The organism is Bacillus sp. JJ1532, from assembly GCF_036965085.1.
In the GTDB taxonomy this organism is placed as follows: domain Bacteria; phylum Bacillota; class Bacilli; order Bacillales; family Cytobacillaceae; genus Cytobacillus.
The window spans coordinates 1-56,033 of sequence record NZ_JBALOW010000014.1 but is presented as its reverse complement, the minus strand read 5'-3'; the positions used below and the strand labels follow the sequence as shown (position 1 = coordinate 56,033).

Genomic DNA, 56,033 nt, shown 5'->3' with positions numbered 1-56,033 from the left:
CAGTTTTCAAAGAACTACCGTGTCGCTCATAGGCGACTTTTTAATAATAACAGATTCCTCAAGCTGAGTCAACAACTTTTTTCATCTTTTTTCGATGCCGTTTGCGGCAACGGATATAAATATACCACCATAAATACTATTGTGCAATAGGTTTTTTAGTATTTTTTCGGATAATATTAAAGTAAAAATATTCATATTATTTTTACCCCGTAAACAAGGGCTTCCTTTAACAAAAAAGGCAAAGCACCTTTTTAGTGTGCCTTGCCTTTAGTATTTTATTAACGATGACGCATAAGTGGAAAAAGAAGTACATCTCTTATAGATGGAGAATTCGTTAATAACATAACGAGACGGTCAATCCCGATCCCTAATCCACCTGTTGGAGGCATACCATATTCTAATGCCTCAATAAAATCGTCATCCATCATGTGAGCTTCATCATTGCCCTGCTCACGCTCCTTAAGCTGTGCTTCGAAACGTTCTCTTTGATCGATTGGATCATTTAATTCTGTAAATGCATTCGCATGCTCGCGAGCGACAATGAACAGCTCAAAACGATCTGTAAATCTTGGGTCTTTCTCATTTTTCTTAGCAAGAGGCGAAATTTCTACTGGATGGCCGTAAATAAATGTTGGCTGAATTAACTTTTCTTCTACCTTTTGCTCAAAGAATTCATTTACAACGTGGCCATAAAGCATATGCTCCGTTACTTCAACTCCATGTTCCTTCGCCAAAGCATGAGCTTCATCAGCAGACATCTCTTTCCAGAAATCTACTCCTGTATATTCTTTAATGGCATCCACCATATGAAGTCTTTTCCACTCAGGCTTAAGGTCTACTTCATATTCACCATACTGAACAGTAGTTGTTCCAAGCACCTCTTGTGCAATATGTGCAATTAGGTTCTCTGTCAAACTCATAATATCGCGGTAATCAGCATAAGCTTCATATAGTTCAATCATCGTAAATTCAGGATTATGGCGAGTTGAAACCCCTTCGTTTCGGAAAACCCGGCCAATTTCATAAACCTTTTCTAATCCGCCAACAATTAGACGCTTTAAATGCAGCTCAATTGCAATTCTCATAAAGAGCTCCATATCTAATGCGTTGTGGTGAGTAATAAATGGACGAGCTGATGCACCGCCGGCAATGGAATGCATCATTGGTGTTTCAACCTCTAAATATCCTTGACTATCTAAGTAACGGCGCATAGATTGAATAATGCGGCTGCGCGCTACAAACGTCTTTTTACTTTCATCACTCATAATTAAATCTAAATAACGTTGGCGATAGCGCTGTTCAACATCCTTAAGTCCGTGGAACTTATCAGGAAGCGGACGTAAAGCTTTCGTTAAAAGCTCAAACGCTTGTACTTTTATAGAAAGCTCGCCTACTTTTGTTTTAAAAAGCGTACCCGATACTCCTACTAAATCTCCAAGATCAGCAGAATCGAAAATTTCATAACTCTCTTCTCCTACTGCATCAGTACGGACATAGATTTGAATTTGGCCAGTTAAGTCTTGAATATGCGCAAAACCTGCTTTACCTTTTCCGCGCTTTGTCATAATACGGCCAGCAATCGTTACTGAAATATTTTTTCCCTCTAAGTCTTCTTTTTCAAGTTCTCCATATTGATCGATTAAATCCTGAGACTGATGAGAACGCTCAAATCTTTTCCCAAATGGATCTAGCCCTTTCTCACGCAGGCTATTCATTTTTTCCCTTCTGACTATGAGTTGGTCATTTAATTCCTCATGATTCTGACTCACTTGTATCATCTCCAATTTGCAAATCTTTTTATGTAAAGCGTAAAACTGCTAAATAAAAGTCTTTATACTTTTATTATTTTACACAAAGTAAGCAGCACACACACCAATAATGTTTATAAATAGAATAAAAACTGCCAGTTTATACACTGGCAGTCCTCTCTGTATCAAAAATATTATAGTTAAAGAAGCTAGTGATGTCAAACATTACCCAGCTTGTATTCGGCTATGCTCCTTCTCTTCTGCGTCTATAACAATCGCATTTAGCAAGGTAACAAGATCCTCTCTTGTTTCGCATGTATTGATGGCGTTTCTTGCATTTGCGTTTCCGCGGATTCCTTTTAAGTACCATGCAGTATGCTTACGCATTTCACGAACAGCTATATTCTCATTTTTCAAAGCAATCAAGCGGTCAAGGTGAAGGATGCATACATCGATTTTTTCGCGCACACTTGGTTCTCCCATTAATTCTCCTGATTCCAAATACTTAACGGTACGATAGATCATCCATGGATTTCCTAGTGCTGCCCGGCCGATCATGACTCCATCACAACCAGTTTCCTCAAGCATACGCTTTGCATCCTGAGGGGTCTGAACATCTCCATTTCCGATCAAAGGAATATTGAGGTTCTGCTTTACTTCACGAATGATATCCCAATTTGCTTTTCCCTCATACATTTGCACACGTGTACGTCCGTGAAGGGCAACTGCTTTCCCCCCGGCACTTTCAACGGCTTGAGCGTTGCGGACAGCGTAAATATGATCTTCATCCCAGCCCATACGCATCTTAACCGTAACAGGCTTTTCAACAGCATTTGTTACAGCCGAAACCATTTCATAAATTTTATCTGGGTCCAGCAGCCACTTTGCCCCAGCATCACATTTTGTGATTTTCGGAACAGGACAGCCCATATTAATATCTATAATATCAGCATTTGTATTTTTATCTACAAATTGAGCCGCTTCAATTAAGGTTTCCTTTTCTCCGCCGAAAATTTGCAAACTAAGCGGCTTTTCACGTTCATCTATATAAAGCATATTCATTGTCTTTTCGTTTTTAAAAACAATTCCTTTATCACTGACCATTTCGGCGCATACGAGTCCTGCGCCAAATTCTTTAACAGTCAGACGGAATGCCGAGTTGCATACTCCAGCCATTGGGGCAAGAACAACTCGATTTTTTAACTCAATGTCGCCAATTTTAAACAAATGACACAACCTCCTTTTAAAAAAATTCGCAGGTTACAATTACTCATTTTCCTCCGGAGGCGCTAAATCTCCAACGGTAATATTTAGCAAGCCGGCAATCCGCTCAATTAAATCCGGTGCAGGCATACGGTTTCCCCTTTCAATCTCACCAAGAATGGAAACAGATACACCTAACTCTTTTGCAAATCCTTCTTGTGTATAGCCTTTCAATTTTCGAAAAGCGCGAATTCGTCTTCCCCATTTATCTGCTTCCATATCCGTACTCCCTCTCTATCAGGAATTTCCTCTAAAGCATCTTGAAGAGGAATGTCCATCATCGGAAGCTTGATGCCGGAATAAATCTCTAAAAGAGGAATGATGACAAAGGCTCTCTCATGCATCCGAGGATGGGGAACAGTTAATTTCTCTGAAATAATATTCTCTTGATTATACAGCAAAATGTCAAGGTCAATCGTCCTAGGACCCCATCTAATATCCCTTTTTCTGCCAAGGCTTTTTTCAATTTCCATGCAGGTATTAAGTAATTCAAAAGGGCTTAAGTCCGTTTTCACTTGAATAACCATGTTCAAAAATTGATCTTGCTCTTCGTAGCCAACCGGATCTGTTTCGTAAATGGATGAAACATTTACCACCTTTACTCGCGGCACCGAATTAATACTTGCAATTGCATCTTTTAAGCTCTCAAACCGATCCCCGATGTTTGAGCCTAAAGCTATGTAAGCTTTATTATTCATTATCCCCTGCTCCTTGTAATTTCAACTGCTACCGATTCATAGTGGCCAGCTATAGGAGGGTCTGGCTTAATTACCCTTACATTCACCTGGGAAATAGCTTCAAAATGATTAAGCATTTCCCCGGCAATCTTTTCAGCTACAGCTTCTACAAGTTTAAAAGGCTTTCCTTCAACAATGTCCTTACAAACTTGATAAAGCTCAGCATAATTGATGGAGTCTTCAAGATTATCTGTTTCTCCAGCCCTTTTTAAATCTGCTTCTACCGTCAAATCTACAAAAAAACGCTGCCCAAGGCGGGTTTCCTCAGGAAAAACGCCATGGAAGCCATAAAAGGCCATTTTCGTTAAGGTGATTTTATCCATCGAGATCAGATCCCCTTCCCGACAAGTGCATCCATCATAACCGCCATTCGTTTCATTTCCTTAACGTCATGAATCCGGATAATCTGGCATCCTTTTTCAATTCCGTAACAAACGGTTGCACCAGTTCCTTCCAGCCTCTCTTCAACAGGCAAATCAAGAACCTTCCCTACCATAGATTTTCGGGATGTTCCTAATAGGACCGGGTAGCCTATTGACACAAGCTTATCCAGATTTTTCATCATTTCAAGGTCATAGGTTAATCCTTTCGCAAAACCAATCCCTGGATCTAAAATAATATTTTCATCCTTAACGCCTGCATTTTTCACCAAGGTAATGCTTTCAAATAAATCATTTACAACATCTCGATAAAAATCAGTATAATCAATATTCTTTCGATTGTGCATTAATATAATGGGTACCTGCAAATCGGCAGCAACCCCGGCCATGTCGGGATCAGCCTTTGCCCCCCAAATATCATTAATAATGTGAGCGCCGGCTTTAATCGATTGCCTAGCCACTTCCGCTTTATACGTATCTATTGAAATTGGGACTTTAACTTCTTTTGAGATGGCCTCTATCACTGGGATGACTCTTTCCAGCTCTTCTTCCACTGACACAGGATCAAAGCCTGGACGTGTTGACTCCCCGCCAATATCAATGATATCAGCCCCGTCCTTTACCATTTGAAAAGCGCGTTCGACCGCTTCATCCATGCGGTTAAACTTTCCCCCATCGGAGAAAGAATCAGGAGTCATATTTAAAATTCCCATAATAAGTGTTTTCTTGCTGTAATCTAATGTATAAGGTCCACATTGAATATTATTTTTCAAGAACAAAACCTCCTCAAACATCTTGTCTGCTCCACAGCCTCGTGCATTGCTGCTCATAAAGCTTTTGGAGAGCCTTTACCTTTGCTCCCGATACTCCAGGCATTTCCTTCCCGTCAAACGAGGATATTGGAACAATTTCTTGGATGGAGTTCGTGACAAACATTTCGTCCGCCTCTAGAGCCTGATCTACTGTGAAAAAGCCCTCTTGAATATCCATCCCAATAGAATTGGCCATCTTGATAACAAACTGTCTTGTAATTCCGTTTAAAATGCCAGTTTCCACTGCCGGTGTGAAAAGAGTATGGTCCTTTATCCAAAACAGATTCGATACAACACCCTCAGCCAAGAATCCTTCCTTCGTTAGAAAAATCCCTTCATAATCTGGGGAATTGCCTATTTCTCTTTTTGCTAAAATATTATTTAAATAATGGTGTGATTTGAGCCTTTCAAATCCTTCGGGTGTATTACGCTTTAATCTCAGTGTCAATGCCTTTTTCTCCTGCATCGGATTCCTTGGAGGAAGAGGCTTTGCAAAAATAATCAAATTGGGGTGGTCATATGGTTCTGTTTGCAGCCCGATCTCACCTATCCCCGAAGATACATTTAATCGAAAATACGCATCTTCTAATTTATTCTCCTTCAGAAGGAGCTGAAGTGCCTGTACGATTTCCTCACATGTATATTGAACGTTAATATTCAACACCTTTAAACTATTGTTCAACCGTTCCATATGGTCGTTCAATAAAAATGGATGACCGTTATATGTTCTAAACGTTTCAAACAAGCCCATCCCATACAGAAAGCCATGGTCGAATGGAGAAATAAGCGCCTCTTCCTTCCGAACCAACTCGCCATTCATATATAAATACAATTTCCACTCCCCCTATCTGCCATAAGAGTGAAGGAAGTTCTTTAGTAAATCCTTACCTGCCGTCGTCATAATTGACTCCGGATGGAATTGCACACCCTCAACAGGAAGCTCTTTATGTCGGACAGCCATTATTTCTCCCTCAGAGGTCCATGCAGACACTTCTAAGCATGAAGGAAGGGTTTCCTTTTTAACGATTAAGGAATGGTACCTAGTTGCTGGAAATGGATTAGGCAAACCTTCAAAAATGGTTTTTCCATCATGATAAATTTCAGAGGTTTTCCCGTGCATGAGCTTTTCAGCCTGAACAACTTCCCCGCCAAATACCTGTGCAATCGATTGGTGCCCTAGACATACGCCGAATACTGGGATCTTGCCAGCAAAGGACTCAATCGCTTCTAAGCTTATACCCGCCTCATTCGGACTGCATGGGCCTGGTGAGATCATCAGAAACTTTGGCTTCAGCTGATCGATCCCTTCAATGGTGATTTCATCGTTTCTTTTCACGAGTAATTCCTCGCCAATCTCACCAAGATATTGAACAAGGTTATACGTAAATGAATCATAATTATCAATCATCAGAATCATTTTGGTGCACCTGCTTCCTGTTCAGCCATTTCTTTCGCTTTCCAAAGGGCAATGGCTTTTTTCAAGGATTCTTCATATTCATTTTTGGGATTTGAATCAATAACTATTCCTGCACCTGCTTGTACATGTGCTTTTCCTTCTTTAACAATCATCGTGCGGATGATGATATTCAGTTCAACATCCCCGTTAAAATTAATCCATCCTAATGAACCTGTATATGGTCCTCTTGTTACAGGTTCCAGTTCCTCAATAATTTCCATCGTCCTAATTTTCGGAGCACCCGTAATCGTTCCTCCGGGGAATACAGCATCTATTAAGTCAAAGCCATCCTTGCCTTCAGCAAGCTCTCCTCTGACATTCGAAACGATGTGCATGACGTGGGAATATTTTTCGATGACCATGAATTCATTTACTTCAACAGAACCGAACGCGCATACACGCCCTAGGTCATTTCTTTCCAAGTCGACAAGCATCACATGCTCAGCCCGCTCTTTCTCATTTTCAATTAGTTCATTCGCAAGCTTCATATCCTCCGCCTCATCTCCGCCCCGAGAACGAGTACCAGCGATTGGACGAGTGCTTACTTCCTGATTCTTTTTCTTAATTAATAATTCAGGCGAACCGCTGACAAGCTGGTACTCAGGCGTGTGAAAATAGCCCATATACGGAGATGGATTGAGCACCCTTAGCTGATCATAAACATCAATGCCCTCGACCCGTATTGGCCGGCTTTGACGAACAGAGAGGTTTACTTGGAAAACATCTCCCTGAGAGATATAATCCTGCACTTTTTCAACAGCTTGAATAAATTCCCCTTCACTTACGGAAACTTCAAGCTGATCATCTACATTCCGAGGCTTGTTCTTGAGTAATGAAGGGTATTCTTTCGTCCAAAGGGACTCCCATTCTTTCGCTTTCTTTTCCAATGATTGCTCATCTTCATTATCCCCATACAAAAACATGATCCATAAAACATTATGTACTTTATCAAACACAAACCATTCTTTAAAAGTTAGGAAATGGATGTCAGGAATTTGCAGATCATCCTCCGCGATATTCGGCAAACGCTCAATGTAACGGCCATAATCATAGCTGATCAAACCAATGGCTCCACCTTGGAAGTCAGGCAGCCCATCTACTCTTTCAACCTCGTACTGGCTCATCCAATCTTTCAGTAAGTGCAGGGGATTGCCTTCTAGCACCTGTTTTCCATCTGATTGGATCACTTCTAATTTCGATTGCTTCCCGATTAGCACGGCATCAGGGTCAAACGCAGCGATGCTGTATTGACCCCCTCTCCCGCTTTCCAATATGACATGATGCTGCTTACCTTCAGCAAGATGTCTGTATTGCGTATAAAATAAATCAAAAGTAAAAGGGATTTTTTTTGCGTGTATGTTGAATTTTTTCACAGGATTTCACCTCTACATATTTATCTTTTTCCATCATACATGAAGATGGCGTAGAGGAAAAACAAAAAAAGCAACAGCTAAGACTAAGCTATTGCTTTACGTTAATTTATTCTGTTTCAAATTGATAAAGCGGTGTACTTAAATAACGTTCCCCGTTACTAGGAAGGATGGCAAGAACCTTCTTTCCTTTACCTAGCTCCTTCGCTACCTTTAACGCAGCGGAGATAGCAGCTCCTGAGGAAATTCCGCCAAGAATTCCTTCTTCCTTCGCTGCAAGACGTGCATATTCAAATGCCTCATCATTCGAAATCTTAAGGACTTCATCATAGATTTCCGTATTAAGAACCTTCGGAACAAACCCAGCACCAATTCCTTGGATTTTATGCGGACCAGGCTTTCCACCTGAGAGAACCGGTGAATCAGTTGGTTCAACTGCATAAATTTTAATATTATCATATTTTTCACGAAGTACGCTGCCCGCACCAGTGATCGTTCCGCCCGTACCAATACCTGAAATAAAGGCATCAAGCTGATCACCCATCTGCTCGACAATTTCTTTCCCTGTTGTACGACGATGAATTTCAGGGTTGGACGGATTTTCGAATTGCTGAGGCATAAAATATCCGTGCTCTTTCGCCAGTTCATCAGCCTTTCGGATAGCCCCATTCATTCCTTCAGGTCCTGGAGTTAACACTAGATCTGCACCATAGGCACGAAGAAGATTACGGCGCTCCATACTCATTGTTTCTGGCATGACAAGGATAGCCTTATAGCCTTTTGCAGCTGCAATCATCGCAAGGCCAATTCCAGTGTTGCCGCTCGTAGGCTCAATAATGGTTGAACCTTCCTTCAAGGCGCCACTTTCTTCTGCCGCTTCAATCATGGCTAAGGCGATACGATCCTTTACACTGCTTCCAGGGTTCATATATTCTAATTTGACATACACATCTGCACTATTTTCATCTACAAGTCGATTAAGCTTAACAATCGGTGTTTGACCTACTAGTTCTGCAATTGAATTTGCTAAACGAGGCATTTTCCCCACTCCTTAATCCGAGTATATTTATTGGTTTAATTAAAATTTAATACTTATAAGCGTTCATGTCAAATGTTTTCTATGAAAAAAGGCTGATTTTTACATAATTTCATACTTTCGCCTATTCTTCTATAAACTATCCTTCTTCATCACAAATCATGCCTGTATCCTAAGATTATATTTTCCGCAGAAAAAAGATGACTCAGCTCGTCCTGAGTCATCTCTAAAGGTATTCTAATGTGCTTCTGTTTTCCCATAAAACCATTCTACATCTAATTCATTCCAAAGAGGCCTTGCAGAAACAGGAGTATCCATTTGTTCTAAGGCAATTTGTCGGCGGATTTGGTCTTTCACTTCCTTATAGGAGTATTCTTTTCCTCTGACATGCTCATGAAGCATGACAATGGCATAACCGTCATCCATCTTAATTGCCTTGCTCCAACTGCCTGGCTTAAGGTTTTTAATCTCATCAATAAAGGATTTCGAATAGCGTTCAGTATCCTCGTTAATATACCCGGCATCCCCGCCAAAATTAGCTGTGAATTCATCAATCGAGCGCTCCATCGCCAGTACAGAAAAGCTAGAGCCCTGATCCAATTCCTTTATAGTCTGGTCCGCCTCTTTCTTTGTTTTGACAATGATTTGAGAAATATGATAGGAGTCAAGCAAGTTAAATTGGCTTTTATTTTTTTCGTAATAACTTTTTATTTCTTTTTCCGAGATTTTTGCATCTCTTGTTAAAAGTTCTTCAAGCATAAGACTGCTTTTTATTTGCTGTCTCCATTTATTCTCGTCAGACGCTTGATAGCCGCCAGAAGACCCGTACATCGTTTTGAACATATTTAATTCACGTTCAACTGCTTTATCTGATATGTTAACGGCGTACTTTTTCCCGGCTGTTTCAATCACCTTTTGGTCAATAAGCTCTTTTAAAACCTCTTTCCCATATCGTGATTCCATTTCACTTAGCCAATCCTGCCGAGTAATCTTCTCTTTACCAATGGTCGCCACGGTTTCATGATTTCCTGAGCTGCCTTTTGCAAGAAAAAGAGCAATCGTTAAGCAATTTAGCAAAATTAGTCCAACAATAATGAAACGCAACTTATCCTTCTTCAGCCTCTCCCTCTTCAATTCATTCTCCTCCAAAGCCGTCTAATCTGCTTCTCGTTTTAATCCCTCTAATTCATCCTTTGAATAATGATATATTTCATTGCAGAAATGGCATTGTGCTTCTGCTTTTCCTTCTTTATCGATCATATCCTGTATTTCCTCAGCGCCTAAACTAGTGATAACATTTCCAAATCTCTCTTTTGAACATGTGCAAGTAAAGGATACAGGCAGTTTTTCTAGAATTTTAATATTTTCTTTTCCTAAAAGCTCTTCCAACAACTCCTCAGGCGTTAAACCCTGCTCAATTAGCTTAGATACTGGAGGAATCGTTTTTAATCTATTTTCAATTTGACTAATCGTCTCGTCTTCCGTTCCAGGCATTAGCTGCACAATAAATCCGCCTGCAGCAAGGATCGTGTTGTCTGGATTTACTAGAACGCCTACCCCAACGGATGATGGTGTTTGCTCTGAGGTGACGAAGTAATACGTGAAATCTTCTCCTAATTCACCTGAGACAATCGGAACCTGACCTGAAAAATTTTCTTTCATTCCGATATCCTTGATAACCGTTAATGACCCCGTAGTGCCGACCGCGCGGCGGACATCAAGCTTGCCCTGTTCATTTAAGTCAAAATGGGTTTGCGGATGAGTCGCATACCCACGCACCTCACCCCTGGAATTACTATCTACTAAAATGGGGCCGATTGGGCCGCCGCCTTCAATTTTAATAGTGATTTTCTCTTCACCTTTTAACATAGCTCCCATCATCACACCTGCGGACATAGCCCTGCCTAGTGCGGCAGATGCAGTCGGCCATGTCTTATGCCGTCTTTGAGCATCTCCAATCGTCTCTGTCGTACGAACGGCATATGCGCGAACTTGTCCATTATATGCAATTGCTTTTACTAAATAATCACTCATTTGTAAGCCCCTTTCTGTTGCTTTAACACACTGTTCTTTTATTTTGCCGTTTCCATATTACGCTTATAAATCAGCTGTAGCCCTTTTAGTGTTAAAAATGGATCAACGATATCAATAGCGGCTGATTCTTTCGCAATTAACCCTGCTAATCCTCCAGTAGCAATTACCGTAGGGCTTTCTTTTGCCTGTTCTTTTATCCTTTTTACAATTCCCTCTACTTGGCCAACATAACCAAATAAAATTCCTGCTTGCATCGCAGAAACGGTATTCTTCCCAATAATGCCCTCAGGACGGGCAATTTCAATTCGAGGAAGCTTGGCTGCTCTCGAATATAGGGCCTCCGTTGAAATGCCAATACCAGGGGCAATTGCACCGCCCATGTATTGTTTCTTTTCGTTAATATAACAGTAGGTTGTAGCCGTGCCAAAATCGACAATAATGAGCGGGCTGCCATAATCATGAATCGCTGCAACAGCATTCACAATTCGATCCGCTCCAACCTCTCTTGGGTTTTCATATTTAATATTTAAACCGGTCTTGATTCCAGGGCCAACAATCAGCGGTTTGATATGAAAGTACTTTTCACACATTCGCTCAAGAGCTGTCATGATTGGCGGGACAACAGAGGAAATGATGATTCCATTTATATCGGCAAACGTTAGGTTTACATGTTCAAACAGGGATTTTATCACAATCCCGTATTCATCTTCTGTTTTATGCCGGTTTGTCTCTATTCGCCAATGGTATTTCAGCTCGTCCCCATCATATACACCTAATACCATATTCGTGTTCCCTATATCAAAAACAAATATCAATTTTCTCACCACTTTTATATTTGAGTTTTAAGTTGCTATTAACAGCATTTTCACTGAAAACATCATAACATAACTTGAATGGGATGGTGTAATGAGAAATAAAAAAGCGCCCAAAGCGGGCGCTTTTGCCAGACTATTCTTTTTTATCTTCGCCAATTGCAGGTGGGTCTTCCATTTCCGCAGGCGATGAATTTTCTCTTGTCTCTTGGATCTCTCCAGTAACCGCATTGTCCTCTTTATTGACGTTAATATTTACTTTAACGTCATTTGAAGATGATTCATCTTCCTTAGAGACAGGGCGATCTGGCAGTGTTCCATGATCCATTAAATGCTTAATTTGCTCTGCATCAAGCGTTTCAACCTCAAGCAGGGTATTGGCAATCAGATCTAGCTTCTTGCGATTTTCTGTAAGAACCTTTCTTGCCTTTTCATAGCTTTCTTTAATAATACGCTGAATTTCTAAGTCAATTTCATAGGCAATGGCATCAGAATAGTTCTGATCGTTGTTGAAATCTCTTCCTAAGAATACTTGGCCGCCTTGTGATTGACCGAATTGCAGCGGACCAAGCTTATCGCTCATTCCAAACTCAGTCACCATTCTGCGCGCAATCCCTGTTGCACGCTGGAAGTCGTTATGGGCTCCAGTACTTACTTCACCGAATACAATTTCTTCAGCGACACGTCCGCCGAGCAATCCGACAATTTTGTCAAGAAGCTCTGGCTTCGTCATGAAGAAACGGTCTTCTTTTGGAAGCATAACGGCATATCCGCCAGCCTGGCCACGAGGGACAATAGTAACCTTATGAACCATTTCTGCATCCTCAAGCACAACACCAGTTACAACATGGCCAGCTTCATGAAACGCAACAATATTTCTTTCCTTTTTCGAAATAACTTTGCTTTTCTTAGCAGGACCGGCAATGACACGATCTGTCGCCTCATCAATATCTAACATATCGATCTTTTTCTTATTTGAACGAGCTGCTACAAGTGCGGCTTCGTTTAATAAATTCTCTAAATCTGCACCAGAAAAGCCTGGTGTGCGTTGTGCAATAGCCTTTAGGTTCACTGAGTCATCTAAAGGTTTATTTCTAGCATGCACTTTAAGAACAGCTTCTCTACCCTTAACATCAGGGCGGTCCACTGTGATTTGGCGGTCAAAGCGTCCTGGACGAAGTAAGGCTGGGTCCAAGATATCTGGACGGTTTGTCGCTGCAACGATAATAATCCCTTCATTTGCACCGAATCCATCCATTTCAACTAGTAACTGGTTAAGCGTTTGTTCACGTTCATCATGACCGCCGCCAAGTCCTGCGCCACGCTGACGACCAACCGCATCAATTTCATCAATAAAGATAATACATGGTGCATTCTTTTTCGCATTTTCAAATAAATCACGGACACGTGAAGCACCGACCCCGACAAACATTTCAACGAAGTCTGATCCGCTAATGGAGAAGAACGGTGTTCCTGCTTCACCTGCAACAGCACGTGCAAGTAACGTTTTACCAGTTCCTGGAGGACCAACTAACAGAACCCCTTTAGGAATTCTTGCGCCTAATTCAGAGAACTTTCTAGGGTCCTTCAAGAATTCAACAACTTCTACAAGCTCCTGTTTTTCCTCATCTGCGCCCGCAACATCTTTAAAGCGGACTTTCTTCTTACTCTCATCATAAAGCTTTGCTTTACTTTTACCGAAATTCATCACACGGCTGCCACCACCCTGTGCTTGGTTCAGCAAGAAGAAGAATAAAATGAAGATGATGATAAATGGAATAATGGACGTGAAAAATGTGACCCAGCCGCTCGTTTCCTTCGCTGGCTGAAAATCTACTTCCGATTTCTGCGCAAGTGCATCAATACGGTCAAGGATATTATCACTATTCACCACGTAAGTTAGGAAGTACTTCCCTTTTTCATAGCCTTCAAGCTGGCCTCTTACTTCATAAACGCCTCTTTCCGGCTGCATGGTAATAGACGTTATTTCTCCACTTTCTAAGTAAGTAACAAATTTATCGTAAGAAATTTGTTCAGTCGGCTCATTATTGCCGTTAAAAAAGCTGACAACACCTATAATGACTAAAAATATCAATAAATAAAAGATGGTGTTCCGGAAGATCCGATTCATCCCTTACCTCCTCCCACGGTTAACAAACTATAATGTATAGTAGCATAGTGAATTGCGACAATTCAAGGAATTACCCTTCATAAGACTGGAAAAATTCTAGAAGTAAATAAAGCATCCTCATTATTAACTTGATTTTTCTGCTTAATTGTTGTTACTATATATTTCCGGCTTAAGAACGCCAATATATGGCAGGTTACGATACTTTTCAGCGTAGTCCAAACCGTAGCCTACGACAAATTCATCAGGAACAATAAAGCCAACATAATCTGCATGAAGATCGGCTTTTCGTCCTGTTGGTTTATCAAGTAAAGTGACAATTTTAATGGACTTTGCCTTACGGTAGCGGAATAAATCAACTAAGTAGCTTAAAGTTAAGCCGCTATCGATAATATCTTCAATAATTAGAATGTCCCTGCCTTCAACTGAAGTATCCAAATCCTTTACAATTTTGACCTCTCCCGAAGAAATAGTGGAATTCCCGTAGCTGGAAACATCCATAAAGTCCATTTCTAAATAAGTGTCCATACGCTTTAACAGATCACCCATAAAAGGCATTGCCCCTTTTAAAATGCCAATGGCAAGAGGAAAGCGATCCTTGTACTCCTCTGTAAGCTCTGCGGCAAGGGCTTTTATTTTTTCCTGAATTTCTTCTTCTGAAATTAGTACCTTTTCAATATCATTTTTCATCTTTCGTGAGCCCCCTAGAAGTTCATTGCTTGTAATAAAATGTAATTCTATACTTACTGTTATACATTCATCAAAATCATTTTTCCATATAAGATAAAAGGATATAACTAGAATCAGGATGGTAACCGATGGAATATTGAGATTCCTTTATCCCTGGTATCCACAGGATTTCACCTTTGCTATCCGTTACAATCGGCCAAGTATTTCGCTCCGTCAACGGCATCTTCTTATCAATAAAAATGTCCTTAACCTTCTTCGACCCCTGCATACCTTTCAATGTCATACGGTCTCCATTTTCTCTAGTGCGAATAACAATCGGCAAGGAGATGGAGTTCCGATCTAATAGAAGGGTGTGAGGCTTTAAGCTCCCATCTGAACCATAGGTATATTCAAATGCGATACTGCTGCCGTTAGGCAAGCTAACTTTTCCGGGTTCAGCTATTTCAAAACGATAAGATTGTACAGGATGAGAACGAAATAGAAAATGACATCTTTCGTATGAACGTACAATATTCAAACCGCTTGGGAAATGAAGGGTTCCGGATGGATGAGGACTGCTCATTAATGAAAAAACATTTTCTGTATGTAATGCAGATAGAGATGCAGGTTTTTTCTTATAAAGATAGTTTAATATTAGTTGAATACCTCTCCTTTGTAAAGGCATTGGCATTGCTTGAAAGTCCTTTATATTCAGGATTATTTCCTGAGCAGATTTCTTTTCCATTACTTTATTCATTTTTTGGACAGTTAATTCCTGCAAAAAAAACTCATCGCTTTGAATTTCTTCACTAAAACGCTGAAAATGCTCGTGAACCTGGGGATTTTCCTTTCTAAGGAAAGGCATAATTTCCTTACGAAAGCGGTTTCGGCTGTAAATCCCCTTTTCATTGCTAGGATCTCGTCGCGGGTCCAAATCATGCTCCAGACAATACATTTCTATTTGCCATCTATTTAGACATAAAAAGGGGCGGAGGATTTGCCCATTGCCAAAGGGCCTAAAAAAAGCTATTCCTGCCCTAGCTTCCCCCGAACTTCCTCTTGTTAGCCTCATAAGAATAGTTTCAACCTGATCATCTCCGTGGTGGCCTAAAACGAGATAATCTGTTTTATGCTTACTCATTACTTTTTCAAAAAAGCGGTATCTGCACTCTCTTGCTGCAATCTGTGAGCTTTTTCCTGTTTCTTGTATGTATTGCGGAACATTCACCTGTTCCATTTCAAATGGAATCATTCTCGCTTCGCAAAACTGCTGAACAAATTTTGCTTCTGCGAATGATTCATCTCCTCTAAACATGTGATCAACATGAGCAGCTATAATTTGAAGATTAAACTGATCTTTTTTGCTCCATAAATAGTGAAGAAGGGCCAATGAATCAGGCCCGCCTGAAACCCCTATCAAAAGCTTCTTATTGTCCAGCTCCAAGCCTTTTCGCTGAAGAAATGCTCTTACTTTGGCATCTAGCATATGATTCTTCCTTCTTGATTTTACTTAAAGCATAACATTTTCACGATGTTCTTTTCAAAAATTACACTAATTGTCCATATATATAAATGACATATAAAAGGGAAATGATTAGAAAGATTAGAATGGTTTCCAGAACGCCTCCCCTCTTTTTCTTCCTTATATAGGATTGACGTCTAACTGTAGTATTATTTGTTTGTACTTGTGTTTGCTTCCTTTGCGGGGCTCTATTTACTTTTTGAGGCTTTGGTTCTGGCTGCTGGTTCAGTTGTAAAATGGATTGTCGCATTTCTTCTGCTGAAGTAAACTTCCCATGTAGAGCATGTAAGATAACGCCTTCGAATTTCAAAAGCTCTTTCTTTTGCCTCACCATAAAAATGAGCTGTTTCAAATCTCCTGATGTTTTGTGAAACCTTTTCGGATAGGCAATATTTATTAGAATCATCGCAACTGCGAAAAGATCATAGGCAGGATCAGCCTTTCTTGAACCAAGCCCCCAATACCCCCGATCAAAAAACTCCGTAAATTCCTTAATGGCCCTCCCCTGTATCGTTGTGCCGCCAACATCGATACAACGAATTCTAGGCGGCGGTCCTGTTACAATTAAGTTTTCTGGTTTAAGGTCGCCAAATACCCATCCGCTTTCGTGTAGCTTATGTAAATCACTTAAGAGCTGGAGAACGACAACCTCTGTCCAGGATGGCCCCTTTTCCTGAATAAACGTTAAAAGATCTGGTCCTTCGATGTATTCCATTACATAAAAAGATATTTGTCTGCCTTTCCATATCCAATCATCGACATCAAGCAAAGAAGGTCCAAGGGCGGAGCCTGGGACCTTTGCAAAGGATTTTAGTACATTTACCTCTGATGTTACGGACATACCGTTATCACTCATTTTTAATGCAACTCGCTGACCTCCGGAATTAGCTAAAAACACGATGCCATTTGCCCCGTAACCAAGCTCCTTTAAAATCGTATACCGATTGTGATGCCACTTTCCTTCGATCACCGTGCCAAGTTTAAGTTTAAATTGATTCTTCAAAGAATGATTCATCATCACGGGAAAGCAGACTCCTTAATGAGCGTTTTTTCTTGAATTGAGATAAAGCTTCGCGTATGGCAGGGCCAGTCGGGGTAATGCCGCCTGTTGTTAATTTCCCGAAAATACTTGTTAGGGCACCTAGATTAGGGGACCAATCCAGAAGCTTTTCGACTTCCTTCTTTTTCCCCGGAAATACGAAGACTGAAAAACGATTTTCTCCAGAACGTGCATTCAGGCTTAACGATAAATCTAGCAATGCTTCCTTTACGGTAGGGAGCTTATGTGCCATACTAGCGCTCGTATCCACTAAAACAAGCACCTCAAGCTCAACGGTTTCTCCAAGCTCATCGACAACCTCCATGACCTCGCCTCTTTGATCAGGCGGAAGATCCTCAACTGTTTTCGCTCCCCCAAGAATTTGCTGCAATTCACGGTTTACAACTCCTTGAAGTGTTTGTGTCATCGCTTTCCTCGTAACCATTTGGACCGTTTGGGAAAGCTGCTTGGCATAGACAATCTGACTGATGCCTCCTCCTGACATGGCAATCCCTTCAATTTCACTCATGCTCTTTTCATCTAATACGTCTTTTTCCATGACTCCTATGACATTTACCGTAATTCCTTGCTCCTTTGCCAGAGCAGCCATCGCCATCGGATCCTCGCCTTGGTTAGAGCATCCATCTGTTATCAGTAATATTTGCTTTAACGTGCCAGTTTTCATAAGGTCTCCCCTCCATTAAAATAAAATAATTTGGCTTTTTCGAATTTGAGAATTGTCTAGCTGCGTGCGCCATCGGCTCGAGGTCATAAGCCAATCCGACAAAAAGGTTAAAGTACAACCTTTCTGCCGGCTTGTCTTATGCTTGAGGCCCGCAGGATGCGGGTCATGCAGACGTTGCCACAGGACGTGGCGTACTTAGTCTGCGTTCATTTAAGCAGGCGCACTCCGCCTTTCGTTATCATTTTCGACTCTCAGGAGGGGAATTATACATATTTTCGGATGTTTAGGTTAAATTAACTAATTGGCTTTTTTACGCAATGCATGGACAGGAATACTTGTCCATTTTGGCGTATTATGTTTTATCTTGGCTACAACTACTGTCATGTCGTCTTCAATATATCCGGATCTAGATCGAATGACCTCTTCCATAATCAAATCAGCTACGTCTTGCGGATCTTCCGTTTTTAACTCACTAAGTTTTCTCTTCATCCACAAGTCGAAGTTTTCTACATGCTTCGGCCCTTCAAAGATTCCATCACTCATCATCACTAATAGATCACCGGCCTTAAGCTGCTCACTCACAACATCTACTTCGAATTCTTGAAATATGCCCATTGGGAGATTACTAGCTTCGACCTTTAGAACTTTAGATCCTCGTTTAATAAAGCTTGGGGTGGAGCCTATTTTCAGAAATTCAGCTCCCGCGTTTTGAAGATCAATCATCGCTAAGTCTAAGGTTGAGAATATTTCATCTGTTGTGCGCAAGGCTAATACAGAGTTGACTGATTTAATCGCCACCTTTTCCTCAATGCCTGATTGCAAGATTTTTTGTAAAAGCTGAAGCGTTTCTTTGCTTTCTATATGCGCCCTCTCTCCATTGCCCATTCCATCACTAATGGCTATCGCAAATTTCCCACAGCCTAATTCTATTGTGGAGTAGCTGTCACCTGAGATAAACCCGCCGTCTTTTGCAGCATGCGCAACCCCCGTTTCCACTGTAAACGCCTTCGCTGATCGGAAAGTAACATGGCAAAACCCATTCGGATAAGCAGAGCATTCCTCCGAATTCACAACAATCGATTCTCCTAAAATATCTGAAAGCATTGGAGCAATCAGCTTCTCGCATTCCCCGTGCCCTTGGCAGTAAGGAATGGTCATATCAATATCGACATTTCTTTGCTCAAGACTATAAATCTCAACTTGTTCGATATGGATCCCAAAATCCTGTAAAGCCTCTAGAATAAGCTCCTCCTGCTTATGATGATTTTCCCGCTCTCTTTGAATTTCTTTTGCAAAATCCCCCATCACCTCTGAAACACCGCGTAATTGATCTGCAACTAGCTTTCTGCTTTCCTGAACCTGCTTCTTAAGCTTTTGATTTGCATAATAAAAGGTGAGCTCCTGCTGAATCGTTTCTGTCACTTTCTTCGACCTTGTACAATGCTTTTCCCATTCTCTTGAAAGCCGAGGTGAAAGTTCGCCGTGATTTTCATCCAAATCATTCATAATCTCTTCCATATAGGCATATGTTGTATCAAAGTTTCTTGTCCAGCAATGGTCCTTTTTAAAGCAGGATTGACAGGTCTTACTTGTTACATTACTTAAAAAGTAATCAAGCTCCCGGTCGGATTCATCTTCTTTCCATTCAGTCGGCTCGTCATAGGAGGAAAAGCTTTTTGAAAGGGCTTGAAAGACATTTGAAAATTGAGCTACCCTTTGAGCAGTAACATCACGCATTTTCCGCATATACTGCTGCTGTTCAGCAGCATACTCAGGTGTGCCTGGAATATGCTTGGCGAGCTTGGCTGATAATGCTTGAGGGGTTAGAAGAAACAGGAAAATAGCGGCAGACGTTTCCAAAACAGTTTTTAATAGATTACTGCTTTCTTCTCCGTACATCCCAATTAATAGAGTAGCAATCAGCAATCCAGCAGCAACGCCTATTTTTCTTCCTTCTTTTAATAGACCGCCAAGAAGGCCCGCAAACGCAAGCAAGCTCATATGATAGAAGCTGGAAACATTCGCAAGGCTGAAGATTAAGCCTGTTACCACTCCCACTGTCGATCCCACAGTTGCTCCGGCAACAAAGGCAAAAAGCAGGACTAGGTATCTCGACATAATATGTTCAACAGAAAGATCGTAGACCGTCCAGCCAATCGTACCCGTCATAACAGAAGCGAGCATAATGATTAAGCAGACAATTTCTTCCGTTTTCAACGATTGCCGGCGCTTGCTTATCGATAACAGCGGAATGCTTTGAATAAAAATAAGTGTAAGGATGAAGCCAAGGCTTGCTTCCACCCCTGCCATCATTCCATCATAGACAGTTAGCGTTTTTGTTAAAATAAAATCCTCTAATAATTTTCCGCCTAGCAATGTAAGGAATACAAAAAACGGCAATGCTCGCATTTCATTATGGAGCCACTTTTTTGCCATTCGAAAGACAAATAGAAAAATAAAGGTAATTCCAAAAGCGGAAACCGCATTTGGAATAGAAATCGTAGCAGCACCAGCAATTAATCCTACTAATGCGAGGGGGGCTTTATCCCTTCTAATGAAATAAACCGCAGCAAAAAACGGGAGACTAAAAGGAGTAAGCTTGGCCAAAATTAACGCTCTGCCAAGTAAAAAACCAATCAACAACAGAAGATAGCCCTTTTTGAAGAAAAAGGTTTCCATCCCTAACTGAAATTTATTCAATCCTTTTGCGAATTCCAATTTTGGTCTGTCTAAATTTACTTCTCCGATCGGCTCGACTAAATTCCTTTCTACCTTTTCCATTTTATTACACTCCCCATCCTTTATCGTATTGCTTATTATAAATTCAATGGGGCTAGAAGTTTGTCAAAAGAGCGGACAGGCTTCTATTTTTCGTTCGACTCATTTCTCCGTAAAGCACAAAAAGGAAACAAAATGTTCTATAAAAGCATAAAAAAGACAAGTCCTTTACGACTTGTCTTGAATGGGAATCATAAACGTTCAACCCTGCAAAATTAAAAATATATATCAACTAAGCAGCAAGTTAACCTCGTCTAGCGCCTCTTCCCCCACGCTTCGATTCAGTATTACGTTTTAATGATGACAGACGATCTTCACTATCCTTTAAGAAACGAGCCATTTTAGATTCGAAATTTTCTCTTGATGGACGATTATCGTTTGCTCTGCCTTGACGTGGACGTTGAGATTGTGAATGTCCTCTAGACTCTCTTCTTTCGCCTCTTTCAGGTCTTTCCGGTCTATCTGGTCTTTCAGGCCGATCCTTTGCCTTTTTAATGGAAAGACCGATCTTTCCATCCTTTTCGACATTAATAACTTTCACTTCGACCTGGTCGCCAACTTTAAGGTGATCATTAATGTCCTTCACATAATTGTCAGCGACCTCGCTAATGTGCACCAGACCTGTTGAGCCTTCCGGTAACTCCACAAACGCTCCGAAATTTGTAATTCCTGTTACCTTTCCTTGTAACTTGCTGCCCACTTCGATTGACATAAAAAGAAATTGCCTCCTTGAAAGATATAAAAATACTTACTACATATTATACCGAACTTAAGAAAAGAGTTCAATACAAGGGCTAATTAGAAGTTGAATCCTTTTTTTCCTCTTTTTCCTTTAACTCCGGCAAATTAAAAATGACCTCATTGTTATCCGAAAGGAAGTAATCCTTTCTAGCAAGCTTGGCTATGTATTCATCATCATTCAGCTTGACAATTTCCTCCTCCAGGGCCACTTCCTTTTTCTCTAATAAAGCCAATTCCTGTTCTAGCTTCTGTTTCTCCACTGTCTTTGCTTCGATCGATGAGGATTGCGAAACGAGCGTGGATATCATGAAAAAGGATAGAGCGATGGCACCCGTGAAGAAGACTGTTAATCTTCTATATAAGAGTCGTCTCTTCCTTCCAGCATGAATTTCTTCGGCCTCCTGCTGCTTGACATAGCTTGTATGAATTTTGGCTACATTTCTTTTCTTGATAGCCCCCATTTCGCACCCCTCCTTACTTTTTATATTTTTTCAGGATTGTTATCCACTTAGTTAAATGATTCTTTATCTTTCGTAAAACTCCTGCCATTCTATTATAAATCTTCTCGACCGATTTTTTAAGACCTTTCGGCAAAACTTTCCAAAATAACAACAAAAGCCACTTGAAAGGGAGAAGAATGATCTTACAAATGAATAAAATAATCCTGAATATTAATATTAAAAGAGCCACTAGTCCCTTCTTTATCATTAAAAGTAAAGAAATAACAGCAAATATGAGTCCTCTTACTGGTTTATAGATCATATAATGAAACAATTTTAATAAAAAGCGATAAATAGCGACAATTACCGAAATAGAAATCTCCAGAAGACGCACATATAATCCTTTAAATAAACTTTGATAGGCCGCAAAGCCGCATAAAAGGGCAATAAATATATAAAATCTCAGTTCTCCGCGATTAACGATAAATAAAATATAAAAAATAGCCAGCCCTTGTACAACCCAAAAGAGGATATCATTGATAAAAACAATCCAGCTTTTGCGATTACTGCGTTTTAGGAAACGGTTGTAAGTATCAAGAGCTGCGCCAAAGACACTGCCCATGCCAATCATGGCTAGCATGGTGATAAACTGTGTCGATAAAGTCATCGGAATAACTTGCTAAAGAAGCCTTTAGCCTTATCTCCATGCTGATCATCTAAATAAACGAGATCCAATATTTTCCCTTTTATGGAGACAACCCCTTTATCGACATCAAGGTTTTTCATCTGCAGGTTCTGCCCTTTAATCGCCAAAAACCCCATTACAGTATCTAATAAAAATTCCTCATTATCAAAGCTCTCTACCTGCTTAACCCCTGTAATGTCCAAAAGCCTTCTTCCACGCATAATAACATCGTGGTCCTGAACATTCGACTTTGTTGAATTTTGCTCAAAATATTGGCTCATCTTACATCCCCTCACAATCACAAAGTACAAGCTTTTTGTACATGTTATGAGAAAGGGATGAGAAATAGAACATAGAAAAGCAGAAGCACCTTGATCAGGGGCGAAAAGCATAAGACGAGTTGGCAGGAAGGTTGGTCTTTACCTTCTTGCCAACTCGGCTTATGACCTCCGACGTACAGGACGTACTAGTGCTGACTTTGCCACAGAACGTGGCGTACTTAGTCGGCGAGCCCCTAGGTGCTGGAGCTAGACAAATAGAAAAGCGGAGTGCTTATTCCTCGACTCCGACCTTTTCCTCTTTTACAATCGTATACATTTCTGCAGCTTCTTCTTTTTTCGTTGTTTCTTGAATACGGTCAATTTTGACAGTGACTACTCTTTGCCCAAAGCGGATAACTAACTCATCCCCGACCTTAACAACAGTGCTTGCCTTTGCCTGCTGGCCATTCACAAGAATTCTCCCTTGATCGGAAACCTCTTTTGCCAGCGTTCTTCTTTTTATTAATCGGGATACTTTCAAAAATTTATCTAATCTCATTGTCTGGACTCCTCTCCAACCGTTTTGCTTCTTCCCAGAATTCATCTAATTGCTCTAACCGGTAATCGGCAAAGCGCTTTCCGCTCTCTTTTACCTTCTTTTCTACATAAGCAAAGCGGCGTTTAAACTTCTGATTTGTTAAAAACAGAGCTTCTTCAGCGTCAATTTGGTAAAAACGTGCAATATTCACAATAGCAAATAGGATATCACCAAACTCATTCACGATTTGCTTGCTTCCTTTTTCCGCCTCTAATTCAAATTCACGAAGCTCTTCCTTTACTTTCTCCCAGGCAGGCCCGACTTCCTCCCAGTCAAAGCCAACCTTTGCTGCCTTTTTCTGAATTTCGGCAGCGGCCATTAAATTGGGAAGGGATTTACTTATTCCGTCAAGGATTGATTTTTCCTCTGATTGGCCCTTTTCTTCCTGCTTAATATCCTGCCAATTTCTTAATACATCTTCTTCCGTCTCAGCGGTTACATCCCCAAATACATGCGGATGGCGGCGTACCATTTTTCCGGAAATCCCTTCAATCACATCTTCAATGGAAAAGAAGCCTTCATCCTCCCCTATTTGCGCATGAAGCATGACCTGCAGAAGGACATCTCCGAGTTCCTCCACCATATGATCGATATCGTCTTCATTAATCGCTTCAATAAGCTCGTAAGCTTCTTCGATTAAATACTTTTTTAATGACTCATGCGTTTGTTTTTTATCCCATGGGCAGCCATTTGGCCCGCGAAGCTCGGCAATAATCTCGCGCAGCTTGGAAAAGCTTTTATACAAAATGGCCTCATCCGTTACGGGAGGAACATAAATAGAAGTAAGATTATTTATCTCCATATCCCGATCCAATTCGTACAAAGGAACCTTGCGAAGCTGCTCTTCCTTGCTCCCTGCGGCCGTCACAATAAAAACATTATAATCATAAGGCAATAAATCCATTAGCGTAAGCTTTACTTCAGATGCCACAAACTGATCATACACCTGTCCAATGATCATGTGATGCTTCACTTCTAGCTCATCTTTCTTCAAGCTTGTTCCATCAAGCAGCTGAAATCCCTCGATTGGATCAATTTTAAGTGACTGGAACAAGGCATCAAGAAAGCTTTGCCCCCCGCCGATTTCTATCGTTATTCCATGATCTGCCGCTCTCTCCAGCAACAGCTGAACAGTGCGTTCCGCAACAAGCGGATGGCCTGGTACTGCATAAGTAACATCTCCGCGTAAAGCTTCATCCAGCAGGCTCGAACAAATTTCTTCATATACTTCATGAAATTGCTCGTGTTTTTCATATATAGAGTCAAATGAAGAAAATTCAAGCCCCTCCTTCACCAATTCCATAACGACAGGATGTTCTTTCGTCCGCAGATATAGGGGGGAAGCGCTTTTCAGGGCACGGTAGACTCCCAGGGGGAGCTGCTCTAAATCCCCGGCACCTAACCCAAGAATCGTGATTTTTGACATTGATTGGTTCATCTCCTATTCCTTTTAGGCAGAAAAAAAACCAGCTTGCTCCCAAATGGCAGCATTAAAAGCTCTTTTTCTTTAAAGGTATTCCCTTTTAATACAATCCATAGATAAATAAATCCGCCAACAGCCACAGCACTTAATGCCTGAAAGCCATTAAACAAACGCCCTTCTTCGAAGCTGGCTAAATAACCCGTCATATATAAATAAACCCGCAAGGCAATAAACATAGAAAGTGCGGCTATCCCAATAATCAGGATAAATCGTTTGCTCAAAATCCGCGCCCGCACTTGATTGCGGAGCTTAACAAGCAAGATGACCATAATGAAACTTAAGGTCAAACACGAGGCTGCCGCTGCTCCCAATGTCCCTAATGGCGGAATAAGTATTGCATTTAGTACATATTTCACCACGAAGCTGCCGAGAATAACAAAGGCTGGAAATAGAATAATGCCTAAGCCTTGTAATATTGCGGTAACGGTCATTATGATGGAGCTTAACAAAATAATAAGGCTCAAAACCCCTAAAACATCTGAACCCTCGCTGTTTTCAAACAGCATAATATTTGTTGGGCGAATAATACTCCATAAGCCGATTGTTGCGGCAACGCCTACAAACAAGGCGATTTTAAGCGCCAGTCGAATGTTATCATGCATAAATGCAAAATTTGACCTTAATTTTTCACTTGTAATAATCGGAACTAATGATAATGACATGGAAGTGGCAACCACCATCCCTACCTGAATAAGCGGCTGACCTCGATCATAAATTCCCTTAAGCTCCTTCGCCTCAAAAGTATCTACTCCTGAAGAAATAAGCATCGAATATAGATTTAAAGAATCTGCCATTTGCAAAAACACAAGGAGCAAGCTGCTAACGCATATGGCAAATCCCTGTACCAAAAGAGCCCTAGCTATTTGTATGTTTTTTTGAATATCAAATTTTGCTAAAGGAAGATGAGATTTACGTCTTCCTATCCAATAAAATGTGATGAGAACAATAATGGCTGCGATCCCGCCTGTTACAGAGCCGAACGCCGCTCCTCCTCCTACAACGTACAAGCTATATCCCTTACTTGTCAGCAAAAAAGCGGCTAAGAAGATCGTAATCACTCTTATGAATTGCTCAACCACTTGGGATATGGCTGTAGGAACCATATTCCCTCTCCCTTGGTAAAAGCCTCTTAGCAATGCAACTACAGGGAAAATTAAAAAGGTGACTGAAATGACTTTCAGTAAAATCACAAGCTTGGGATCCTTCATTTGAGCCGCCAGCCAATCCGCGCCCCAGAAAAGAAAAGCAAAACAAATAAATCCGATTATAAATAATATTAGGGCGGATGTGAAAAATAGATGCTGTGCCCCATTTTTTTCCTCCCGGCTCGAAAGCTCCGTGTAAAGCTTTGAAATCACAACCGGAAAACCATATGTAGATAAAGCAAGGGCAACTCCATAAAACGGATAAACTTGCTGATAAATATAAAAACCAACATCTCCCACAATATTTTGAAACGGTACGCGGTAGACGGCGCTTAATATTTTTACGATTAATGCGGCAAAAGTTAAAACGAAAGCCCCTTTAAATAATTCTATAGCTTTTTTCTCGGGACCCATTGCCCCTCTCCTTCCAAATCTTACATTCGAAAGTATTATAACATGGCTGCTTACTTAATTGCCCCCATGAGTCACTTCATTGAATTTACCTCGTGCTGCCATGCGACGAGCTGAACAACGCTTCCCCGAGTATACTATGGCGCAGGAGCACATATATAACAGTTTATTAATTTAAAGGGCAGCCAACCCGAAAAACCATCAGTGGGCCCCCAATTATATGGAGGCCCACTGATGGAAGTTTCACCTTATGATTCCATTTGTCTTGCTAAAAATCCTGCAGCTGTTTCTACAGCCTTTTGCTCAACTTCTCCTAACGTATCTTCTTTGGCATAGATGATCACAGCACCAATTGGATCTCCATTTGCAATGATTGGTCCAATGGTGTAGGAAGAAATGGCTTCAGTATGACCATCAACCAGTGCAAATTCACCTGATTGTGTTATAAGGACTGAACTACGGTCCTCCATCGTCTTCTCTACTAATTCACTAATGTTTTTGTTTAAGTATTCCTTCTTGGATCCCCCTGCAACAGTGATATATGTATCTCTGTCACAAATTAATACTGGGTTTCCTAAGCTGTCAAACAGTGCCTCCGCATACTCTTTTGCAAAGTCGCTTAGTTCACTGATCGGTGAGTACTTCTTCAAAATGACCTCTCCATCACGGTCAACGAAAATTTCTAATGGGTCTCCTTCACGAATACGCAGCGTTCTGCGAATTTCCTTAGGAATAACCACACGCCCTAAATCATCGATTCGACGAACAATACCAGTTGCTTTCATCCAATGTTGCCTCACTTTCATCTGATGATTTTTTATAGAAATAAGAAAAAGGATTTTCCAAATTCAGACAGATGTCCGACTTCTGGCGCATTGTACTAAAGTATAATGCCCAAGGTTGGAGTCCCGCACTGAAAGCGCGCAATTTTCAGCTTTTCTTATCTGGCCATGATTCAAAATTGGGAGAAATTGAATACATCGCCATGTTTGAACTTAGTATCTTTCATATGGAAAGTTCTATACACGTTCAATTATTTTTTCTCGAGTTTATCTTTCCATTAAAACTCGGAAAAATCATCTGGATCGTTTTCTGTACTTAGATGAACTTTGGTGGTTTTTCTAAAGAAATACCCTTCGTTTTCCATGAGTAAACATATTTGAAAGCTTTTAGGGCTTTTGCTCTGCTTATTTATTTAAGGGGCATTAGAATTTATAATGCCTGACTATGCTGTTCTTTAACGGAATCCTTCATCCCTTGTACCACTTCAAAGGCTATTTTTAACCATTCATTTGGTTTGATTCCTTTTATATGGAGTACTGCCTTGAGTTTTTTTCCATCCATCCCAAGCCCTACTGTACGTCCAAATTTACTTGTGACTTCAAAGATTTTCGGACCGTCTATTCGTTCGCTTGCCTTTTCTGATTGCAGAATCAGTATTTCTTGTTTACTCTGTTTAATCGTTTCCACTCCGGCAAGCTCTCCAAGAACCTTCATTTGTGCGACTTGGAATAAATAGGCAACCTCTTCAGGGTATTCTCCGAATCGATCGAGCATTTCATCATGAAGCTCCTCGATATCCTCTATACTTGAAGCACCTCTAAAGCGTTTATACATTTCAATCTTTTGATGGCCATCTGAAATATAGGAATCAGGAATATAAGCATCTAATTCTAGATCAATTTCGAGCCTCTGCTTATTCTCATGCTCCAGATTGCCTTTCCTATTTTCGATCGCTTCCTTAAGCATTTGCGAATATAAATCAAACCCAACAGAATCAATGAAGCCATGCTGTTCAGCACCTAATAAATTTCCCGCGCCCCTAATGGACAGGTCACGCATGGCAATTTTGAATCCGGAGCCAAGCTCTGTAAATTCTTTAATAGCCTGGAGCCGCTTCTCAGCTACCTCGGTTAGTACTTTATCTTTTCTATAGGTAAAATACGCGTAGGCGACCCGATTAGAACGGCCAACCCTTCCTCTCAGCTGATAAAGCTGTGATAGCCCCATTTTATCGGCATCGTGAACAATGAGCGTGTTGACATTTGGGATATCTACCCCAGTCTCAATGATTGTCGTGCTCACAAGTACATCATATTCGCCGGAAAGGAAACCTAGCATAACCGATTCGAGCTCATTTTCAGTCATTTTCCCATGGGCATAGGTCACTCTTGCGTCTGGAACAAGCATAGATATTTCCTCCGCTTTCCGTTCTATATCCTCTACTCGGTTATAAAGGAAATAAATCTGCCCATCGCGAGCAAGCTCTCTTTCAATCGCCTCTCGTACAATTCCTCCATTATACTCCATCACATATGTCTGAATAGGAAAGCGATTTTCCGGAGGAGTTTCGATGACCGATAAATCACGCACGCCGAGCATCGACATATGAAGAGTTCTAGGAATAGGTGTAGCCGTTAATGTTAGAACATCCACATTTGTTTTCAGCTGTTTTATTTTCTCCTTATGTGTGACCCCAAACCGCTGTTCCTCATCGACAATAAGCAGGCCTAGGTCTCGATACGAAATGTCCTTTGAAAGAATACGATGAGTCCCGACTACCACATCAATGGTCCCCGCCTTTAAACCTTTGATCGTTTCTGTTTGCTGTTTCCTAGATTTAAATCGGCTTAGCAATCCGACCTCGATCGGATAATCCTGAAAGCGCTCTCTCATTGTTTCGTAATGCTGCTGAGCAAGGATAGTTGTCGGAACAAGGAAAGCTACTTGTTTTCCATCGGCGATCGCTTTGAAGGCAGCACGAATCGCTACTTCTGTTTTCCCATAGCCCACATCCCCGCATAATAACCGGTCCATCGGGCGCTCTCTTTCCATATCTCTTTTAATTTCGTGAATGGAACGAAGCTGATCCTCTGTTTCTTGATATGCAAAGGCTGCCTCGAATTCCCGCTGCATCTCCCCATCTGGGCTAAAAGCATGTCCTTTCGATGCTTCTCGCTCTGCATAAAGCTTAATTAAGTCATCTGCAATATCTTGTACAGAGGATTCAACCTTCTTCTTAACCCTCTTCCAATCGCTTCCGCCAAGCTTATATAATTTAGGTTCCTTTGCTTCGGAGCCTACATATTTTTGAATAAGATCAATTTGCTCGACTGGAACATAAAGCTTATCCGTACCGTGATAACGAATATGGAGATAATCCTTATGAACCCCATTAATTTCAAGTGTTTCAATTCCTAAATATTTTCCTATCCCGTGATTCACATGAACGACATGATCTCCAACTTTTAACTCGGAATAGCTTTTAATCCGTTCCGCATTAGACAGCTTTTGACGGCGGGTCTGCTTTTTCGTTCTTTTATTAAAAAGCTCTTCTTCTGTAATGACCGCAAATCTTTGGCTTGGTAGCTCGAATCCAGTTAACAAACCACCTGCCATAATTTGAACCTTTCCTAAAAGGAGAGGCTGATCATTCTTGATATAGAATGCTTCGATTTCATAGTCTTCCAAAACTCTTTGAAGCTTCTTCACTCTTTCTTCATCAGAGCCTAAAAAGATGACCGTGTAATTTCCTTTTCTCCATCGTTCAATTTCCCCTTTGAGCACATTCATTTGACCGTGGAAGTTTTGCATTTGTTTACAGGAAATATTAATAATATTTTGCGGATTCGTATTTGGGATATGTCTTAGAAACAATGACAAATAAATGAGCGGCTGTTTCTTTTGCTGTAAAAACCCCTTTAAATTATGGGATATTTTCACATCATGAATCATTTGCCCCTCACCTAATAGACTTGTATACCACTCGGCCTCTTCCTTTTCAAGAGAGTCATTCATTTCTTGAACTCTGCTAATTTCATCGATGAAAATCAGCGCATTTTCTGGAAGATAGTCTACTAAACTATTTTCTTTTTCATATGCAAAAGAGAGATACTTAAATAGCTGGTTAGGCTTGCTCCCCATTCTTAATTGCTCAAGCTCGTATCCGATGTTCTGTGTGAGCAATGTTTTTACTTTTTCATCCTTTAACTTCTTTAGGCTTATGCCTAATCCCGCTTCAATCTTTTCAATCATTTTCTGAAAGTGCTCAACTGTTAATGGATATTCAGTTGCGGGACCAATTGTAACTTCAGATATTTTTTCCTTGGACCGTTGATCTTCCAATGAAAACGATCGAATAGAATCTACTTCTGTATCAAATAATTCAATTCGAATGGGATCGGATTCTGTTAATGGATAGATATCAATAATTCCGCCTCTTACACTAAACTCACCGGGAGACGAAACCATGCTCACACGCGAGTAGCCCATTTGGACGAATGTTAGAAGCTGCTCCTCCTGAAGTTCATCTCCTATCTTTAAGGTAAGCTGACTTTTTCTCCAGAGAGAGGCTGGTGGGAGAATTTTCCTTAAGGCTGCCATTGGTGCAATTAATATTCCATTTTTACTTTTACTCCAATAATTTAACACTTCGATTCGCTGTGCCTTTAATTCTGGGCTGGCAATACTAATTTCAGCGGCAATTAATTCATTAGCCGGATATAAAAACACTTCTGATTCCTTAACGAGATGAACGATATCATCATAAAGCTTTTGCGCCTGCAGAAGATTATGTGTAATGATTAATACCGGCCTTCGTGTTTGCTCATAGACAGATGATAGAAATAAAGTCCTTGCAGAACCGGATAAGCCTGATATTAACTGCTCCTTAAGCCCTTCCTTAATTCCAGACAAGACGGATTGCAGATCATCTTGCCCACTAATCATATTCTTGAGTCCTTTCATATGACTACCCTCCCTTTCTTAAGAAGAATGAGGCCCGTGGATGCGGGTCATGCAGACGTTGCCACAGGACGTGGCGTTCTTAGTCTGCGTTCCTTTTTTATTCAAAGCGTTCTCCGCATTTTTGAATTAAATAGAAAAATGCTTTGGATGGATGTCCAAAGCCTGTTATTGAATTAGAAAATCATGCTGATGGTATTCCGGATTTCTCTGTAGTAATTCATGACAATCCTCGCAAATTGCCTTTACCTGAAGATTGCCCGCCATATCGTACGCAATCATCTCTTGACGTTCCTCATGATTTAATAAATGAAAGCCTAATTGCTCCGTGTGGATGTCGGTATCTTCTATCGTACCAATCTCCACTCCACAATGGCGGCAATGATAATGTATAGCCATGCCTGTTCCTCCTATTATACACTCAGTATCAATAGTATGATCGTTTCTAAAGGAACTTATTCATTCGGCAATAGCTTATACAGCATAATAAGAATGATATACTATCTTATGAAAAAAGTAGAGATATATGAGGAATTATTGATTAAATTCATTCATGATTTGTAAAAACGGCTTAGAGATCCATTCCTCACAGGCATCTGAACATCTTTTGATGACTTCACCCATTTGCTCCTGCTCTTCTTTTGAAAAGCGCCCTAACACATAGTCAGACACTTTCATCCCGCTCGACGGCCTGTCAATTCCAACTCTTATTCTGTTAAACTCTTGTGTACCCAAATGTGCGATGGTGGACTTGATTCCATTATGCCCTCCAGCACTGCCCTTTTGCCTTAACCGGATCTTCCCAACCGGGAGATCTAGATCATCATAGATAACTACAAGCTCATCATTGTCAATTTCGAAATAATCCATTAACGGAACAATAGATTCACCTGAAAGGTTCATATATGTAAGCGGCTTTAATAAATATACCTTTTCCCCATTTACATAGCCCACTCCATAAACCCCCTGGAATTTCGCCTGGTCAAGAGGGATATTAAACTTCTCTGAAAGTGCATCAATGACCTCAAAACCAATATTATGCCTTGTTTTCTCATACTGCTTCCCAGGGTTCCCTAGCCCTACTATTAGTTTCATGATTCCACCTCTTATTATAAAAAGCACAGAGCACTGAACGTGAAAATAGGGCTGACCAATCATTTTTCGGGTCAGCCCCTTATTCATTGCAAGGAACTCATCTATTTTAACCTTTATTATTCACTAGCCTTAGTTTCTCTGCCTTCTTCATTTTCCGGAGTTCCACCAGCCTGCTGTTCACCGCTATGAATTTCTTCTTCTTGTCTAGGTGGAAGAATAGAAGCAATGACTTCCTCTTCCTCATTATTGATCTCATAGTTGAGGTTTGTTTTTATATCACCAATTGTTAACGTTTCATTAACCTGAAGACTAGTTACATCGACATCAACAGATTGAGGGATGTTATCCGGCGTAGCTGTAACAGAAACTTCATGTAAAGCCTGCTGCATAACACCACCGTCCTTCACTCCTGCTGCATCTCCAGTAAGAGCAATACGGACATTAGCAGTTATTTCTTGGTTCATATCTACTGCAAGAAAGTCAACATGAATAATCTCATTTTTTATCGGGTCTGCCTGATAGTCACTTAACACTACATTATGCTTCTTACCGCTTAAATCCAATGAAATGACGCCATTCCTGCCCACTTGACGGATTACTTTCGTGAAATCCTTCTCATTAAAATAAATCGATTGACTTTCAATCTTGGCCCCATAGACCACAGCAGGAATATTCCCTTCTTGTCGAATACGCGTTAAGACCGAGCCGCGAAATTCCTTTCTTTCCTTTGCTTGTAAAACAGTTGTCATAAGTAGGTCCCCTTTCCTTATTACATTAATCAAGACTCTATATAAAAAATGCCCTAAATGGGGGGAGTCTAAACCTTCTAACAATATTTAGTATAACATTGTGGAGCAAATAAAGACAGGCATGCTATTTAGCATGCCTGTCTATTGTTAATAATATTTAAATCAATCAAATAGTGTGCTTACAGATTGCTCCTCATGTACACGGATGATTGCTTCTCCAATAAGAGGCGCAACTGAAAGCTGAACTATTTTCTCCGTTCTCTTTTCTTCTGGAAGGGCGATTGAATTCGTCACAACTAACTCTTTAATTGAGGAGTTTTGGATTCTCTCAATGGCCGGGCCTGATAATACTGGATGTGTACAGCATGCATACACTTCAGACGCACCATGTTCAACAAGTGCATTTGCAGCTAATGTGATCGTTCCAGCAGTATCAATAATATCATCAATCAAGATAGCTACTTTTCCATCAATATGTCCAACAATATTCATAATTTCCGCTACATTCGGCTTCGGACGGCGCTTATCAATAATGGCAATCGGAGCTTTTAATCGTTCAGCAAGCTTTCTTGCTCTGGTTACACCGCCATGGTCTGGTGATACGATAACAACATCGTTATTCATAGCTTTATCTTTAAAGTAATCAGAAAGAATCGGAACACCCATTAAATGATCAATTGGAATGTCGAAGAAACCTTGAATTTGCGGAGCATGCAAGTCAAGTGTAATAACACGTGTTGCACCTGCTGTTTCAAGTAAGTTTGCGACAAGCTTTGCCGTAATTGGTTCACGGGCTCTAGCTTTACGATCTTGACGTGCATACCCATAATAAGGCATAACAATATTAATCGTTTTTGCCGATGCACGTTTTAGGGCATCAATCATAATGAGGAGCTCCATTAAATGTTCATTCACTGGAGAGCTTGTAGATTGAATCACATAAACATCACATCCACGAATGCTTTCTTCGATATTAATTGTAATTTCTCCATCGCTAAAACGCTGCACTGAACATTTTCCAAGCTCTACTCCGATAACATTAGCAATTTCTTTTGCCAATTCACGGTTAGAATTAAGACTAAAAACCTTTAAATTTGGATCTAAATATTGATTAGACATGTTAAGCCTCCACCTGAATTATTTCTTGCCGTTTAGTTTTTCTGCATAATTCTCTTTATTTACTTGACGCGCCCTTGCGATGGATAAAGCCCCTCCAGGAACATCCTCTGTTATCGTTGAGCCCGCTGCAACATAGGCATTTTCCCCAATGGTTACTGGTGCCACGAGATTAGAATTGCAGCCTACGAAAACTCCATCTTCTATCTTCGTCAGGAATTTATTTTTCCCATCGTAGTTGACTGTAATCGTGCCGCAACCAATATTTACATCGCGGCCGACTTCAGCATCCCCTATATAGCTTAAATGAGATGCCTTGCTTCCTTCACCGAAAACAGCTTTTTTCACTTCAACAAAGTTTCCAATTTTCACATGCCCATGAATGTCAGATTTCGGACGGATATGAGCAAATGGCCCAATTTGGACATCAGAACCAATTTGACTGTCAAAAGCTGCAGATTGCCGGATCGTGGTATGATCACCAACCGTACAATCTGAAATCTCACTATGAGGACCAATGACACAATTAGATCCGATCGCTGTTTTGCCAGAAAGAATCGTGCCAGGGTATATGATCGTATCCATTCCTATCGATATATCGGAATCAATATACGTATTGGATGGATCAATGATTGACACGCCATTTCGCATGTGGAACTCATTTATTCTCTTTCTCATCAATCGTTCCGCCTCAGAAAGAGCAACCCTGTCATTCACACCAAGAGTCTCCTCAAATTCAGCGGTTTGGAAAGCTGCAATAGGGGCTCCTTCATTTTTCAAAATCTCAATGACATCCGGCAAATAATATTCGCCCTGGACATTATCATTGCTTACCAGGCTTAAGGCTTGAAATAAAGCTTGATTATCAAAACAATAAGTACCCGTATTGATCTCTTGAATCTTTCGTTCTTCTTCTGTCGCGTCTTTATGCTCGACTATCTTCTCGACATGTCCGCTTTCATTTCGGACGATGCGTCCATAGCCAGCAGGATTGTCGGCCCAAGCAGTCAGTACCGTTGCTTTAGCGCCTTTGTCCTCGTGGTGTTTATAGAGTGCCTCCATTGTTTCATGTGCGATAAGCGGAGTATCTCCACAAACGACAATCGTAACGCCTTCTTTCCCATCAAGCATTTCCTTTGCCTGCATGACAGCATGAGCCGTACCTAGCTGTTCCTTCTGCAGTGCATACTTAATGTTGTCACCGAGTTGTGCCTGTACCAATTCCGCCCCATGACCAATGATCGTTACAATTTCCTCTATATTAAGCTTTGAAACTTGATCAACCACATGTTGAACCATCGGCTTTCCACACACAGGATGCAGGACTTTATAAAGCTTAGACTTCATTCTCGTCCCTTGGCCCGCGGCTAAAATGACCGCATAACGATTATACACAGACAGGCCCCCATTTCAAGTGAAATATATAATATCGCCCATTTCTAGAAAAGCGCAAGCGCCTTCAGAACAAATTAAGGCAGCGTGAAGCCCCAATACTCCTTTATCATTATATTGGTTCACTCACTTATTTACGAATATATTAGATGTTAATTCCATCCGCATTTTTCTTTCTTACAACCTTTTTGTCCATTAAAAATATATCTTATAAACGGTCATATTTCAAGGAATGACAAAAAACTACATATTTTTTACATGATAATGATTGAATTATTTCCATTTGAAGGAAGGAAGGTGGGTAAAGACAGCATAATCGCAGAGCTTTTTCATAAAAATGATAGGTTTGAAATGAAGAGTAATGGGGAATTAGGAGAGGAGTGCTATACACAATCGAATAACAAAAAAGAGCCTTACTTATGAAGTAGGCTCTAGTTGTTTATTATTAGGAAGCTCCTGCTTCTTCAAATTCAACTTCTAATTCACCTAAACGGTGGTATTCTGATAATACAGCCTCTTGGATTTTCCCCCGTGTTCCTGAGTTAATAGGGTGAGCAATATCCCTAAACTCGCCATCCGGAGTACGTTTGCTAGGCATTGCAACAAATAATCCATTATTCCCATCAATTACTCGAATATCGTGAACAACAAATTCATGATCTAAAGTAATAGAGGCAATCGCCCTCATTCGGCCATCTGTATTAACGCGGCGCAATCTTACGTCAGTTACTTCCATTCTGTTCACCACCTTTGCTAAAAGATACACATCTTACTCTATTTAATTCCACATATACTCAGTTTTTCCTGCTTGAATCGAAAAAATTTTTAGAATCTTTTATTCCAAATGATGAAGTTCTATTTATTACCCCATATCCATTATGACTATTCTACCAAAAATTATACAATAAATAGTAAAAGCGTCTGAACTACGAAGCTTTATACCTATAAAAAAACAAGCTCGCGAATTCAACGAGCTTGTTTTTTATTTTACCTGCTATTTTACAAGAGCTACTACTTCGATTTCTATTAAAACATCCTTAGGCAATCGAGCAACTTCTACACAAGAGCGTGCAGGCTTATGGGTATGGAAGTATTCTCCGTATACTTCATTAATTGCACCAAAGTCGTCCATATTTTTAATAAATACGGTTGCCTTCACGACTGTTTCTAAAGACGCGCCTGCCTCCTCAAGTACAGCCTGCAGATTTTTGAACACTTGATGAGTCTGAGCGATAACGTCTCCTTCCACTAGGACACCCTCAGCCGTTAACGGAATTTGACCTGAGCTGTAAAATAAGTTGTTTACGATGATTCCTTGTGAATATGGACCAATTGCGGCTGGTGCACTTGCAGTTTGAACATATTTCATATTTGTATCCCCCTCAAATATAATTTGATAATCATTTATTTTTTAAAATAATTACCTTCATTCACATTGATCTTCTTTTCCTTTTCATCAACATCTGATAATCGCAGAAGAGATAAATATTCATCCACGAGACGTTCCTCTGACTTTTCTGCTTCCACTAAAACAGCTATGCCTGCAACATAGGCTTTAAATTCCTCAAGCATGCTGACCATTCCATTGATGGTGCCTCCACCCCTCATGAAGTCATCGACAATAAGCACTCTAGAACCTTCTGCCAAGCTTCTCTTTGAAAGCATCATCGTTGATAGTCTTCTGGATGAGCCAGATACATAATTAATACTGACCGTTGAGCCTTCTGTGACTTTACTGTCCTTTCTAACGATGACAACAGGGACATTTAAATAATTGGCTACTGCATAAGCTAAAGAAATTCCCTTCGTTGCTACAGTCATGACAACATCAATGGGTGTTTCCTCAAAAGCAGAAGCAAATAAACGCCCGACCCGATTCACAATAGAAGGATTTCCTATTATATCTGTCATGTATAAATAGCCACCAGGTAATAACCGATCAGGACTGGCAATTAACTCACAAAGCTCCGATATGAATGATTTTGCTTCCTCATTCGATACTTTGACATGAAATTTCACACCGCCTGCTGCACCCGGAACCGTTTGTAACGTTCCAATTCCCCGTTGTTCAAATGTATCCTTAATAATCGCTAAATCTTCACTGATGGAGGACTTAGCTGATTTATATCTTTCTGAGAAATAAGTTAATGAAACCAATTGTCTTGGATGTTCTAATAAATAATTCGTCATATCAATTAAACGCTCACTTCGACGAAACTTCATCATAGGACCCCCAAATCCGAATATTTTATTGTTAATATATCACCATTATCCGGATTTAATCAAGTCTATGTCGTTCTCCAAGCATTCTTACTGCGAATACCTGATCACAGAAGCCTCTCAAACCATTATAAATTCGCTGCATTCTAGAGTCATGGCGAACAAGTCCGAATACAGTCGGCCCACTGCCGCTCATCAAAACAGCATCTGCACCAAATCTTCTTATTTGCTCTTTAATTTGTGCTACCTCAGGATGCAGCCGGAAGGTAACGTCTTCTAGCACATTTCCAACTAGACCGCAAACCTGTTCATAACTTCCGGCTTCTATTGCCTGAATCATTTCTTTTGTTTTCGGATGATTCACTCCATCTAATTGAAGTCTTCGATACACATCTGCTGTTGACACCCCGATAAAGGGTTTAGCCAGTATGACCCAGCAAGTCGGCGCGGCAGGAAGTTCTTTAATTACTTCCCCTCTTCCAGTAGCAAGGGCCGTTCCTCCGTAAACGCAGAATGAAACATCCGAGCCAATTTCCGCTCCAATCACAGCGAGTTCATCTAAACTTAATCCAAGATCCCATAGCTTATTCAGCCCTCTTAATACAGCAGCAGCATCACTGCTCCCTCCAGCAAGCCCTGCAGCGACTGGGATGGCTTTTTCAATTGTAATGGCGACTCCCTTTTTCACCTGAAACCGCTCTTTTAAAAGAAGTGCCGCTTGGTAAGCAAGATTTCGCTGATCATCCGGTACAAAACGGTTATGGGAAATGATCTTGATATCCTCTTGCTCTAATAAAGTTAATTCAAGGCGATCGGCTAGATCAATGGTTGTCATTATCATTTCAACTTCATGATAGCCGTCCACACGTTTATGCAAGACATCCAAAGATAAATTAATTTTAGCCGGTGCCTTTACTAAAAGCTTCAACATCTTCACCTACTTTGACAAAACGTCTCCATTTTTTGTCCTATTTTACCACAAAACAACAAAAGTAAGACGTCCTGATTAGACTTTCTTCATAAAAAGTTGTTCTTTTTGTCTAAATTTCTATAAAAAAGTGCCGGAGCATTAGCCCCGGCACACCGCAGTAAATCCATTTCGCTATTAATCACGATCTGTTTTATATACAGTTTATGTTAAGCTTCAAAAGGTTACCGATTATTCTTTAGGCTTTGCTGTGCAATTTCAACTGCTCGTTTAACCATATTTCCAGCATCCTTCGCTTTAATACCGCCCCAGCCTTCTCTTTGCACAACATCATAAAAGCCAAGTTCCTTTGCTAGCTCCTCTTTAAAGCCTTCTGTCATAATCCCTTTTCGCCTGCCTATGATTAACATCTCCTTTCACACTGCGGTAATTATAGTATGAACGTTCAATGTTTATTCATAAGAGTTAAATCGTTTTTTTACAAAAAAACAGCGACAAACATTCGTTCGCCGCTTTGAAGCAAAAAAAATTTATATTAATTTAAAGCAACTCGTCCTGTTGTATCTTCGTAGAATGTAATTTGAACAGTTTCTGTTAGAACATCTGCGTAGCTGTAGGATACACGTTCAAACGCATTTTCATCCTGATCCAGCTCAATCACAAATACAGAAGGGTACGTTTCTGCTAAAACACCTGAACGCTCAATCGTCTTCCTTCTTCCACCATTAGCCTTGAGCAATAATCTTTTCCCAAGGTTTGAATCAAGAGCTTTTTTGATATCCAATAATGTTTTTGCCATTCGTTCCACCTCACTATGTTAAGTATATCACACTGACACAGTGGAGTCAAATAAAAATATAAATTATAACAGTCTTTAAAAAAGATTGTCAATATATTTTCGTCCACAATTTCTTCTATTTTTCAACATTTTTAGCTTATCCTTATTCATCTTAGAATATGTACGCTATTTCCAAAGAAATATGCCAACTTTTTCTACAAAAAAACAAACCGCCTCGAGTAAGAACGGTTTATCATTTAGGACTCATTATGATGTTCACTATTAAATGGCATTCCTGTTCTCAAAACTCCTTTTGTTTCTATTCCGCCCAGGCCCTTTTCTCCTGTTAGTGTATTTCGTAAAACATCCCATACATTTATTCGCTCCATAAAAGGAGTAAAACTAACTTTTGCCACTATATATACCGGATCTAGCGCATGTATATTCACTCTATAAGGGGAGCTGGCAAAATTAGCGCCTGCTAGGATGATGGATTCAAAATGAGACTGGCATGCGCCTGCAAAAATGACTAGCTGATCTAAATGAGGGACCTTCTTTCTTGCTTCTCTAACCGTTTGTGCAAATTGTTTAGAATGGCGATAGGCGTTAATATCTGATTTTTTCCCCTTTGCCTTTGAATAGGCATCATGGCCGGTGACCACAAGAATATCTGGTCTATAGTAGTCAATAAGCTGCCCAATCCTCAGCGGCATTTCCTTTTCATTGCAATGAATGCCCGTCACTGGGACACCTATTTTTTCATATAAATTTAAGCATTTTTCTAAATAAGCCGGATCCCCATCAAGGTGAAGGACTCTTCCAGGCATTTGAAAATAGCTCAATGATTTGCTGTAGCCGTCTGTGGCTTCATACTCTTGTTTTTGCTTGATCAGCTCGACATCCTGACGGAATAGCTGGAGAGACTGCTCTTCCATGGAATGATACTCCTCAGCAATCTTTGCCCTTGTCGATGGACTAATTGTAATTAAGTCCTCAATAGGCGCGTCTGCAATTAGCCGAATGTCTTCCCCATAAAGGATGGCATATTTTTGCCCATTCTGTTCCCGAAAATCGATGACCCGAAACAGAATATCACAATGGTAAGAAACCCTCCCGACAATATCCATAATGTTTATGTTCAACTAAAGTCACTCCAATTAGCCCCATCAAGCCTACATATGGCATCGAAAAGCTGCCATTTCAGGAGGGCCTTCTAAAGAATATAGTCTAGTTCTCTCATAAATTATGCATCGGTTTAAAAACATGTGCTGTATTTATCTATAAATAAAGTTTTTAACGCTCACTATGAGTTGTTCATGACACGTGTTTTCTGTAGGCGTGCCTTAATCCCTTACCATGAGAGGTCCATGACAAGCGTTTTCAGCAAAAGGGGTTTTTACCCTCGGCATGAGCCGTCCATGACACTCGTTTTCAGCTGAAGGCCATTCAAACCCTCGCCATGACCCGTTCATAACACGATTTTTTGGCAGAAGAACCTCCTAACGCTCACCATAAGCTATTCATTCCATAGAAAAAGGCTCACACATGGTGAGCCTTAAGAAAATATTGCAGCTAATTTGTCACTTAACCGGGCAAACTCCTCAATAGATAAGGTTTCCCCTCTACGGCCAGGCTCGATTTCTGCTTGCTCTAATGCAGCAAGAATGTCTTCCTTCTTTTGTTTCCCATCCGGCAAATAACTTGTTAAGTTATTTAATAAGGTTTTCCGCCTTTGCGCAAAGCTGGCCCTAATAATTTGAAAAAAGAATTCCTCATTCTGGACGGAAACAGCCGGTTTCTCCCTTTTCGTTAAACGAATAACAGCTGAATCGACATTCGGCTGAGGAATAAATACGGTTTTTGGAACAATCATAACCGTCTCAGCCTCTGTATAGTATTGAATCGCGATGGAAAGGGAACCGTAATCTTTTGTTCCCGGCTTAGCAGAAATTCGATCTGCCACCTCTTTCTGAAGCATACAAACAATTCCCCTGATTGGCAGTTTGTCCTCAAGCAGCTTCATAATAATCGGAGTTGTTACGTAATAGGGGAGATTGGCAACAACCATAATATCGTCCATCCCCGCTAATTCTGTTTCAATCATTCCTCTAACATCCGCTTTCAGTACATCCTCATGAATGATCTTTGTATTCGGATAAGGAGAAAGGGTTTCTTGTAAAATCGGCAAAAGCCGCTGGTCAATTTCAAAGGCCACTACCTTTTTGCTTCTTTTCGCCAGCTGTTCTGTTAAAGCGCCAATCCCAGGGCCAATTTCAATCGCTGCTGATTTTTCCGTTAACTCGGCATGATCCACAATTCTTCTGAGAATATTAGTATCAATTAAAAAGTTTTGTCCTAAGCTCTTTTTAAAAGAAAATCCGTATTTTTCAAGTATGGCACGGGTTCTTACCGGGGTCGCTATATCTTTATGCATGTTCTTCCTCCTGACGGATCGCTTGGATGGCAACCGCAAACTCTTCTTTGCTAATTTGAAACATCATTAAACTTTTATGTAGCTGCTTTCCATTTGTAAATCCAATTTTTAAAAGCCTACCTAGCTTCTCTCTTCTTTCCCTTGCTCCGGAGCCGCCAATTAGGCCTGCAGCAAGTAAATCCTCTTGAGTGATGACCTCCTCCACCTCTTCATGCATGAGGTGTGCCTCGCGAAGAGCTTGCCGAATCATCTCGGGAGAAGCATGTTCGACACCAACACCCTTCCCGTATTTATGTAGAGCATCCTTTTTATCGATAAATGCATGCTTACAGCCAGGGACATGTTCTTTAATTGTATTGCGGATTTTTTTCCCCGGATAATCAGGATCAGTAAATACAATGACCCCTCTTGTCTCTTGAGCAAGCTTTATCTTTTCTAATGTTTCATCATTAATGGCAGAACCATTTGTTTCAATCGTATCCGCATCGAGTGCGTTTTTAATCGCAGTCGTATCATCCTTTCCTTCGACCACGATGATTTCCCTAATCTTCATAAATCCTCCTGTTATCTTGCTCTGTATTTCATTAGAGACATTTAAAATAAAAATAAAATATTTGAGAAAAAATTGAAACATTTTTGTAACCTTATTCGTCTGTATATATGATTGGTTAAATAATGATTTTAATTATATATGAAAAGTCGAAAGAAAGAAAAAAAGAAAAAATGCAGAGGATTTAGGGGTCCCCTGCACTTTCAAAAAATTAATTTAGGATTCTAATTTTTACTGTTTTGCGTCCCCAGCGATAAGCTTCTCCCTTTGTAGCAAAGAACACATCGATTTTGTTTCCTTTAATGGCAGAACCGGTATCTGCAGCGATCGCATACCCGTAGCCCTCTACATAAACTTTCGTGCCTAAAGGAATAACTCTAGGATCTACTGCAATCACTTTCGCATCGGGATTTGCACGCAGATTAATGCCTGTCGCGGTTTTGCCTGAGCAACCGTTACAATGAGCCGTATATGCGGTCGAGGACACATAGATTTCCTTCCCGCCTGTTTCGCCGCGGGATGCAACCACATTAACAGCTAACGGCTTCGTACCAACAGCAACCACTTTATCCTGTTTTTCCTGAACGGTTTTCTCGTTTAATAATTTTCTTGAAACTTCCTTGCCATTTTCTAATACAACTTCATATTCCTTCGTTAATAAGCCCTCTTTGCCTTGATTAACGACTTTCTGGGAACCTTTATCCAGGCTGCTGTCCTTCTTCGTTACAACAGCAAATTTAATTGGTTCTTCCACAACATCGGTGACTTTTTCTACTCGAATGATTTGAATGGTGTCGTCTTTTTTGACAACCGTATCCGCTTTGGGTTCAATACGATCTAGTTCGTTTAGCGTAATCCCCTGCTGTGATAAAAAGTCAGCGACCGTAGTCGAAGTGGACCAAACCTGTTGCTCTTTCCCGCCATCCGACAATGTTAATGCAAAAGCTTTATTGACAACTATTTCAAGTTTATTTTTAATTGGCTCTTCGAGATTTGGCTGAACCTTATCATGATCAGTTATCGTAATCTCCTGTTCTTTCAAAAGCTCTTCTACTGTTTTGGACACTGTCCAAATCGTTTTCTTCTCGTTGTCTTTCACAATGTGAACCTGTTTTGCCGGCTCCCAAACAATCTCTAAATTGTTTTTCACCTTCGTGTCAAGGGATAACGACACATAGTCCTCTTTGCGTAAAGAAATGTCTAAATCATTAAAAAGTTCTTGAATTGTTCCCGCATGTGTTTTAATGACCTTTTCCTGACCGTCTAATGTCATTGCCACCGTTTTCTTTGTTGATTCGAATATAAAGAAGCCTAAAGCAGCTGCAAAAACTATGAAACTAGTAGTAATAATGACAATTCTCTTCTTACTCAAAGACTCGGAAAACAGGTTTTTCATGTTTTGAAATACGATGAAAAACGCCTCCTTTTCTCTCGGAGTGATTATATAGACTATCTTACAGTTTTGTCAACTCTCTTTCACTTTCCTTATTTTAGCACCACCCTCTCCTAAACGTATTTCCTATTATGCAAAATCTTTTTGAGAAAGGAAAGAGAGACTTATCGACATGGTTATCCTATGATGGGACAAGGAAATGTAGAACTTTTTGGAACTAGGAAAAAAAAGGACAAGTACCCTAGAATATCGACAAAATTCTTTATCAAATTATGCCGAATATTTTTTTAGCATTCTCTGTTGTTATTCTGGCTACTTCTTCCACTGAGACATTTTTAATTTCAGCAATTTGTTCTGCCACCAGTTTTACATAGCTAGGCTCGTTCCGCTTGCCGCGATAAGGATGAGGGGCTAAATACGGGCAGTCAGTCTCGATTAATAGCTTGTCCATTGGGATGACTTCCGCTACTTCCTTCGGTTTCTTCGCATTTTTAAAGGTAACAGGCCCTCCAAGTGAAATATAGAAATTCATTTCAACACATTCTTTGGCCGTTTCCGGGCTGCCGCTAAAGCAATGCATGATTCCTCCGACTTCCCCTGCTCCCTCTTCCTTCAAAATGGATACAATATCAGCAGTTGCATCCCGATTATGAATGATAATCGGCAGCTTTACCTTTTTTGCCAGCTGAATTTGCTTTCTAAAAACCGCCTTCTGAATGTCCTTTGGAGACTTATCCCAATAATAATCGAGCCCCATTTCACCAAGTGCTACTACCTTCGGGTGGCTAGAGAGCTCCTCAATCCATTGGAGATCCTCATCAGTCATATCAATGGCATCAACCGGGTGCCAGCCTACACTTGCGTAAATAAATTCATATTGCTCTGTCAGTTCCATCGCCTTTTCAATGGTTGGACGATCAAAGCCAACAACGACAATGCGGGTAACTCCTTCTTCCAATGCTCTGTCAATAACCTCTCTTAGATCATCATTATATTGTTCGGCATTTAAATGTGCGTGGGTGTCGAAAAACATCAAAAATTCCCCTTTTTACATAAATTATATTTCAGTAACATTTCTTTCATATATGTAACAATTGATACAATCAGCGGGTAGTTTTCCAAATATAGTATTGCCATTTTTTACTCATTATTGAAAAATAACAAAATCCTCTTTTTTACGTTCTTATCATTGATATTATCGTTAATTATGTGAATAAATATTATTTTATAAAAGAAAAACATAGAAATGTTTTACGTCTAATGTTACACGTGAAACATTTCTATGTTATAAAACATTTATTTTACTCTTGCACCTAATGGAAGCGACTCAGCAATGGTTGCTAGTGAAAGTTCTCCATCCTTGCTTCCGGCAAGGATCATTCCTTCTGAAAGCTCTCCACGAAGCTTAACAGGCTTTAAATTCGTAACGCAAATAAGTTTCCTGCCAATAAGGTCCTCTGGTTTGTAAAATTGAGCAATTCCAGAAACGACTTGCCGCTTTTCATAACCTAAATCTAGCTGAAGCTTAAGCAGCTTATCTGCCTTTTTTACTGGCTCTGCATGAATAACCTGTGCTACCCGCAAGTCAACCTTCATAAAGTCATCAATAGTGATTTCTTCACTGTCAGGCTTTTCCTCTTGTTTCACTTCTTCCACTTTTGGTGCTGATCCTTGCATTTTTGTTTTGATATATTCTACCTCTTCATTTAAATCAAGACGAGGGAAAATAGGGTCTCCTTTGGCGATTTTTGTCCCTTCAGGAATTAAACCAAATCCTTCTAAGCTCTCCCAAGCCGTAAAGCTGTCTCCATTTACATTCAGTTGCGCAAATATTTCCTTTGGCGCTCTTGTTAAGAACGGCTGTATAAGAATGGCAATTCTTCTTAAGGACTCTGCTAAATGTGCCATTACACTTTCAAGTTCAGCAGTCTTTGCCTCATCCTTTGCCAGTGTCCATGGCTGTGTTTCATCGATATATTTATTGGATTTGCTGACTAATTGCCAAATGGTCGATAAAGCTACGGAAAACTCCATATTCTCCATTGCCTCTTCATATTTCTTAACCGTTTCCTTATTTGCTTGAAGCAATGACTGATCATACTCACTATTTGAGCCATTATATTTTGGAATAACCCCGCCAAAATACTTATCTACCATTGCCAGCGTCCGATTTAACAAGTTTCCTAAATCATTCGCAAGATCAAAATTAATTCTTTCTACGAAGCCTTCCGGTGTAAACACACCGTCCGATCCAAATGGAACTTCACGCAATAAATAATAACGCAATGCATCTAAACCATAACGGTCAATTAAGGTGACAGGGTCCACTACATTTCCTTTAGATTTGGACATTTTGCCATCCTTCATTAATAACCAGCCATGGGCAAACACTTTTTTAGGTAGGGGCAAATCTAAAGCCATCAGCATAATTGGCCAATAAATCGTATGGAAACGAACAATTTCTTTTCCTACCAAATGCACGTCTGCCGGCCAGAAGTTTTCGTATTTGGAAGGATCCTCTGTTCCGTAGCCTAAAGCTGTAATATAGTTCGATAAGGCATCGATCCACACATAAATGACATGCTTTGGATTGCCTGGAACCTCAATTCCCCAATTAAAGGTTGTTCTAGAAACAGCAAGATCTTCTAATCCTGGCTTAATAAAGTTGTTAATCATCTCATTTTTACGAGATTCAGGCTGAATAAACGAAGGATTCTCCTCGTAATATTGCAGCAGTCTATCAGCATATTTACTTACCTTAAAGAAATATGATTCTTCCTTTACTTTGTTAACGGGTCTTCCGCAGTCCGGACAGTTCCCATCTTTCAGCTGGCGCTCTGTGAAATACGATTCGCATGGTGTACAATACCATCCTTCATATTCCCCAAGATAAATATCTCCTTGCTCTAATAATTGAGCAAAGATCTTTTGAACAACTTCCTTATGGCGATCCTGTGTTGTGCGAATGAAATCATCATAGGATATATCAAGCTTTTTCCAAAGCACTTGAATTCCTTCGACAATTTCATCTACATAGCTTTGGGGTGTAACCCCTTTTTCCTCCGCTTTTTCCTGGATCTTTTGACCATGCTCATCCGTACCAGTCAAATACATGACATCAAATCCGCGCAAACGCTTGTAGCGAGCCATTGCATCGCCAGCTACCGTTGTATAGGCGTGGCCTATATGTAAATTTCCGCTTGGATAATAAATAGGTGTAGTAAGATAAAACGTTTTTTTACCTCCCACAATATCCCCTCCTTTTTAGCTAAAAAATCCCGACCTTACAATGGACGAGATTAAACTGTAATACGTGCCAAATATAGGCTTCTTATATTAATTAGAACCTATGTGAGCAAACCGACTCATTAAGTCAGCATAACCTCTTATACCATCAAAATATACCTAATATTTAGTATTTGTGCAACAAATATAGATAAGCTAGAGCCCTAAAAACTGTGAGAGTTATATATTTTGCTTCAACTGAAATGAACACTGCCTAACTAAATAAATTATTTATTTTTTTATCCCAATAAATATAAATCTCCACTCGTATATTATTATGTTGAATTCTGTAAGTACTGTTGATATTTGTCGAATATTATTTTTTTGATAATAATAAAATAATATATCTAAAGAGTTAAAATATTTACTAAACCACCATTAAAATTTGCTGTTATGTCAGTAAACCTTGATGTAATAACCTTTATTGGATAAGGTAAAAACTTCTAATTAAATTAAAAATAAAGTAATTGACGTATTTGGGAAACGCTGGTATTATTGAATTAATAAAGATTTTGTCGAATATTGGCGAAAGAACTATAAATAGAAAAATATTTTTTAAGATTTGGGAGGAGAATTTTTATATGAAATCTACAGGTATTGTTCGTAAAGTTGATGAACTAGGTCGCGTGGTTATTCCTATCGAGTTAAGACGTACATTGGATATTGCTGAAAAGGATGCTTTAGAAATCTACGTAGACGATGATCGTATTATCCTTAAAAAGTACAAGCCAAATATGACTTGCCTAGTAACTGGGGAAGTTTCTGACGATAACATCCAATTAGCTAATGGAAAATTAATTGTTAGCCGTGAGGGTGCTGAACAATTATTAAGTGAAATTCAAAACAGATTTGAACTTGTAAAATAATAAAAAGAAGCTTCTCTGCATAGAGAAGCTTCTTTTTTTACTCTTCGTTATCATTTGATTTAACATGAAAGGCATGGTAAACCTCTTTCTTATTCATGCCTCTGTCGGCTGCTGTTTGCTTTATCGCATCTTTACTATTCATTCCGCTATCATTCATATAATGTTCCACATGAGCTTCAATGGATAAATCCTCCCACCAAATTTCTCCCTCTTCTTGCTCTTTCTCTGATGAACCCTCAAGGATCAGAACAAATTCTCCTCTAATTTCTTCAGATGTGGCCCAATCTAATACCTCTTTCACAGTCCCGCGAATAAACTCCTCAAACTTCTTTGTCAATTCGCGGCAAAGAACAATCTTTCTATTCCCCATTTGCTCTTCAATAAGTGTAAGCGTTTCTTTCAAACGATGTGGGGCTTCGTAAAGAATCGTAGTGGCGGAAATTTTCGAAAGCTCCTCAAGTTCTTTTCTTTTGGTTTTCTTTTTCCGGTCTAAAAATCCATAGAAATAGAAAGGCTGCGGATTAAGTCCTGATGCAATGAGTGCAGTTAAAGCGGCATTCGCACCTGGAAGCGGAACGACCGTTAATTTTTCAGCGGCTGCAGCGGTGACCAGCTCGTAGCCGGGATCAGAAATCGTTGGCATCCCTGCATCACTCACAAGAGCAATCTTCGCTCCGTCTGCTAATTTCTCTAATAATTTCTCCCCGCTCACCGCTTTATTATGTTCATGATAGCTGATGATCGGCGTATCTATTTCAAAATAATTGCATAGCTTCTTCGTATTTCTTGTATCCTCAGCAGCAATAAAATCTGCTTCCTTCATAATACGAATAGCCCGAAAGCTCATATCCTCTAAATTCCCAATGGGGGTCGGAACTAAATACAGAATTCCCTTACTGTCTTCCTTATCAAAGCTTTTTTGCTGCCACATATGTACCACCCGTCTCAACGAAATGCGGAAGCGCCTTGATCACCCCCGACAAGCACAAGACGAGCCTCACGGAAAGGTGTTTTTTACCTTTCTGGGAGGATTGGCTTGTGACCTCGAGGGGGTAGGCGCTGGAGCTAGACATTTCTCTAACTTCCGAAGTTGTTTTCTTTATTTTTAATTATAAATTCTTCTTTCTTTTTCTTCGGCCATTGCTTAAATTCATATTCTGCCTTTAAGGCATCACTTTTATTATCGTACGCTTTTGAGAATACAAGCTTGACCGGTCCTCTTCCCCTTGTATATTTTGCCCCTTTTCCCTCATTGTGAAGCTTTATCCGCTTTTCTAAATTATTCGTGTAGCCTGCATACAACGTATAATCCCTGCACTGCAGCACATAGAAAAGATGATTATTCTCCATATAAAATCTTCCTTATTTCAGGGGTATATTCATTATTATCCTGATAGACAATTAATGGGGGCAAGATTTTTAAATCTGGACTGCCGTATTTAGTTGCTTCTATTAATAATGTATTTGCTTCCTTTCCTTGCTTCGGATAAACAAATTGGACCTTTTTTGGTTCCAATTTATATTTTCTCATAAGTGTTACAATATCTAAGAGCCTTCCCGGCCGATGAACAAATGCTACCTTTCCGCCCTGCTTGACTAAGTCGCTTGAAGCCTTTATCGCATCCTCCAGTGTACAGAGAATTTCATGGCGGGCAATGGCTAAATGCTCGTTCTCATTGATTTCTTCCGATGAGGGAGTAGGAAAATAAGGTGGGTTACAAGTAACAACATCAAACTTTCCAAATCCAAGCTCCTTTGTCATCTCCTTAATATCCCCATGTATCATCTGAAGCCGATCTTCCAATTGATTATATTCGATGCTTCTCTTTGCCATATCAAAAAGCCGTTCCTGAATTTCAACCCCTACAATGGAGCCTTTTGATCTCATGCTCAAAAATAACGGAATCACACCGTTTCCACTGCATAGATCGATTAACCGACCCTTTTGAATCGGCATATGAACAAACCTGGCAAGTAAAACGGCGTCAAGTGAAAAGGAGAACACCGTCGGGCTTTGAATAATACGCAAATTTTCCGCAAGCAAATAATCTAAACGCTCGTCTCCTTTTAAAATATCCATTCTCTTTCCTCCATATTATTTAAAATGCGTTGATGCTCCACCTAAAAGGTAACGCTTTTACTCGTGCGATGATGATGCTGCCGAAACGTCCCTTGTGAAGCTAAACATGTTAAAAATAGCCTTCCCATTAAGAGGAAGGCCAAAAAATTATTTCTTATTAAGAAAAGATAAGCAAAACAGGCAATCTCCTTCTTTTCGCGGGCTTCCAAAATGGAGGTTACATATGTGAAAACCTTCTTGATAAAGACGGGCAAGATTATCGTAGCCTTCTCCAATATCAGCTGTTTTGTAATCAGCGGAATCCACTGGCGATGTGGCTGTCGTCCCTTTTTTTACTGTCGTCTTTCCTTTATCTGTCGTTAATTCCAAACGGCGTCTTAAATGCTCGTTCTCCAGCTTTAAAGCATTATTCTCTTCTAGTATTTCTGCCAAATGCTGCTTTAACTCACCTAGCTGTTGATATAACTGTCCAATTTGGGCTTCCATATTACTTACTGAATCAAAGATTTCTTTTTTATCCACGTATTCCACCTCATTAATCTGTGGATTGAACTGATACAGCACCCTGTTTTACTAATTCTTCTAAAGTATACTCAAGCACGCGTTCAGCAGCAGTTACATCCACTTGCAGCACCCGTTCTAAAATATTTAATCCTACTACTTTGCCAGGACCTTCAGGTGTTTGAATCCACTCACCAAGGTCAGGAAGCTGGGCTTTTGCTTCCTCATATTCATCATTTTCATATTTCAAACAGCACATCAGACGTCCGCATAGGCCTGATATTTTCGTTGGGTTCAAGGAGAGATTCTGGTCCTTTGCCATCTTAATGGAGACTGGATCAAAGTCGCCTAGAAAAGTAGAACAGCATAGCATTCTTCCACAAGGGCCAATGCCGCCTAACATTTTTGCTTCATCCCTAACGCCTATTTGACGCAATTCTATTCTTGTACGGAAAATCGCTGCAAGATCCTTTACAAGCTCCCGGAAGTCTACTCTTCCATCAGCCGTAAAGTAAAAGATGACTTTATTTCGGTCAAATGTATATTCAACATCAACTAGTTTCATATCTAAATGATGAGTACTTACTTTTTCACTGCAAACCTCATAAGCTTCTTTTGCAGCCTGCTTATTTTCTTCGACAATCATTTTATCCTTTTGATCCGCGATTCGCAGAACCTTTTTTAAGGGCAGAACCACATCATGCTCATCCACTTTTTTCGGTGGAACGACAACCTTGCCATATTCCACACCACGGACTGTTTCAACAATGACAAAGTCATCCCTTTCTATCTCTAGCCCGCCGGGATCAAAATAATATATCTTGCCCGCTTTTTTAAAGCGGACTCCTACTACATCATACAAATGAAGACCCCTCCTGCAATTTCAACACAAGCTGTTCCATTAACAGCTGCGGATTCATATTTGCATGCAATTTCCTCTTTGCTTCCAAAATTGCTGTCATCTGCTCCGATACTTGTCTGCTAGAGGAATGCAACGCAAACTGTTCTAAACGTGCTTTCTCATTTAGATAGACAATTTGACCTTCCTTGCCGAGCTGTATATATAGTAAATCCTTAAAGATTAGAAGTAATAAATCAAGACCTATATCTAACTGTTCTTTCTCTTTAAAATGCTTAAACCAATCATCCTGGAGAGCTACCATCGCCTCTAAAGGACTTTTCTTAAGCACTTCATATAATTTTAACACTATTTTTTGTGCTTGTACAAACCAATCATTCTGACTATACTCAATTGCCTCATCTATATTATTGGTAAGTTGGGCAATTAATGGGGCCAACAGTGGCGATACTCCATTTAATTTAAGATTTTCAATCATTTTTTCAGGTGATAACGTCTGAAAGGAAATAGTTTGACAGCGAGAAAGAATAGTAGGAAGTATTTTCTGTGCCTGCTCTGTCATTAAAATCGCCATTGTATGAGGATGTGGTTCTTCAAGAAACTTCAACAAACTATTGGCAGCATTTACCGTCATTCGATCAGCATGAACTATCATATATAATTTCTTCCTAGATTCAACACCTGTTTTCGAAAATTCCTCTTGAAGAGTCTGGATTTGAGCCTTCTTAATGGACAGACCATCTGGTTCAACAAGATGAACATCAGGGTGATTCCCATTGTTAATTCTTTTGCAATTTACACAATCCTCACAAGGCATATAGCCTTGAATGGGTGAGTGGCAAAAAACACTTTTGGCTAAAAGACTCCCGGCATCCCGTTTGCCAGTCCCTTTCATCCCTTCAAACAAATAAGCGTGGGCAAGCCTATCCTTTAAGATGCTATTTTTAAACATTTTCAAAACAACAGGCTGAATGCTTTCTAGGTCTTCCCACGTTTTGACCACTGTCATCACCACTTTAATTCTTTATAATAAAATTCTATTAAAACTGCTGGAATTTTTCAATTGGCAGTACAAAGACGGTTGCTCCTCCGACCTCGACCTCAACTGGATATGGAACATATGAATCTGCATTTCCTCCCATTGGAGAGATAGGGGCCACTAGCTGGTCTCTTGATTTGCAATTTTCTTTAATAATTTGCAATGCCCTGTCAACACGAATATCCTCTGTTCCGATCATGAAGGTTGTATTCCCTGATTTTAGAAAGCCGCCAGTACTTGCAAGCTTTGTTGCCCGGAAATTATTATTTACCAATGCATTCATTAATTTATTGCTGTCTTGATCTTGAATAACCGCTAATATTAGTTTCATACTCTCATCCCCTTTCATTTGTTCCACTTTTCTAAAATTGCCTTACTACATTCATTATAGCAATTTTTTAAAGAACTAACATGTTTTATCCATATTGACTAAACTTTGAGGTACAAAAAAGAGGGTGATACACATGTAAATAGTCACCCTCCTTCATTTATTCTTCCCTATGGATTATCTCTTTTATCTTTTCTTCAGCTGCCTTATACACCATTTCGATTGATTGGGAAGCATCTATCTTATAAATCCGTTCAGGATAACTATTTATTAGCTTATAATAACCCTCGCGTACTTTGTGGTGAAATTCTAAGTTCTCAAGATCTAGACGATTTACTTCCCGTTCCTTATGCCGGTTGATTCTTTCAAGACCTTCCTCTGGTTCAATGTCAAAATAGAACGTTATTTGCGGCATCATTCCTTCGATGGCAAATTGATTAATTGAAAACACTTCATCCATTCCTAATCCTCTAGCATAGCCTTGATAGGCTAGGGAGCTATCAATAAATCGATCGCATAAAACAACATAACCTTTTTCAAGAGCTGGAATGACTTTTTCAACAAGATGCTGCCTTCGTGCCGCCGCATACAATAAGGCCTCGGTACGGGGATCCATTTTTGTATTGTTCTTGTCCAGAATGACATTTCGAATTTGCTCAGCAATATCAATCCCACCTGGCTCTCTCGTTTGCATAACCTGATAGCCTTCTGCTTCTAATCTTGAGCCAAGCATGTTAATGATGGTTGTTTTCCCAGCTCCATCAGGGCCCTCCATTGTTATAAAAATACCTTTTTTCAAATCGCTAACCTCCAAGATGATTCAATCATAATATAATCAATTTCGCCTCGGCGGAATTGCGCCCAGATTTTTATCGAGCTTGCTCGATAATTTCCTCTAAAAAATCTGAGGCATCCGCCGGAGGCTTAACTTCATTCAGCGGAAGTAATACCCCCAATGAATTTGATACCTTTTTTCATTCTTCTCCCACTTATAGAAGTGGAAAACTTCAGCTGAATGAAGTTAAATTATTCGGGAAATATGTCTATTCTTCCAGATTTCAAGCTGTCTCCGCCTTGAAATCTGGCACCTGTTTTCAGCAGTAATTTAATAAAATCTATATCTTCCGTTTGAATTTTTTCCCCAGGAAATAATAGTGGGATACCAGGAGGATAAGGAATAAGCAATTGCGCACCTATTTTACCGACTGCCTCTTCCAAGGGGATAGATTGGCTTGTGAGGCTTGCCATCTGCTTCACATTCAAGCTCAGCTTTGAAATTCTCGGTTTACCAAAGCTGCTTATTATATTGTCCCTCTGTGTATTTGGGATAGATTGAAGAGCTGTCTCAAAACGCCTAATTATCTCTTCAATAGAAAAATCCAAATCCTTTTTTAATAAAGGAAAAACAAGCAGTACATTATAGGGGTCAGCCATTTCAGCATAAATTCCTGTACCTTCGAGCAATCTTTGCAAATCATATCCACTCAATGATGTGGTGGATTGAATCGTTATTTTGAGCGGATCTCCTTTGCCATTTCGATAATCTAGTACTTGAATGCCCCTTATTTGCTGCAATCTCCTTCTAAATTCAGTTATCTTTTGAAAAAGATCGTTCATATCCTCATTTGAATAAGTAGCCAAATAGTGCCTCGCCATATCTAATGACGCCATAATGGGATAAGAGGGGCTGCTTGATTGCAGGATTTGAAGATAGTCACTGACTTTTCTTTCTGAAAGAATTTCACTATTAAAATGAAGATAAGCCCCCATTGTCATTGCAGGAAGTGTTTTATGAGCTGACTGAACAACTATATCAGCCTTTAATTGCACAGCTGACCGTGGGAATATTTCGTTTCCTGCAAAATGGGCACCATGTGCCTCATCAATTAAAACGGGAATCCCTTTAGAATGAGAATATTGAATGATTTCCTCTATATCATTGGCCATCCCATAGTAATTTGGATATGTAAGAATAATGGCCTTAGCCTCCGGATACTCATCCACAGCCATTTTTACTGTTTGAAGAGATACCCCTCCTGCGACACCCCATTCCTCATCAAAATCTGGACCTAGAAAAACAGGATGGGCCTTCATAAGCTGTACCCCATTTAAAACTGACTTGTGGCAATTTCTTTGGACAAGCACGGTATCATGTTCTGCGATCGCAGCCATGATCATCGCCAAATTTCCAACAGTTGAGCCATTCACTAAGAAAAAGCTTCTTTTCGTTCCATAAAAATGGGCAAGCAGCTCTTCAGCTTCTAAAATAATCCCTTCTGGAGAGTGAAGATCATCCAATCCATTAAGTTCTGTTGCATCAAGCTTTAATAATTCCTGAAAATACCCCTTTGCTTCATCAGGAAGAAGGCCTCCATATTTATGTCCAGGAACATGAAAGGAAACAGGGCTACGTTCAATATGTGCTTTTAAAGCGTCAAATATAGGCATTTTATTTTGATTCATATATCATCACCAAATATATTGTTAATCATCCCATCTATTTTACCAAATAGAAGTGAACTGCGGTACTTTCTTATACAAAAGCCAATGGGAAAGAATTGAGTAAGACATACAACCAAATTCATCTTTTAACATACATTAGTAAACAAGTAATCTTTTTAATCGAATTTTCAAAGGATTGTATACAATGCGGTAAATTAGGACAGAATTGGTGTATGGAGGTGGAGTTATTGAGTTCGCTATTAGCAAAGAAGCATATAGGGGAAGAGTGTGTCATTTGCGAGCAAACAAAATTAAGAGGCATACATCTATACACTTCTTTTATCTGTACAGATTGCGAAAGTGATTTAATTTCTACAGATACAAGTAATCCAAAATATAAATATTATTTAAAACAGCTAAAAAAAGTCACAAATCCAGAAATACTTTCATAATGTAGGCTCCATTTGGGGCTTTTTATTTTGGTTTTATATCTCTGCGATTTTCAAACCTTCCGGAGCCGGGAAAAATCATCGGCAATTTTTATTTGTAACACATATTCGCTGAACCTCTTATGGTGAGCGTTTTTGAGGGAGCCTTAACAAAATGCGTCCCATGAACCTTTTATAGTGAGCGTTTTCGGTGAGTTCTTAGCAAAATGTGTTCCATGAAGCACTCATAGCGATCATTTTTGATGGATTCTTATGAAAAAGCGTTCCATGGACCTTCCTTATCTACCTTGACCTTTACTTTTCTTCACGAAGGGCGTTTTGAACGGTGCTTAACTACCTTCGGGCCCTATTTTTCTTCATGAAGGGTGTTTTGAGACTCTCTTAACTACCTTCGGGCCCTATTTTTCTTCGTGAAGGGTGTTTTGAGCCGCTCTTTACTACCTTTGACCTTTACTTTTCTCCGTGAAAGGCGTTTTGAACCTCTCTTAATTACTATCAGCTTAAAATTTTCTTCCGAAAGAGCGTCATAATCGTTTTTAGCAACAACAAAAAAA

Annotated in this window: 56 protein-coding genes; 2 read left to right on the top strand and 54 right to left on the bottom strand. The window is 40.0% G+C overall.

All coding sequences use genetic code 11. The annotated features are described in order from the left end of the window. Positions 1–278 precede the first annotated feature (278 nt). The 45 genes from lysS to metG form a co-directional block, all read right to left on the bottom strand. Positions 279–1,778 carry a lysine--tRNA ligase gene (gene lysS, locus V7122_RS06370; RefSeq protein ID WP_335490531.1) on the bottom strand — a complete coding sequence of 500 codons (1,500 nt, stop codon included), beginning with the start codon at positions 1,776–1,778 and terminating at the stop codon, positions 279–281. A gap of 195 nt (positions 1,779–1,973) precedes the next feature. Further along, positions 1,974–2,975: a tRNA dihydrouridine synthase DusB gene (gene dusB, locus V7122_RS06365; RefSeq protein ID WP_335526060.1), complete on the bottom strand. Its 1,002-nt coding sequence runs from the start codon at positions 2,973–2,975 to the stop codon at positions 1,974–1,976. 39 nt (positions 2,976–3,014) lie between these two features. Beyond that, entirely contained in the window at positions 3,015–3,230 is a 216-nt protein-coding gene (locus V7122_RS06360; protein ID WP_335347185.1) for a helix-turn-helix domain-containing protein, read from the bottom strand. Continuing rightward, complete coding sequence (gene folK / locus V7122_RS06355; RefSeq protein ID WP_335354029.1) at positions 3,182–3,709, bottom strand: 2-amino-4-hydroxy-6-hydroxymethyldihydropteridine diphosphokinase; 528 nt, start codon at positions 3,707–3,709, stop codon at positions 3,182–3,184. Before folK ends, V7122_RS06360 begins: the two co-directional genes overlap by 49 nt. Further along, positions 3,709–4,071, bottom strand: coding sequence for a dihydroneopterin aldolase (gene folB, locus V7122_RS06350; protein ID WP_335347187.1), 363 nt, complete (start codon positions 4,069–4,071; stop codon positions 3,709–3,711). The genes folK and folB overlap by 1 nt, the downstream gene beginning before the upstream one ends. 5 nt (positions 4,072–4,076) lie before the next feature. Next, on the bottom strand, positions 4,077–4,841 hold the full coding sequence (folP, locus tag V7122_RS06345) for a dihydropteroate synthase (protein WP_335526061.1): 765 nt from the start codon (positions 4,839–4,841) through the stop codon (positions 4,077–4,079). Positions 4,842–4,914: 73 nt separating this feature from the next. Next, on the bottom strand, positions 4,915–5,772 hold the full coding sequence (pabC, locus tag V7122_RS06340) for an aminodeoxychorismate lyase (RefSeq protein WP_335526059.1): 858 nt from the start codon (positions 5,770–5,772) through the stop codon (positions 4,915–4,917). A gap of 12 nt (positions 5,773–5,784) precedes the next feature. Beyond that, positions 5,785–6,357, bottom strand: coding sequence for an aminodeoxychorismate/anthranilate synthase component II (gene pabA / locus V7122_RS06335; RefSeq protein WP_335347189.1), 573 nt, complete (start codon positions 6,355–6,357; stop codon positions 5,785–5,787). After that, positions 6,354–7,769 carry an anthranilate synthase component I family protein gene (locus tag V7122_RS06330; protein ID WP_335526058.1) on the bottom strand — a complete coding sequence of 472 codons (1,416 nt, stop codon included), beginning with the start codon at positions 7,767–7,769 and terminating at the stop codon, positions 6,354–6,356. The genes pabA and V7122_RS06330 overlap by 4 nt, the downstream gene beginning before the upstream one ends. 106 nt (positions 7,770–7,875) lie before the next feature. Then, positions 7,876–8,805 carry a cysteine synthase A gene (cysK, locus tag V7122_RS06325; protein WP_335490504.1) on the bottom strand — a complete coding sequence of 310 codons (930 nt, stop codon included), beginning with the start codon at positions 8,803–8,805 and terminating at the stop codon, positions 7,876–7,878. Between the two features lie 234 nt (positions 8,806–9,039). Beyond that, on the bottom strand, positions 9,040–9,936 hold the full coding sequence (locus tag V7122_RS06320; RefSeq protein WP_335490507.1) for a peptidyl-prolyl cis-trans isomerase: 897 nt from the start codon (positions 9,934–9,936) through the stop codon (positions 9,040–9,042). Positions 9,937–9,957: 21 nt separating this feature from the next. Then, the gene (gene hslO / locus V7122_RS06315) at positions 9,958–10,836 is read right to left on the bottom strand and encodes an Hsp33 family molecular chaperone HslO (protein WP_335526057.1); all 879 of its coding nucleotides are present in this window, start codon (positions 10,834–10,836) and stop codon (positions 9,958–9,960) included. Positions 10,837–10,874: 38 nt separating this feature from the next. Continuing rightward, a complete protein-coding gene (locus tag V7122_RS06310; protein ID WP_335347194.1) occupies positions 10,875–11,651 on the bottom strand; it encodes a type III pantothenate kinase in 777 nt (258 codons plus the stop codon). 133 nt (positions 11,652–11,784) lie between these two features. After that, complete coding sequence (gene ftsH, locus V7122_RS06305; RefSeq protein WP_335490513.1) at positions 11,785–13,779, bottom strand: ATP-dependent zinc metalloprotease FtsH; 1,995 nt, start codon at positions 13,777–13,779, stop codon at positions 11,785–11,787. Between the two features lie 141 nt (positions 13,780–13,920). After that, entirely contained in the window at positions 13,921–14,466 is a 546-nt protein-coding gene (hpt, locus tag V7122_RS06300; protein WP_335354028.1) for a hypoxanthine phosphoribosyltransferase, read from the bottom strand. Between the two features lie 76 nt (positions 14,467–14,542). Continuing rightward, complete coding sequence (gene tilS / locus V7122_RS06295) at positions 14,543–15,931, bottom strand: tRNA lysidine(34) synthetase TilS (RefSeq protein ID WP_335347197.1); 1,389 nt, start codon at positions 15,929–15,931, stop codon at positions 14,543–14,545. Between the two features lie 61 nt (positions 15,932–15,992). Beyond that, entirely contained in the window at positions 15,993–16,985 is a 993-nt protein-coding gene (locus V7122_RS06290; RefSeq protein ID WP_335347198.1) for a serine/threonine protein kinase, read from the bottom strand. After that, positions 16,954–17,691, bottom strand: coding sequence for a vWA domain-containing protein (locus tag V7122_RS06285; protein ID WP_335347199.1), 738 nt, complete (start codon positions 17,689–17,691; stop codon positions 16,954–16,956). The genes V7122_RS06290 and V7122_RS06285 overlap by 32 nt, the downstream gene beginning before the upstream one ends. A gap of 297 nt (positions 17,692–17,988) precedes the next feature. Then, positions 17,989–20,472 carry a stage II sporulation protein E gene (gene spoIIE, locus V7122_RS06280; RefSeq protein ID WP_335526056.1) on the bottom strand — a complete coding sequence of 828 codons (2,484 nt, stop codon included), beginning with the start codon at positions 20,470–20,472 and terminating at the stop codon, positions 17,989–17,991. A gap of 241 nt (positions 20,473–20,713) precedes the next feature. Continuing rightward, positions 20,714–21,181 (bottom strand): S1 domain-containing RNA-binding protein, encoded by a 468-nt coding sequence (locus tag V7122_RS06275; protein ID WP_335526055.1) that lies wholly within the window; start codon positions 21,179–21,181, stop codon positions 20,714–20,716. Between the two features lie 82 nt (positions 21,182–21,263). Beyond that, positions 21,264–21,671: an FtsB family cell division protein gene (locus V7122_RS06270; RefSeq protein WP_335347202.1), complete on the bottom strand. Its 408-nt coding sequence runs from the start codon at positions 21,669–21,671 to the stop codon at positions 21,264–21,266. 13 nt (positions 21,672–21,684) lie between these two features. After that, a complete protein-coding gene (gene yabQ / locus V7122_RS06265; protein WP_335526054.1) occupies positions 21,685–22,317 on the bottom strand; it encodes a spore cortex biosynthesis protein YabQ in 633 nt (210 codons plus the stop codon). Beyond that, the gene (gene yabP, locus V7122_RS06260; RefSeq protein ID WP_335488374.1) at positions 22,314–22,616 is read right to left on the bottom strand and encodes a sporulation protein YabP; all 303 of its coding nucleotides are present in this window, start codon (positions 22,614–22,616) and stop codon (positions 22,314–22,316) included. Before yabP ends, yabQ begins: the two co-directional genes overlap by 4 nt. A 271-nt stretch (positions 22,617–22,887) precedes the next feature. Further along, positions 22,888–23,154, bottom strand: coding sequence for an RNA-binding S4 domain-containing protein (locus V7122_RS06255; protein ID WP_335345285.1), 267 nt, complete (start codon positions 23,152–23,154; stop codon positions 22,888–22,890). Then, the gene (mazG, locus tag V7122_RS06250; RefSeq protein WP_335526053.1) at positions 23,141–24,619 is read right to left on the bottom strand and encodes a nucleoside triphosphate pyrophosphohydrolase; all 1,479 of its coding nucleotides are present in this window, start codon (positions 24,617–24,619) and stop codon (positions 23,141–23,143) included. The genes V7122_RS06255 and mazG overlap by 14 nt, the downstream gene beginning before the upstream one ends. A gap of 8 nt (positions 24,620–24,627) precedes the next feature. Beyond that, entirely contained in the window at positions 24,628–26,235 is a 1,608-nt protein-coding gene (locus V7122_RS06245) for a putative polysaccharide biosynthesis protein (protein ID WP_335526052.1), read from the bottom strand. A gap of 245 nt (positions 26,236–26,480) precedes the next feature. Further along, positions 26,481–27,017 (bottom strand): stage V sporulation protein T, encoded by a 537-nt coding sequence (gene spoVT, locus V7122_RS06240; RefSeq protein WP_335345282.1) that lies wholly within the window; start codon positions 27,015–27,017, stop codon positions 26,481–26,483. A gap of 427 nt (positions 27,018–27,444) precedes the next feature. Next, positions 27,445–30,978: a transcription-repair coupling factor gene (gene mfd, locus V7122_RS06235; RefSeq protein WP_335526051.1), complete on the bottom strand. Its 3,534-nt coding sequence runs from the start codon at positions 30,976–30,978 to the stop codon at positions 27,445–27,447. Positions 30,979–31,143: 165 nt separating this feature from the next. After that, entirely contained in the window at positions 31,144–31,374 is a 231-nt protein-coding gene (locus V7122_RS06230; protein WP_315666815.1) for an anti-sigma-F factor Fin family protein, read from the bottom strand. Between the two features lie 135 nt (positions 31,375–31,509). Next, on the bottom strand, positions 31,510–32,070 hold the full coding sequence (gene pth / locus V7122_RS06225; protein WP_335526050.1) for an aminoacyl-tRNA hydrolase: 561 nt from the start codon (positions 32,068–32,070) through the stop codon (positions 31,510–31,512). A gap of 116 nt (positions 32,071–32,186) precedes the next feature. Continuing rightward, the gene (locus V7122_RS06220) at positions 32,187–32,819 is read right to left on the bottom strand and encodes a 50S ribosomal protein L25/general stress protein Ctc (protein WP_335345279.1); all 633 of its coding nucleotides are present in this window, start codon (positions 32,817–32,819) and stop codon (positions 32,187–32,189) included. Positions 32,820–32,981: 162 nt separating this feature from the next. Further along, positions 32,982–33,938, bottom strand: a complete 957-nt coding sequence (locus tag V7122_RS06215) for a ribose-phosphate diphosphokinase (protein ID WP_335345278.1) — start codon at positions 33,936–33,938, stop codon at positions 32,982–32,984. An 18-nt stretch (positions 33,939–33,956) separates the two neighbouring features. Beyond that, complete coding sequence (gene glmU, locus V7122_RS06210; RefSeq protein ID WP_335354021.1) at positions 33,957–35,330, bottom strand: bifunctional UDP-N-acetylglucosamine diphosphorylase/glucosamine-1-phosphate N-acetyltransferase GlmU; 1,374 nt, start codon at positions 35,328–35,330, stop codon at positions 33,957–33,959. Positions 35,331–35,772: 442 nt separating this feature from the next. Continuing rightward, entirely contained in the window at positions 35,773–36,063 is a 291-nt protein-coding gene (spoVG, locus tag V7122_RS06205) for a septation regulator SpoVG (protein ID WP_053479353.1), read from the bottom strand. A 258-nt stretch (positions 36,064–36,321) separates the two neighbouring features. Then, the gene (locus V7122_RS06200; RefSeq protein WP_335354020.1) at positions 36,322–36,696 is read right to left on the bottom strand and encodes a RidA family protein; all 375 of its coding nucleotides are present in this window, start codon (positions 36,694–36,696) and stop codon (positions 36,322–36,324) included. Between the two features lie 35 nt (positions 36,697–36,731). Next, entirely contained in the window at positions 36,732–37,550 is an 819-nt protein-coding gene (purR, locus tag V7122_RS06195; RefSeq protein ID WP_335354032.1) for a pur operon repressor, read from the bottom strand. Positions 37,551–37,605: 55 nt separating this feature from the next. Next, positions 37,606–38,475: a 4-(cytidine 5'-diphospho)-2-C-methyl-D-erythritol kinase gene (gene ispE / locus V7122_RS06190; RefSeq protein ID WP_335354031.1), complete on the bottom strand. Its 870-nt coding sequence runs from the start codon at positions 38,473–38,475 to the stop codon at positions 37,606–37,608. A gap of 224 nt (positions 38,476–38,699) precedes the next feature. After that, entirely contained in the window at positions 38,700–38,876 is a 177-nt protein-coding gene (locus tag V7122_RS06185; RefSeq protein WP_335345289.1) for a small, acid-soluble spore protein, alpha/beta type, read from the bottom strand. A 134-nt stretch (positions 38,877–39,010) separates the two neighbouring features. Continuing rightward, positions 39,011–39,274 carry a biofilm formation stimulator Veg gene (gene veg / locus V7122_RS06180; protein ID WP_057776771.1) on the bottom strand — a complete coding sequence of 88 codons (264 nt, stop codon included), beginning with the start codon at positions 39,272–39,274 and terminating at the stop codon, positions 39,011–39,013. A gap of 236 nt (positions 39,275–39,510) precedes the next feature. Further along, positions 39,511–40,395: a sporulation peptidase YabG gene (gene yabG, locus V7122_RS06175; protein ID WP_335345273.1), complete on the bottom strand. Its 885-nt coding sequence runs from the start codon at positions 40,393–40,395 to the stop codon at positions 39,511–39,513. Positions 40,396–40,808: 413 nt separating this feature from the next. Next, positions 40,809–41,687: a 16S rRNA (adenine(1518)-N(6)/adenine(1519)-N(6))-dimethyltransferase RsmA gene (gene rsmA / locus V7122_RS06170; RefSeq protein WP_335345272.1), complete on the bottom strand. Its 879-nt coding sequence runs from the start codon at positions 41,685–41,687 to the stop codon at positions 40,809–40,811. Continuing rightward, positions 41,680–42,240 (bottom strand): ribonuclease M5, encoded by a 561-nt coding sequence (rnmV, locus tag V7122_RS06165; RefSeq protein WP_335345271.1) that lies wholly within the window; start codon positions 42,238–42,240, stop codon positions 41,680–41,682. The genes rsmA and rnmV overlap by 8 nt, the downstream gene beginning before the upstream one ends. A gap of 208 nt (positions 42,241–42,448) precedes the next feature. Further along, positions 42,449–43,633 (bottom strand): ubiquitin-like domain-containing protein, encoded by a 1,185-nt coding sequence (locus V7122_RS06160; RefSeq protein WP_335345270.1) that lies wholly within the window; start codon positions 43,631–43,633, stop codon positions 42,449–42,451. Between the two features lie 262 nt (positions 43,634–43,895). Beyond that, positions 43,896–44,663 carry a TatD family hydrolase gene (locus V7122_RS06155; RefSeq protein ID WP_335345269.1) on the bottom strand — a complete coding sequence of 256 codons (768 nt, stop codon included), beginning with the start codon at positions 44,661–44,663 and terminating at the stop codon, positions 43,896–43,898. A gap of 263 nt (positions 44,664–44,926) precedes the next feature. Next, the gene (gene metG, locus V7122_RS06150; protein ID WP_335345288.1) at positions 44,927–46,882 is read right to left on the bottom strand and encodes a methionine--tRNA ligase; all 1,956 of its coding nucleotides are present in this window, start codon (positions 46,880–46,882) and stop codon (positions 44,927–44,929) included. Between the two features lie 614 nt (positions 46,883–47,496). Between metG and V7122_RS06145 the strand changes: the two genes are divergently transcribed. Continuing rightward, positions 47,497–47,781, top strand: coding sequence for an AbrB/MazE/SpoVT family DNA-binding domain-containing protein (locus V7122_RS06145; RefSeq protein ID WP_066301993.1), 285 nt, complete (start codon positions 47,497–47,499; stop codon positions 47,779–47,781). A 37-nt stretch (positions 47,782–47,818) separates the two neighbouring features. On the opposite strand, the gene rsmI is transcribed toward V7122_RS06145, so the two are convergent. The 9 genes from rsmI to V7122_RS06100 all read right to left on the bottom strand — a co-directional run bounded on the left by rsmI (position 47,819) and on the right by V7122_RS06100 (position 55,051). Next, positions 47,819–48,712 carry a 16S rRNA (cytidine(1402)-2'-O)-methyltransferase gene (rsmI, locus tag V7122_RS06140; RefSeq protein ID WP_335354018.1) on the bottom strand — a complete coding sequence of 298 codons (894 nt, stop codon included), beginning with the start codon at positions 48,710–48,712 and terminating at the stop codon, positions 47,819–47,821. 146 nt (positions 48,713–48,858) lie between these two features. Next, positions 48,859–49,131: a GIY-YIG nuclease family protein gene (locus tag V7122_RS06135; RefSeq protein WP_335345267.1), complete on the bottom strand. Its 273-nt coding sequence runs from the start codon at positions 49,129–49,131 to the stop codon at positions 48,859–48,861. Then, on the bottom strand, positions 49,121–49,861 hold the full coding sequence (locus tag V7122_RS06130; RefSeq protein ID WP_335526049.1) for a tRNA1(Val) (adenine(37)-N6)-methyltransferase: 741 nt from the start codon (positions 49,859–49,861) through the stop codon (positions 49,121–49,123). The genes V7122_RS06135 and V7122_RS06130 overlap by 11 nt, the downstream gene beginning before the upstream one ends. Positions 49,862–50,008: 147 nt before the next feature. Beyond that, positions 50,009–50,383, bottom strand: a complete 375-nt coding sequence (yabA, locus tag V7122_RS06125) for a DNA replication initiation control protein YabA (protein ID WP_335345265.1) — start codon at positions 50,381–50,383, stop codon at positions 50,009–50,011. 13 nt (positions 50,384–50,396) lie between these two features. Beyond that, entirely contained in the window at positions 50,397–51,224 is an 828-nt protein-coding gene (locus V7122_RS06120) for a PSP1 domain-containing protein (protein ID WP_066302014.1), read from the bottom strand. Further along, entirely contained in the window at positions 51,217–52,224 is a 1,008-nt protein-coding gene (gene holB, locus V7122_RS06115; protein WP_335345264.1) for a DNA polymerase III subunit delta', read from the bottom strand. Before holB ends, V7122_RS06120 begins: the two co-directional genes overlap by 8 nt. A gap of 37 nt (positions 52,225–52,261) precedes the next feature. After that, positions 52,262–52,591: a cyclic-di-AMP receptor gene (locus V7122_RS06110; protein ID WP_335345263.1), complete on the bottom strand. Its 330-nt coding sequence runs from the start codon at positions 52,589–52,591 to the stop codon at positions 52,262–52,264. Positions 52,592–52,748: 157 nt separating this feature from the next. Beyond that, the gene (tmk, locus tag V7122_RS06105) at positions 52,749–53,387 is read right to left on the bottom strand and encodes a dTMP kinase (protein ID WP_335345262.1); all 639 of its coding nucleotides are present in this window, start codon (positions 53,385–53,387) and stop codon (positions 52,749–52,751) included. A 227-nt stretch (positions 53,388–53,614) separates the two neighbouring features. After that, positions 53,615–55,051: an aminotransferase class I/II-fold pyridoxal phosphate-dependent enzyme gene (locus V7122_RS06100; protein ID WP_335345261.1), complete on the bottom strand. Its 1,437-nt coding sequence runs from the start codon at positions 55,049–55,051 to the stop codon at positions 53,615–53,617. A 227-nt stretch (positions 55,052–55,278) separates the two neighbouring features. On the opposite strand from V7122_RS06100, the gene V7122_RS06095 reads away from it, so the two are divergent. Then, a complete protein-coding gene (locus V7122_RS06095; RefSeq protein ID WP_335345260.1) occupies positions 55,279–55,482 on the top strand; it encodes a sigma factor G inhibitor Gin in 204 nt (67 codons plus the stop codon). The last annotated feature ends 551 nt before the right edge of the window (positions 55,483–56,033 follow it).

Bases quoted from the DNA above. Each gene is read 5' to 3' on its own strand.
- V7122_RS06200 (WP_335354020.1), bottom strand. From the start codon at position 36,696: ATGAAATATGTTCAAACTGCAAGTGCACCAGCCGCAATTGGTCCATAT.
- V7122_RS06360 (WP_335347185.1), bottom strand. From the start codon at position 3,230: ATGGAAGCAGATAAATGGGGAAGACGAATTCGCGCTTTTCGAAAATTG.
- V7122_RS06270 (WP_335347202.1), bottom strand. From the start codon at position 21,671: ATGGGGGCTATCAAGAAAAGAAATGTAGCCAAAATTCATACAAGCTAT.
- V7122_RS06255 (WP_335345285.1), bottom strand. From the start codon at position 23,154: ATGAGATTAGATAAATTTTTGAAAGTATCCCGATTAATAAAAAGAAGA.
- folK (WP_335354029.1), bottom strand. From the start codon at position 3,709: ATGAATAATAAAGCTTACATAGCTTTAGGCTCAAACATCGGGGATCGG.
- folP (WP_335526061.1), bottom strand. From the start codon at position 4,841: ATGGGAATTTTAAATATGACTCCTGATTCTTTCTCCGATGGGGGAAAG.
- folB (WP_335347187.1), bottom strand. From the start codon at position 4,071: ATGGATAAAATCACCTTAACGAAAATGGCCTTTTATGGCTTCCATGGC.
- ftsH (WP_335490513.1), bottom strand. From the start codon at position 13,779: ATGAATCGGATCTTCCGGAACACCATCTTTTATTTATTGATATTTTTA.
- purR (WP_335354032.1), bottom strand. From the start codon at position 37,550: ATGAAGTTTCGTCGAAGTGAGCGTTTAATTGATATGACGAATTATTTA.
- V7122_RS06135 (WP_335345267.1), bottom strand. From the start codon at position 49,131: ATGGAGAATAATCATCTTTTCTATGTGCTGCAGTGCAGGGATTATACG.
- rsmA (WP_335345272.1), bottom strand. From the start codon at position 41,687: ATGCATAAAGATATAGCGACCCCGGTAAGAACCCGTGCCATACTTGAA.
- yabP (WP_335488374.1), bottom strand. From the start codon at position 22,616: ATGAGCCAATATTTTGAGCAAAATTCAACAAAGTCGAATGTTCAGGAC.
- mazG (WP_335526053.1), bottom strand. From the start codon at position 24,619: ATGTCAAAAATCACGATTCTTGGGTTAGGTGCCGGGGATTTAGAGCAG.
- V7122_RS06130 (WP_335526049.1), bottom strand. From the start codon at position 49,861: ATGGATATTTTAAAAGGAGACGAGCGTTTAGATTATTTGCTTGCGGAA.
- rsmI (WP_335354018.1), bottom strand. From the start codon at position 48,712: ATGTGGCAGCAAAAAAGCTTTGATAAGGAAGACAGTAAGGGAATTCTG.
- tilS (WP_335347197.1), bottom strand. From the start codon at position 15,931: ATGCTAGATGCCAAAGTAAGAGCATTTCTTCAGCGAAAAGGCTTGGAG.
- V7122_RS06155 (WP_335345269.1), bottom strand. From the start codon at position 44,663: ATGTTTTTCGACACCCACGCACATTTAAATGCCGAACAATATAATGAT.
- V7122_RS06215 (WP_335345278.1), bottom strand. From the start codon at position 33,938: ATGTCTAATCAATATTTAGATCCAAATTTAAAGGTTTTTAGTCTTAAT.
- V7122_RS06275 (WP_335526055.1), bottom strand. From the start codon at position 21,181: ATGTCAATCGAAGTGGGCAGCAAGTTACAAGGAAAGGTAACAGGAATT.
- cysK (WP_335490504.1), bottom strand. From the start codon at position 8,805: ATGCCTCGTTTAGCAAATTCAATTGCAGAACTAGTAGGTCAAACACCG.
- V7122_RS06230 (WP_315666815.1), bottom strand. From the start codon at position 31,374: ATGGCTATACATTATCATTGCCGCCATTGTGGAGTGGAGATTGGTACG.
- V7122_RS06110 (WP_335345263.1), bottom strand. From the start codon at position 52,591: ATGAAACTAATATTAGCGGTTATTCAAGATCAAGACAGCAATAAATTA.
- V7122_RS06285 (WP_335347199.1), bottom strand. From the start codon at position 17,691: ATGAAAACTGGCACGTTAAAGCAAATATTACTGATAACAGATGGATGC.
- pabA (WP_335347189.1), bottom strand. From the start codon at position 6,357: ATGATTCTGATGATTGATAATTATGATTCATTTACGTATAACCTTGTT.
- hslO (WP_335526057.1), bottom strand. From the start codon at position 10,836: ATGAGTGATTATTTAGTAAAAGCAATTGCATATAATGGACAAGTTCGC.
- spoIIE (WP_335526056.1), bottom strand. From the start codon at position 20,472: ATGGAAAAGGTAGAAAGGAATTTAGTCGAGCCGATCGGAGAAGTAAAT.
- V7122_RS06160 (WP_335345270.1), bottom strand. From the start codon at position 43,633: ATGAAAAACCTGTTTTCCGAGTCTTTGAGTAAGAAGAGAATTGTCATT.
- mfd (WP_335526051.1), bottom strand. From the start codon at position 30,978: ATGAAAGGACTCAAGAATATGATTAGTGGGCAAGATGATCTGCAATCC.
- spoVT (WP_335345282.1), bottom strand. From the start codon at position 27,017: ATGAAAGCAACTGGTATTGTTCGTCGAATCGATGATTTAGGGCGTGTG.
- lysS (WP_335490531.1), bottom strand. From the start codon at position 1,778: ATGATACAAGTGAGTCAGAATCATGAGGAATTAAATGACCAACTCATA.
- V7122_RS06290 (WP_335347198.1), bottom strand. From the start codon at position 16,985: ATGATGAATCATTCTTTGAAGAATCAATTTAAACTTAAACTTGGCACG.
- pth (WP_335526050.1), bottom strand. From the start codon at position 32,070: ATGAAACTAATAGTAGGGCTAGGGAACCCTGGGAAGCAGTATGAGAAA.
- hpt (WP_335354028.1), bottom strand. From the start codon at position 14,466: ATGAAAAATGATATTGAAAAGGTACTAATTTCAGAAGAAGAAATTCAG.
- yabQ (WP_335526054.1), bottom strand. From the start codon at position 22,317: ATGACTTTATCGACACAGTTTATCACCATGCTAGCCATGATTGGCATG.
- V7122_RS06220 (WP_335345279.1), bottom strand. From the start codon at position 32,819: ATGACAACTGTTTTACAAGCAAAGGAAAGAAAGGAATTTCGCGGCTCG.
- V7122_RS06100 (WP_335345261.1), bottom strand. From the start codon at position 55,051: ATGAATCAAAATAAAATGCCTATATTTGACGCTTTAAAAGCACATATT.
- V7122_RS06145 (WP_066301993.1), top strand. From the start codon at position 47,497: ATGAAATCTACAGGTATTGTTCGTAAAGTTGATGAACTAGGTCGCGTG.
- V7122_RS06245 (WP_335526052.1), bottom strand. From the start codon at position 26,235: ATGGGTCCCGAGAAAAAAGCTATAGAATTATTTAAAGGGGCTTTCGTT.
- veg (WP_057776771.1), bottom strand. From the start codon at position 39,274: ATGGCAAAAACATTATTGGATATCAAAAAAGCTCTTGATTCAAACCTT.
- rnmV (WP_335345271.1), bottom strand. From the start codon at position 42,240: ATGAAGATTAGGGAAATCATCGTGGTCGAAGGAAAGGATGATACGACT.
- spoVG (WP_053479353.1), bottom strand. From the start codon at position 36,063: ATGGAAGTAACTGACGTAAGATTGCGCCGCGTTAATACAGATGGCCGA.